The organism is Mycolicibacterium alvei (assembly GCF_010727325.1).
Taxonomy (GTDB): domain Bacteria; phylum Actinomycetota; class Actinomycetes; order Mycobacteriales; family Mycobacteriaceae; genus Mycobacterium; species Mycobacterium alvei.
Genome location: NZ_AP022565.1, coordinates 2,682,540 through 2,740,210, shown reverse-complemented (window position 1 = coordinate 2,740,210; position 57,671 = coordinate 2,682,540). Strand labels below are relative to the sequence as shown.

50 protein-coding genes and 1 tRNA gene (1 of these 51 only partly in view) are annotated in these 57,671 nt (G+C 66.4%); 34 read left to right on the top strand and 17 right to left on the bottom strand.

Annotated features, from left to right (window positions below; genetic code table 11):
* The 4 genes from G6N44_RS13095 to G6N44_RS13080 form a co-directional block, all read left to right on the top strand.
* Window positions 1-1,365, top strand: the 3' portion of a protein-coding gene (locus G6N44_RS13095; RefSeq protein ID WP_163664586.1) for a hydroxysqualene dehydroxylase. Its footprint begins 420 nt before the window's first position; the window shows 1,365 of its 1,785 coding nt (coding positions 421-1,785); its start codon lies beyond the left edge, outside the window; it ends in the stop codon at window positions 1,363-1,365.
* 16 nt (window positions 1,366-1,381) lie between these two features.
* The gene (locus G6N44_RS13090; protein ID WP_163664584.1) at window positions 1,382-2,326 is read left to right on the top strand and encodes a CobW family GTP-binding protein; all 945 of its coding nucleotides are present in this window, start codon (window positions 1,382-1,384) and stop codon (window positions 2,324-2,326) included.
* Between the two features lie 61 nt (window positions 2,327-2,387).
* Complete coding sequence (gene ppnP / locus G6N44_RS13085) at window positions 2,388-2,669, top strand: pyrimidine/purine nucleoside phosphorylase (protein WP_163664582.1); 282 nt, start codon at window positions 2,388-2,390, stop codon at window positions 2,667-2,669.
* 137 nt (window positions 2,670-2,806) lie between these two features.
* Window positions 2,807-3,292 carry a TspO/MBR family protein gene (locus G6N44_RS13080; protein WP_163664580.1) on the top strand — a complete coding sequence of 162 codons (486 nt, stop codon included), beginning with the start codon at window positions 2,807-2,809 and terminating at the stop codon, window positions 3,290-3,292.
* Here the strand turns inward: G6N44_RS13080 and menJ are convergent.
* Window positions 3,285-4,505 carry a menaquinone reductase MenJ gene (gene menJ, locus G6N44_RS13075; RefSeq protein WP_163664578.1) on the bottom strand — a complete coding sequence of 407 codons (1,221 nt, stop codon included), beginning with the start codon at window positions 4,503-4,505 and terminating at the stop codon, window positions 3,285-3,287. The genes G6N44_RS13080 and menJ overlap by 8 nt on opposite strands.
* 21 nt (window positions 4,506-4,526) lie before the next feature.
* On the opposite strand from menJ, the gene grcC1 reads away from it, so the two are divergent.
* The 3 genes from grcC1 to G6N44_RS13060 all read left to right on the top strand — a co-directional run bounded on the left by grcC1 (window position 4,527) and on the right by G6N44_RS13060 (window position 7,326).
* Window positions 4,527-5,534 carry a nonaprenyl/(2E,6E)-farnesyl/geranylgeranyl diphosphat synthase gene (grcC1, locus tag G6N44_RS13070; RefSeq protein ID WP_170309395.1) on the top strand — a complete coding sequence of 336 codons (1,008 nt, stop codon included), beginning with the start codon at window positions 4,527-4,529 and terminating at the stop codon, window positions 5,532-5,534.
* 74 nt (window positions 5,535-5,608) lie between these two features.
* Window positions 5,609-6,484, top strand: a complete 876-nt coding sequence (htpX, locus tag G6N44_RS13065; RefSeq protein ID WP_163664576.1) for a zinc metalloprotease HtpX — start codon at window positions 5,609-5,611, stop codon at window positions 6,482-6,484.
* Between the two features lie 194 nt (window positions 6,485-6,678).
* Window positions 6,679-7,326: a DUF1326 domain-containing protein gene (locus G6N44_RS13060; RefSeq protein ID WP_163664575.1), complete on the top strand. Its 648-nt coding sequence runs from the start codon at window positions 6,679-6,681 to the stop codon at window positions 7,324-7,326.
* A 97-nt stretch (window positions 7,327-7,423) separates the two neighbouring features.
* Here the strand turns inward: G6N44_RS13060 and G6N44_RS13055 are convergent, their stop codons facing one another.
* Window positions 7,424-9,589: a SulP family inorganic anion transporter gene (locus tag G6N44_RS13055; RefSeq protein ID WP_163664572.1), complete on the bottom strand. Its 2,166-nt coding sequence runs from the start codon at window positions 9,587-9,589 to the stop codon at window positions 7,424-7,426.
* A gap of 475 nt (window positions 9,590-10,064) precedes the next feature.
* Here G6N44_RS13055 and G6N44_RS13050 point away from each other — a divergent pair, with 475 nt between their 5' ends.
* The 4 genes from G6N44_RS13050 (at window position 10,065) to G6N44_RS13035 (ending at window position 13,382) form a co-directional block, all read left to right on the top strand.
* Window positions 10,065-10,838 (top strand): response regulator transcription factor, encoded by a 774-nt coding sequence (locus G6N44_RS13050; protein WP_163664570.1) that lies wholly within the window; start codon window positions 10,065-10,067, stop codon window positions 10,836-10,838.
* 7 nt (window positions 10,839-10,845) lie between these two features.
* Window positions 10,846-12,360: a sensor histidine kinase gene (locus tag G6N44_RS13045; protein WP_163664568.1), complete on the top strand. Its 1,515-nt coding sequence runs from the start codon at window positions 10,846-10,848 to the stop codon at window positions 12,358-12,360.
* 121 nt (window positions 12,361-12,481) lie between these two features.
* Window positions 12,482-12,802 (top strand): hypothetical protein, encoded by a 321-nt coding sequence (locus G6N44_RS13040; protein WP_163664566.1) that lies wholly within the window; start codon window positions 12,482-12,484, stop codon window positions 12,800-12,802.
* Window positions 12,803-12,854: 52 nt separating this feature from the next.
* Window positions 12,855-13,382 carry a hypothetical protein gene (locus tag G6N44_RS13035; RefSeq protein ID WP_163664564.1) on the top strand — a complete coding sequence of 176 codons (528 nt, stop codon included), beginning with the start codon at window positions 12,855-12,857 and terminating at the stop codon, window positions 13,380-13,382.
* Window positions 13,383-13,395: 13 nt separating this feature from the next.
* On the opposite strand, the gene G6N44_RS13030 is transcribed toward G6N44_RS13035, so the two are convergent.
* A complete protein-coding gene (locus G6N44_RS13030) occupies window positions 13,396-14,421 on the bottom strand; it encodes an NAD(P)H-dependent glycerol-3-phosphate dehydrogenase (RefSeq protein ID WP_163664562.1) in 1,026 nt (341 codons plus the stop codon).
* A gap of 134 nt (window positions 14,422-14,555) precedes the next feature.
* Complete coding sequence (locus G6N44_RS13025; RefSeq protein WP_163664559.1) at window positions 14,556-14,783, bottom strand: hypothetical protein; 228 nt, start codon at window positions 14,781-14,783, stop codon at window positions 14,556-14,558.
* A 276-nt stretch (window positions 14,784-15,059) separates the two neighbouring features.
* Between G6N44_RS13025 and G6N44_RS13020 the strand changes: the two genes are divergently transcribed.
* Genes G6N44_RS13020 through G6N44_RS12975 form a run of 10 tightly spaced genes read left to right on the top strand, consistent with a single transcriptional unit; the run spans window position 15,060 to window position 25,504 of the window.
* A complete protein-coding gene (locus tag G6N44_RS13020; protein WP_179964574.1) occupies window positions 15,060-15,908 on the top strand; it encodes an MlaE family ABC transporter permease in 849 nt (282 codons plus the stop codon).
* Between the two features lies 1 nt (window position 15,909).
* Complete coding sequence (locus G6N44_RS13015; protein ID WP_163664555.1) at window positions 15,910-16,767, top strand: ABC transporter permease; 858 nt, start codon at window positions 15,910-15,912, stop codon at window positions 16,765-16,767.
* On the top strand, window positions 16,768-18,246 hold the full coding sequence (locus tag G6N44_RS13010; RefSeq protein ID WP_163664553.1) for an MlaD family protein: 1,479 nt from the start codon (window positions 16,768-16,770) through the stop codon (window positions 18,244-18,246).
* Window positions 18,243-19,298, top strand: coding sequence for an MlaD family protein (locus G6N44_RS13005; RefSeq protein ID WP_163664551.1), 1,056 nt, complete (start codon window positions 18,243-18,245; stop codon window positions 19,296-19,298). Before G6N44_RS13010 ends, G6N44_RS13005 begins: the two co-directional genes overlap by 4 nt.
* On the top strand, window positions 19,291-20,364 hold the full coding sequence (locus tag G6N44_RS13000) for an MlaD family protein (RefSeq protein ID WP_163664549.1): 1,074 nt from the start codon (window positions 19,291-19,293) through the stop codon (window positions 20,362-20,364). Before G6N44_RS13005 ends, G6N44_RS13000 begins: the two co-directional genes overlap by 8 nt.
* A complete protein-coding gene (locus G6N44_RS12995) occupies window positions 20,361-21,479 on the top strand; it encodes an MCE family protein (protein WP_163664547.1) in 1,119 nt (372 codons plus the stop codon). The genes G6N44_RS13000 and G6N44_RS12995 overlap by 4 nt, the downstream gene beginning before the upstream one ends.
* Window positions 21,476-22,717, top strand: coding sequence for an MCE family protein (locus tag G6N44_RS12990; RefSeq protein WP_163664545.1), 1,242 nt, complete (start codon window positions 21,476-21,478; stop codon window positions 22,715-22,717). Before G6N44_RS12995 ends, G6N44_RS12990 begins: the two co-directional genes overlap by 4 nt.
* Complete coding sequence (locus G6N44_RS12985) at window positions 22,714-23,964, top strand: MlaD family protein (protein ID WP_163664543.1); 1,251 nt, start codon at window positions 22,714-22,716, stop codon at window positions 23,962-23,964. The genes G6N44_RS12990 and G6N44_RS12985 overlap by 4 nt, the downstream gene beginning before the upstream one ends.
* Window positions 23,965-23,992: 28 nt before the next feature.
* The gene (locus G6N44_RS12980) at window positions 23,993-24,685 is read left to right on the top strand and encodes an Rv1363c family protein (RefSeq protein WP_372508143.1); all 693 of its coding nucleotides are present in this window, start codon (window positions 23,993-23,995) and stop codon (window positions 24,683-24,685) included.
* 9 nt (window positions 24,686-24,694) lie between these two features.
* Complete coding sequence (locus tag G6N44_RS12975) at window positions 24,695-25,504, top strand: RsiV family protein (RefSeq protein ID WP_163664539.1); 810 nt, start codon at window positions 24,695-24,697, stop codon at window positions 25,502-25,504.
* Window positions 25,505-25,767: 263 nt separating this feature from the next.
* Here G6N44_RS12975 and G6N44_RS12970 read toward each other — a convergent pair whose 3' ends face one another.
* Window positions 25,768-26,259 carry a YajQ family cyclic di-GMP-binding protein gene (locus G6N44_RS12970; RefSeq protein WP_163664537.1) on the bottom strand — a complete coding sequence of 164 codons (492 nt, stop codon included), beginning with the start codon at window positions 26,257-26,259 and terminating at the stop codon, window positions 25,768-25,770.
* 109 nt (window positions 26,260-26,368) lie between these two features.
* Here G6N44_RS12970 and G6N44_RS12965 point away from each other — a divergent pair.
* Window positions 26,369-26,451, top strand: a tRNA-Tyr gene (locus G6N44_RS12965).
* Between the two features lie 113 nt (window positions 26,452-26,564).
* Here G6N44_RS12965 and G6N44_RS12960 read toward each other — a convergent pair.
* Complete coding sequence (locus G6N44_RS12960; protein WP_163664535.1) at window positions 26,565-26,930, bottom strand: hypothetical protein; 366 nt, start codon at window positions 26,928-26,930, stop codon at window positions 26,565-26,567.
* Window positions 26,931-27,120: 190 nt separating this feature from the next.
* Window positions 27,121-29,022: a DUF7159 family protein gene (locus G6N44_RS12955; protein ID WP_163664533.1), complete on the bottom strand. Its 1,902-nt coding sequence runs from the start codon at window positions 29,020-29,022 to the stop codon at window positions 27,121-27,123.
* Between the two features lie 183 nt (window positions 29,023-29,205).
* On the opposite strand from G6N44_RS12955, the gene G6N44_RS12950 reads away from it, so the two are divergent.
* Window positions 29,206-30,852: a DUF7937 domain-containing protein gene (locus tag G6N44_RS12950; protein WP_163664531.1), complete on the top strand. Its 1,647-nt coding sequence runs from the start codon at window positions 29,206-29,208 to the stop codon at window positions 30,850-30,852.
* Here the strand turns inward: G6N44_RS12950 and G6N44_RS12945 are convergent.
* The 3 genes from G6N44_RS12945 to G6N44_RS12935 form a co-directional block, all read right to left on the bottom strand.
* Entirely contained in the window at window positions 30,849-32,390 is a 1,542-nt protein-coding gene (locus tag G6N44_RS12945; RefSeq protein ID WP_235683023.1) for a PE-PPE domain-containing protein, read from the bottom strand. The two genes, G6N44_RS12950 and G6N44_RS12945, sit on opposite strands and share 4 nt — an antisense overlap.
* A 301-nt stretch (window positions 32,391-32,691) precedes the next feature.
* Window positions 32,692-34,281 (bottom strand): PE-PPE domain-containing protein, encoded by a 1,590-nt coding sequence (locus tag G6N44_RS12940; RefSeq protein ID WP_235683022.1) that lies wholly within the window; start codon window positions 34,279-34,281, stop codon window positions 32,692-32,694.
* 172 nt (window positions 34,282-34,453) lie between these two features.
* A complete protein-coding gene (locus G6N44_RS12935) occupies window positions 34,454-35,167 on the bottom strand; it encodes a TetR/AcrR family transcriptional regulator (protein ID WP_163664529.1) in 714 nt (237 codons plus the stop codon).
* 292 nt (window positions 35,168-35,459) lie between these two features.
* On the opposite strand from G6N44_RS12935, the gene G6N44_RS12930 reads away from it, so the two are divergent.
* A complete protein-coding gene (locus tag G6N44_RS12930) occupies window positions 35,460-36,368 on the top strand; it encodes a cutinase family protein (protein WP_179964518.1) in 909 nt (302 codons plus the stop codon).
* Window positions 36,369-36,374: 6 nt separating this feature from the next.
* Here G6N44_RS12930 and G6N44_RS12925 read toward each other — a convergent pair whose 3' ends face one another.
* The 3 genes from G6N44_RS12925 to G6N44_RS12915 form a co-directional block, all read right to left on the bottom strand.
* Window positions 36,375-36,662 carry a hypothetical protein gene (locus tag G6N44_RS12925; protein ID WP_163664527.1) on the bottom strand — a complete coding sequence of 96 codons (288 nt, stop codon included), beginning with the start codon at window positions 36,660-36,662 and terminating at the stop codon, window positions 36,375-36,377.
* A complete protein-coding gene (locus G6N44_RS12920; RefSeq protein WP_163664525.1) occupies window positions 36,659-37,828 on the bottom strand; it encodes an inorganic phosphate transporter in 1,170 nt (389 codons plus the stop codon). The genes G6N44_RS12925 and G6N44_RS12920 overlap by 4 nt, the downstream gene beginning before the upstream one ends.
* Before the next feature lie 80 nt (window positions 37,829-37,908).
* Window positions 37,909-38,355, bottom strand: coding sequence for a hypothetical protein (locus G6N44_RS12915; RefSeq protein ID WP_163664523.1), 447 nt, complete (start codon window positions 38,353-38,355; stop codon window positions 37,909-37,911).
* A 145-nt stretch (window positions 38,356-38,500) separates the two neighbouring features.
* Here G6N44_RS12915 and G6N44_RS12910 point away from each other — a divergent pair, with 145 nt between their 5' ends.
* Complete coding sequence (locus tag G6N44_RS12910) at window positions 38,501-39,661, top strand: DUF7159 family protein (RefSeq protein ID WP_163664521.1); 1,161 nt, start codon at window positions 38,501-38,503, stop codon at window positions 39,659-39,661.
* Here G6N44_RS12910 and G6N44_RS12905 read toward each other — a convergent pair.
* Window positions 39,645-41,591, bottom strand: a complete 1,947-nt coding sequence (locus G6N44_RS12905) for an SNF2-related protein (RefSeq protein ID WP_163664519.1) — start codon at window positions 41,589-41,591, stop codon at window positions 39,645-39,647. The two genes, G6N44_RS12910 and G6N44_RS12905, sit on opposite strands and share 17 nt — an antisense overlap.
* A 183-nt stretch (window positions 41,592-41,774) precedes the next feature.
* Between G6N44_RS12905 and G6N44_RS12900 the strand changes: the two genes are divergently transcribed.
* Both G6N44_RS12900 and G6N44_RS12895 read left to right on the top strand, forming a co-directional pair.
* Window positions 41,775-42,017: a hypothetical protein gene (locus G6N44_RS12900; protein WP_163664517.1), complete on the top strand. Its 243-nt coding sequence runs from the start codon at window positions 41,775-41,777 to the stop codon at window positions 42,015-42,017.
* Window positions 42,018-42,044: 27 nt separating this feature from the next.
* A complete protein-coding gene (locus G6N44_RS12895) occupies window positions 42,045-43,820 on the top strand; it encodes a molybdopterin-dependent oxidoreductase (protein ID WP_163664515.1) in 1,776 nt (591 codons plus the stop codon).
* Window positions 43,821-44,189: 369 nt separating this feature from the next.
* On the opposite strand, the gene G6N44_RS12890 is transcribed toward G6N44_RS12895, so the two are convergent.
* A complete protein-coding gene (locus G6N44_RS12890) occupies window positions 44,190-46,565 on the bottom strand; it encodes a lysylphosphatidylglycerol synthase transmembrane domain-containing protein (RefSeq protein ID WP_163664513.1) in 2,376 nt (791 codons plus the stop codon).
* A 246-nt stretch (window positions 46,566-46,811) separates the two neighbouring features.
* Between G6N44_RS12890 and stpK7 the strand changes: the two genes are divergently transcribed.
* On the top strand, window positions 46,812-48,611 hold the full coding sequence (stpK7, locus tag G6N44_RS12885) for a serine/threonine protein kinase StpK7 (protein WP_163664511.1): 1,800 nt from the start codon (window positions 46,812-46,814) through the stop codon (window positions 48,609-48,611).
* A 14-nt stretch (window positions 48,612-48,625) separates the two neighbouring features.
* On the opposite strand, the gene G6N44_RS12880 is transcribed toward stpK7, so the two are convergent.
* Complete coding sequence (locus G6N44_RS12880; protein ID WP_235683021.1) at window positions 48,626-49,300, bottom strand: sensor domain-containing protein; 675 nt, start codon at window positions 49,298-49,300, stop codon at window positions 48,626-48,628.
* A 534-nt stretch (window positions 49,301-49,834) separates the two neighbouring features.
* Between G6N44_RS12880 and G6N44_RS12875 the strand changes: the two genes are divergently transcribed.
* The 4 genes from G6N44_RS12875 (at window position 49,835) to G6N44_RS12860 (ending at window position 54,692) form a co-directional block, all read left to right on the top strand.
* Entirely contained in the window at window positions 49,835-50,968 is a 1,134-nt protein-coding gene (locus G6N44_RS12875) for a glycosyltransferase (RefSeq protein ID WP_235683020.1), read from the top strand.
* A 38-nt stretch (window positions 50,969-51,006) separates the two neighbouring features.
* On the top strand, window positions 51,007-51,984 hold the full coding sequence (locus tag G6N44_RS12870) for a glycosyltransferase (RefSeq protein ID WP_163669887.1): 978 nt from the start codon (window positions 51,007-51,009) through the stop codon (window positions 51,982-51,984).
* Complete coding sequence (locus tag G6N44_RS12865) at window positions 51,981-53,459, top strand: glycoside hydrolase family 130 protein (protein WP_163664504.1); 1,479 nt, start codon at window positions 51,981-51,983, stop codon at window positions 53,457-53,459. The genes G6N44_RS12870 and G6N44_RS12865 overlap by 4 nt, the downstream gene beginning before the upstream one ends.
* A 129-nt stretch (window positions 53,460-53,588) precedes the next feature.
* Entirely contained in the window at window positions 53,589-54,692 is a 1,104-nt protein-coding gene (locus G6N44_RS12860; RefSeq protein WP_163669886.1) for a fatty acid desaturase family protein, read from the top strand.
* 172 nt (window positions 54,693-54,864) lie between these two features.
* On the opposite strand, the gene G6N44_RS12855 is transcribed toward G6N44_RS12860, so the two are convergent.
* Window positions 54,865-55,539, bottom strand: a complete 675-nt coding sequence (locus G6N44_RS12855) for a glycoside hydrolase family 25 domain-containing protein (RefSeq protein ID WP_235683019.1) — start codon at window positions 55,537-55,539, stop codon at window positions 54,865-54,867.
* 388 nt (window positions 55,540-55,927) lie between these two features.
* On the opposite strand from G6N44_RS12855, the gene G6N44_RS12850 reads away from it, so the two are divergent.
* Window positions 55,928-56,140 carry a hypothetical protein gene (locus G6N44_RS12850; RefSeq protein ID WP_163664502.1) on the top strand — a complete coding sequence of 71 codons (213 nt, stop codon included), beginning with the start codon at window positions 55,928-55,930 and terminating at the stop codon, window positions 56,138-56,140.
* Between the two features lie 78 nt (window positions 56,141-56,218).
* Window positions 56,219-57,607, top strand: coding sequence for a cytochrome P450 (locus G6N44_RS12845; RefSeq protein ID WP_163664500.1), 1,389 nt, complete (start codon window positions 56,219-56,221; stop codon window positions 57,605-57,607).
* Window positions 57,608-57,671: the final 64 nt, after the last annotated feature.

Here is a 57,671-nt window from a genome sequence, read left to right as displayed (position 1 = left end):
GCCGATCTGACGATCCCGCTGCCGTTTCCGATCCCGACGCTGCCCAACCCGATCACTCCGAAAGCCTTCACCGAATCGGTGGCTGCGGTGTTCCAGACGTTGTTCCGGCTGCCGCCGTTGGAGGCGGTGTACGCGGCGCAGAAGCTCGCTGTCTACGTCACCAGCTGCGACGAGCGCAAGCTCGGCCAGTGGGACAACATGACCTGGGAGAAATACATCGGTGCCGACCGCAAGAGCAAGGAGTACAACCGGTATCTGGCCGACGGCATCATCCGGAACCTGGCCGCCTCCAAATCCAAAGATGCCAGCGCACATTCGATCGGGCTGGTCGGTGAGGCCTCGGTGTGGTCGATCCTGCTGCTGGGCAACGACATCGACAACAAGGGGTTCGACCGGGTGCTCAACGGGCCCACCAGCCTGCAGTGGATCGATCCGTGGGTCGCGCATCTGCAGTCGCTGGGGGTGACGTTCCGGCTCGGCCAGTCGCTGGCGCGGCTGACCCCCAACGGCCGCCATATCGGGTCGGCCACGGTGGTGGACGGCAACGGGGTGTCGCAGCCGGTGGTCGCCGACTGGTACATCTCGGCGGTGCCGTGCGAGAAGCTGGCAGCGGTGCTGACCCCCGACGTGATCGCCGCCGATCCCAAGCTGGCTTCAGTGGCGGCGCTTCGTACCGAGTGGATGAACGGGTTGATGTTCTTCCTGCGGGAACGCGTCGACGTCACCAAGGGCCACGTCAACTACGTCGACTCCGGCTGGGGCCTCACCTCGATCAGCGAGGCCCAGTTCTGGAAGCGGCCGCTGACCTCGTATGGCGACGGCACCGTCAAGGACTGTCTGTCGGCGATCCTGTCCGACTGGAGCACCCCGGGGAATTTCAACGGGCTCAGCGCGCGGCAGTGCACCCCGCCGCAGATCGCCGCCGAGGCCTGGGCGCAGATCAAGGCGCATCTCAACGACACCGGCGTCGTGGTCACGGACAAGATGGTGCATTCGTGGTTCCTCGATCCGTCCATCATCGACTCGGGCACACCCAACGTGCGCAACGACGAGCCGTTGTTCATCCAGGACCCGGGGTCGTGGGCACGGCGGCCCGAGGCGGTCACCGGGATCGACAACCTGTTCCTGGCCGGCGAGTGGATCAAGACCGACCAGAACGTCACGACGATGGAGGGTGCGAACGAGGGCGGCCGTTACGCCGCCAACGGGGTACTGATGGCGTCGGGTTATTCGGGTCCGAAGATCAAGGTCGTCGAGTTGTTCCAGGCGCCGTGGTGGGGGCCGTTCAAGGCCGCCGACAAGGTGCGGTACCGGGCCAGGCTGCCCCACGCGCTGGACATCGTCGACGCCCGCTGGCCGACCTGAACCCTACGATGGCCCGGTGACGTCGACCGGATCTGTACCCGTGCTGGCGGTCGCGGGGCATCTCGGCTCCGGCAAGACCACGCTGCTCAACCACCTGCTGCGCAACAGCCGCGGTGTGCGGATCGGTGCGCTGGTGAACGACTTCGGTGCGGTCAACATCGACGCCATGCTCGTCGCGGGCCAGGTCGATGCGATGGCGTCGCTGTCCAACGGGTGCATCTGCTGTGTGGTCGACGGCGAGGAAGTCGGGGAGATGCTGGGCAAGCTCGCCGCCGTCAAGCCCCGGCTGGACCTCATCGTGGTGGAGGCCAGCGGGGTGGCCGAGCCGGGCGCCCTGGCTCGCACCATCGTCACCGTCGACGATTCCCGCTTCCACTACGCCGGCCTGGTGCTGGTCCTCGACGGCATCCAACCCGACCTGAGCCACGGGCTGCCGGTCGCCGATCTGGTGGTGCTCAACAAGGTGTCCGAGTGCGCCGACGTCGACGGCCTGCTCGCACGGATCCGCGAACTCAGTCCCCGGGTTCCGGTGCAGCCCACCGACTTTGCCCGCATCGACCCGCAGCTGCTGATCGACCCGCCGCAGCCGCGGGCGCCGCAGGCCCAGCTGTCGTTCGACGAGCTTCTGCACGACGAGCACGATCACCACCATCCCGAGTATCAGAGCATCGAGTTCCGCACCGATGACGTCGTGAATCCGCGCCTGTTCATGGAGTTTCTGCGGGACCGCCCCGAAGGGCTCTACCGCGCCAAGGGGTTCGTCGACTTCGGTGACGAGCGTTTCCTGCTGCAGCTGGTCGGCAGCTCGCTGCGCTTCGAGAAGCGGCGGGCCGGGAGCACCGAGTTGGTGTTGATCGGCACCGGGATGGACCCGTCGGAGGTGCGGGCCGGCCTGGATCGGTGCACCGGTGAACCCGCCGACGAGAACGCGATGCTCGGGGTGCTCAAGTACGTGGTGTAGCCGGTGGCGGCGGTTCACCGCCCGGTTATCCTGGCCGCTCACCCGAATTCAAGGAGCCGCATTGTTCAAGGTCAACGAGTACTTCGGCGGCGACGTCGCATCGATCGCCTTCGCGACGCCGGAGGGCAATGCGACCGTGGGCGTCATGGCTGTCGGCGAGTACGAGTTCGGTACGTCCCGGCTCGAGATCATGCGGGTGGTCTCCGGCGCGTTGACGGTCAAGCTGCCCGGCAGCCAGGAGTGGGAGACCTTCGCAGCCGGTGGACACTTCACCGTGCCCGCCGACAGCAAGTTCCAGGTCCGTACCGAGGTCGAGACTGCCTACCTGTGTGAGTACCGCTGAGCTACCCGGTGCGACCGCCTTTCGCTTCGTCGCTTTCTACCTCCGGGCTGTCGTAAGGCGCGAAGCACAGCCCTGACGTAGAAAACGACGCGCCGCGCCTACGTGTGCGGACCGCCCGATCCGGGTAATAACCACCCATGCGACCGATCACCCTGGCCAAGACGGCCACCGCGGCACTGACCACTGCGCTCGTCGGCGGGCTGGCCAGCCGGCCCGCGCAGTCGAAGTGGTACGAACAGCTGCGCAAGCCGTCGTTTCAGCCTCCGCGACAAGCCTTTCCGATCGTCTGGCCGATCCTGTACGCGACCATCGCGGTGGTGTCGGCGCGCACGATCGACCGGTTGCGCACCGAAGGGCGCGACGACGAAGCCCGCGCGTACGCCCTGGCGCTGGGCGGCAACCTGGCCGTCAATGCCTCGTGGTCGTGGGTGTTCTTCTCGCGTCGCCAACTGGGGGCGGCGGCCGTCACCGCCGCGGCGTTGACCGTCAGCAGCGCCGACCTGACCCGGCGGGCGGTGCAGGCTCAGGGCGCTCCCGGGGCCGCCCTCACGCCGTACGCACTGTGGTGCGCCTTCGCGACGGCGCTGTCCACCCGGATCTGGATGCTCAACCGCGTCAGCTGAACGGTATGCGCTGATCCAGCCGGCGCGACGCCAGACCCGCACCCCGCCACACCCGGGCGATCCAGTCGTCGTCCTCGTCGGTCACCAGGTTGCCCATCACGCGCACGGCGACGTTCATCAGGAATTGCGACCGCATCGCCGCCGGGCCGGTGGCCGGCAGGAACCGGGGCAGCGTGAGCAGGATGGCCAGCCGGCGGGCGATCGAGAACCCCCGGGCGTAGTGGGCCTGCAGCAGGGCCGGCCAGGCGTGCGAGTAGTCGCCGGACCCGAGTAGTTCGGCCGCCAATCGGCCGGTTTCCAGCCCGTAGTCGATGCCCTCACCGTTGAGCGGGTTGATGCAGGCGGCTGCGTCGCCGACGAGCATCCAGTTCGGTCCGGCCACCCCGGACACCGCACCGCCCATCGGCAGCAGCGCCGACAGCGCGGCGCGGGGTTCCCCGGAAAATCCCCACTCCTCACGGCGCAGCTCGGTGTAATACGACAGCAGCGGCCGCAGCGCGGCGTGGGCGGGGCGTTTGGCCGTCGCCAGCGCGCCCACACCGATGTTCACCTCGCCGTTGCCCAGCGGGAAGATCCAGCCGTAACCGGGGAGCACCTGGCCTTCGGGGGAGCGCAGCTCCAGGTGCGAGGTGATCCACGGCTCGTCGGCGCGCGGCGAGGCGAGGTAGCCGCGGATGGCGGTGCCGTAGACGGTTTCCTTGTGCCACGTGCGGCCCAGCGTTCGGCCCAGGGTGGAACGGGCCCCGTCGGCCACGATCAGATGGTTGCAGCCGATCGTGGCGCCGTCGTCGAGCTGCACGGATTCGACCCGTCCACGTGAGTCATAGTTGACTCCAACGACTTTGGCGCCCAAGCGCATCTTGGCGCCGTCGTCGGCGGCGACCGAGCGGATCCGGTCGTCGAGCTCGGTCCGCGGGACCGCACTTCCGGTGGACGGGAACGACAGCCCGGGCCACGGCACCTCGACGTCGGCGCCGAATCCCGACATCCGCAGACCGTGGTGCCGGATCCGGGTGTCGAGCCACGCGCCCATGCCGAGCCGTTCCAGCTCGGCAACGGCCCGCGGCGTCAGCCCGTCGCCGCAGGATTTGTCCCGCGGGAACTGTGCCGCGTCGATCACTTGCACGTCCCGACCTGCTCGGGCCGCCCATGCGGCGGCCGCCGACCCGGCCGGTCCGGCGCCCACGACGACCACGTCTGCCTTGATATCCATTGCTCCCAGTATGTTGGACGAATGAGGACACCAGCGACTGTGGTGGCAGGCGTTGATTTTGGGGACGCGGCGTTCGCCGCCGACGTCCGGGACAGCGTCGCCAGGATCGAACAACTGATGTCTGACGAGCTGGGCAAAGCCGACGAGCTCATGGCCGAGGCGGTCCAGCATCTGTTCCAGGCCGGCGGCAAACGGTTCCGCCCGCTGTTCACCGTGCTGGCGGCGTCGCTGGGCCCCCGTCCCGACGATCCCGAGGTCGCGATCGCCGCTGCGGTGATCGAGCTGGTGCACCTGGCCACGCTGTATCACGACGACGTGATGGACGAGGCCCAGATGCGGCGCGGTGCGCCCAGCGCCAACGCCCGATGGGGAAACAACATCGCCATCCTGGCCGGCGACTACCTGTTCGCCACGGCCTCGCGGCTGGTTTCGCTGCTCGGACCCGACGCGGTGCGTGTGATTGCTGACACATTCGCCCAACTGGTGACCGGCCAGATGCGCGAGACCCGCGGTGCAGCCGAGCATGTCGATTCCGTCGACCACTACCTCAAGGTGGTGTACGAGAAGACCGCGTGCCTGATCGCCGCGTCGGGGCGGTTCGGCGCGACTTTCTCGGGTGCCGACGACGAGCAGATCGAACGGTTGCACCGGCTGGGCGGGATCGTGGGCACCGCGTTCCAGATCTCCGACGACATCATCGACATCGACAGCGATCCCGATGAATCGGGCAAGGTTCCGGGCACTGACCTGCGCGAAGGCGTGCACACCCTGCCGGTGCTGTATGCGCTGCGCGACTCGGGTCCCGATTCCGACCGGTTGCGCGAGTTGCTGGCCACGCCCGTCGAGCGTGACGAGGACGTGGCCGAGGCGCTGACCCTGCTGCGGCGGTCGAGCGGGATGGCGCGGGCCAAGGAGACGGTGGCCGAGTATGCCGCGCAGGCCCGAAACGAGTTGGCCAGCCTTCCGGCCGGGCCCGGACGTGACGCGTTGGCCACGCTTGTGGACTACACCGTCAGCCGCGACGGCTGATTCCGGAACCACTGGAGGTAACTGAGCGTTTAATCAGCGAAGGTTGCCGAGTAGTTGCCTAGGAGGAAACTGCGATGAGGTGGAATCCGCACGCGAACCGGATCAAGACATTCCTGTTGCTGGTCGGGTTTTCGGCGTTGATCGTGTTCGTCGGTTCGTTGTTCGGCCGGAACGTGATGTATCTGGCGGTGCTGTTCGCCGTCGGCATGAACGTCTACGTGTACTTCAACAGCGACAAGATGGCGTTGCGCGCGATGCACGCCCAGCCGATCACCGAGGTGCAGGCGCCCGAGATCTACCGGATCGTGCGCGAGTTGGCCACCACGGCGCATCAGCCGATGCCGCGCCTGTACATCTCCGACACCGCCAACCCGAACGCGTTCGCCACCGGTCGCAACCCGCGCAATGCCGCCGTGTGTTGCACCTCAGGCATCCTGCAGCTCCTGAACGAGCGCGAATTACGTGCGGTTCTGGGGCATGAGCTCTCCCACGTCTACAACCGCGACATCCTGATCTCGTGTGTGGCCGGCGCGATGGCGTCGGTGATCACCGCCCTGGCCAACATGGCCATGTTCGCGGGGATGGCCGGTGGTAACCGTCAAGGTACGAATCCGCTTGCCATGCTGCTGGTTTCGCTGCTGGGACCGATCGCGGCCACCGTGGTTCGGATGGCGGTGTCCCGCCAGCGGGAGTACCAGGCCGACCAGTCCGGTGCCGAATTGACCGGTGACCCACTGGCATTGGCCTCGGCGCTGCGCAAGATCGCCGGTGGTGTCGAGGCGGCGCCGCTGCCCCCGCAGCCTCAGCTCGCCGATCAGGCGCACCTGATGATCGCCAGCCCGTTCCGGGCCGGCGAGCGCATCGGCAAGCTGTTCTCGACGCATCCGCCGATGGAAGACCGGATCCGCCGCCTGGAAGACATGGCCGGCCGCGGCCCCGGCCAGTACTAGCCCCCTTTTCTTGCACCGCGAGCGTGCGTGTCTGCTGCCCGACACGCCGCTCGCGGGCAGTATTTTGCGCACCCTCACCAGGCCGCGATCGCCCGTAAATATACCCCCTAGGGGTACTTGTGCGCCCGGCGTCGGCTGTGTAGCGTTCTCTTCGTTAGATACCCCTAGGGGGTATAAATCGAAGGGAGTGAGCGATGGCCGTAGCGACGATGGATTGGCACCTGAAGGGCGATTGGTTCGATGTGTGCAGCTGCAAGCTGCCCTGCCCGTGCAGTTTCGCCCAGGAGCCCACGCACGGAGACTGCTTGTTCACCCTGGTCTGGAAGATCAGCGAAGGCCATTACGGGGAAACCGATTTGAGCGATCTCGGCGTGGTCGCGCTCGGTGAGTTCAAGGGCAACATGTGGGTCGGTGACCCGAACGCCATGATGTCGCTGATGTTCTACATCGACGACAAAGCCGACACCGATCAACGGCATGCCCTCGAGCAGATCTTCACCGGCTACGAAGGCGGGTGGCCGGGTGAATTCGGCAGCCTCATCAAGGATCTGCGCGGGATCGAATACGCGCCGATCACCTTCGAGGCCGCCGAGGATCTGGCGTACTGGCAGGCGGAGATCCCGGGCAGGGTCGATGTGCGCGTCGAGGCGTTGACGGGGCCGACGTCCGATCCGAGTCGGCGCGTCACCACCGTGAACGCGCCGGGTGCCGAAGTGGGGCCGGGGCAGGTGGCGACGTGGGGTGTGGTCACCAAGGACGAGGCCGTCGGTTTCGACTTCTCCCACGAGTACCGCGGCGGTTCGAGCAAGCACTTCCCGTTCGACTGGCGTCCGGAGGGCTGACGAGACACCGCGAGCGTGCGTGAACTGCTGCCGACACACCGTATGTCGGCCAGCAGACACGCACGCTCGCGGTGCAGGGAGGGGGCGGGGTGCAGGCCTACGCGGCGTCGGCGAGGGTCTCCATGTGGGTGGGTGTCACCCGCAACACGGCGGCGCTGGCGATGTCGTAGAACAGGCCGATCACGTTGACGCGGCGGGCCAGTGGGTGGGCCTGGAGCGTCTGCACCTGCACCGCGATGTTGACCATCGAGAGCTGATCGACCGTGCCGAAACCGGCCTCGGCCGCGGACCGGGCCACCGGGTGGCGGCCCTCGTCGAAGGCTGCGACGGACGGATCGCCATGGGCCAACCAGGATTCCAGGTGCTTGTCGCCGGCGTCGGTCTTGCCCAGCATCGCGGTCATCGCGCCGCAACTGGAGTGCCCGCAGACCACGATCGAGGAGACATTGAGCTTGTCCACAGCGAACGCGATGGCGGCTTCGATCGAGGCGTCGGTCTGGCCGGCCGGGATCATGTTGCCGACGTTGCGCACGGTGAACAGATCGCCCGGACCGCTACTGGTGATGACGTTGGGCACGACCCGCGAATCGGCGCAGGTCAGGAACAGTGTCTCGGGCCGCTGCGCGTGGGCCAACTCCTGCATGTGCGGGCGCAGCACCGGGGCGGTGCGACGGTGGTAGGCGGCCAGGCCGTGCAGCACGGACGACATCTCCTCACGCTGCCAGGAACTCCACGGCACCACGCCGGAGCGCTTGTCGAACGGGGTGAAGCCACGCATGGGCGGACCGGTGACGGCACTGCCCATCTCGACCGCGCCCACGTCGTGGATGTCGACCGTGCCGCCGGTGGCCACGTGCTGGCGCTGCCACTCTTCGAGGGTCTCGTGGGCCGCGTGGTCGAAGAAGTCGACCGACAGTTCGACGGTCACGGCGGCGCCCGAGGGCACACTGGCCAGCGCACGGGTCAGCGTGGGCAGCGACAGGAACGTGCAGGAGCCCTCGATCGCGACGCGCCAGGTGTCGGTACCGGTGGGCTCCGCGGTGATGTTGGTCCGCACCACGCGCCATACGGTCAGGGCGATGGCCAGTGCGAGTCCGATCAGCACGCCCTCGAGCAGGTTGAGGAAGACCACACCGGCCACCGTCACCCCGTATACCGCGATATCGCCTGTGCGCCGGGCGGTTTCGATGTGGGCGCGCTTGACCAGCTGGCAGCCGATGACGATCAGCAGGCCGGCCAGTGCGGCCGTCGGGATCATCTGGGCCAGGCCGGCGAACGGCACCGCGAACGCCAGGATCCACACGCCGTGCATGATCGCCGCCGCGCGGGTGCGGGCCCCGGCGGCGACGTTGGTCGAGCTGCGCACGATGACGCCGGTGACCGGGAGTCCGCCGATGGCGCCCGAGACCATGTTGGCCGTGCCCTGGCCGATCATCTCGCGGTCGAAGTTGGTGCGCGGGCCGGTGTGCAGGCGGTCCACCGACACCGCCGACAGCAGGCTCTCCACACTGGCGATCAGCGCGACGGTCAGCACGCCGGCAGCGAACGCGCCCCAGTTGCCCTCGGGCAGGCTGGGCAGGGACAGCGCATCCAGCAGGGAGCCGTTGATCTGAATCCGGCTGACATCGCCGAACACCGCCAACAGCGACAGCGCGGTGACACCGACGATGGCCACCAGCGGCCCCGGCACCTTCCTGGCCGCTGCGGGCATCCAGCGCCACCCCACCAGGATGGCGATCACCAGCGCGCCCAGGATGACGCCGTGACCGTGAGCGTTGAGCAGCTGACCTGGCAGTTCGGTGACATTGGCCCAGGCCGAGCTGTTGGAACTGCCGCCGAGCAGCACGTGGATCTGCTGCAGGGCGATGGTGATGCCGATGCCGGCCAGCATCGCGTGCACGACGACGGGAGAGATCGCGAGTGCGGCGCGCGCCACCCGACTCAGCCCGAACAGCACCTGCAGCACCCCGGCGCACACGGTGATCGCACACGTCACGGCCCAGCCGAACTGCGAGATCATGCCGGCGACCACCACGGTCAGCCCGGCCGCGGGCCCGCTGACCTGAAGCGGCGATCCGCCCAGGGCGCCGGCGATGATGCCGCCGACGACGGCCGCGATGATGCCGGCCAGTACCGGAGCGCCCGACGCCACCGCGATACCCAGCGACAACGGCAGGGCAACGAGGAACACCACCAACGAGGCCGGGAGGTCGTAACGCAGCACGGACCGGGCCCGTTCTGCGAAATCAGTGGTTTGCTGCATGGAACGCCTCCGTCTGGAGTTGGTGATACGCGGGCACGCCCCATCGCGGGCCCGGGCACAAGTTATTGACGCTGTTGTCGGTGAACAACTTCGAAAGGTGTTGGAGCACAGCCTGAAACGAGCCGTTGTCTGGACCCGTCGAAGCTGGTGACACCCAATTGCTAAGAGCGAGAATATTTATCGCTGTGTGCCGGGGCAAGGAAGTTTTGGCCATGCATAGGGAACCCAAATATTTCGAACGAGTTACCTGCCGCGAATATGCCTGGTGTGCACGGCGAATGGTCCGAATGGGAATGGCGGCTGCACCAACTGTTCACCAATTCGTTGGAAAATGTATGTATTGCAGGGTGTTTGGGTCAGATCACTTCACGTCAGCGAGGTGATGGACGTCATATCCGGCTCGTTGTCGAGGCGTTGCATTAGAACTCCATATGAACTTCGTGACAACGGTCTGTGTGATCCGCACAATGGAAACATGACGACGATGTCCGTATCTCCCCGTGCCCAGCAACCGCGGCAGGCCATCCTCGGACAGTTGCCGAAGATTCATCGGGCCGATGGATCTGCGATTCGCGTATTGCTCGTCGACGACGAGCCGGCGCTGACCAACCTCGTCAAGATGGCCCTGCACTACGAGGGCTGGGAGGTCGACGTGGCGCACAACGGCCATGACGCGGTCGCGAAGTTCGACGAGATCGAACCCGATGTCGTCGTGCTCGACATCATGCTGCCCGACATCGACGGCCTGCAGATTCTGCAGCGGGTCCGTGAGGCGGACGGCTACACGCCCACGCTGTTCCTGACGGCCCGGGATTCGGTGCTGGACCGGGTGTCCGGCCTGACCGCCGGCGCCGACGACTACATGACCAAGCCGTTCAGCCTCGAGGAACTGGTCGCCCGGTTGCGAGGGCTGTTGCGCCGGTCCAGCCACACCATGCCGCCGGCCGACGAGACCCTCAAGGTGGGGGATATGGTGCTCGACGGGGCCAGCCGAGAGGTTACCCGCGGCGGCGAGCCGATCAACCTGACCGTGACCGAGTTCGAGCTGCTGCGCTACCTGATGCGCAACCCCCGTCGGGCGCTCAGCCGCGCCGAGATCCTCGACCGGGTGTGGAACTACGGGTTCGGCGGGAAGTCCAGCATCGTCGACCTCTACATCTCCTACCTGCGCAAGAAGGTCGACACCGATCGCGAGGCGATGATCCACACGGTGCGCGGGGTCGGCTACATGTTGCGGCCCGCCTCGTGATCCGTTGATGCCACCCAGACTGTGGGGACCGCGCTCGCTGCGCAGACGATTGGTGCTGGGGGTGAGCGCGATCGTCTCCGTGGCGCTGTTCGCCGTCGGGGCTCTGTCGGTGTACAGCCTGCACACCTATGTGACGACGATGAGCGACACCGAGGTGTCACGATCCTTGGCGGCGTTCAGCCATTCGCTGGAGAAGTGGCGCGAAAGCCAGGGCGGCCACGAGATCACCGCGGACACCCGGGCGCTCACCGCGTTCGTCGGGCAGGCTCCCGGCAATCTGATCGCGGTGCTGCACGACGGTGAGGTGATCCAGTCGGCCGTTTTCTCCGACGGGGAGCCGCACCCGGCGCCGGCGGAGGTGACCCGCGCGCTCGACACGCACAACTGGATCGACGAGCGTCCCCGCACGGTGAAGCTTCCGGTCCTCGGCGCCTATCGGTTGGCCAGCCAGCCGTCGGGCACCGGCGATGTGCTGGTGTCGGGGGTGTCGCTGGACAGCGCGAACCTGGTGATCGCCCGCAAGACCGTGACGGTCGCGGTGATGATCGTGATCGCGCTGATCGTCACCGCGTTGGGCACCATCGCGGTGGTCCGGATCGCCCTGCGGCCGTTGAGCCGGGTGGCCGCGACCGCGGCGAAGGTGGCGACGTTGCCGTTGGACGGAGCCGACCATCGCATCACCACCCGGGTCCGCGACAAGGACACCGATCCGGACACCGAGGTCGGCCTGGTGGGTGACACGCTGAACCGGCTGCTGACCAATGTCGACAGCGCACTGGCCGCGTTGTCCGCCTCCGACCGGCGCACCCGGCAGTTCCTCACCGATGCCAGCCATGAGTTGCGGACCCCGCTGGCGGCGATCCAGGGGTATGCCGAGTTGACCCGGCAGGACAGTGCCAACCTGCCGCCGACCACCGAATACGCGCTGGCTCGCATCGAGGCCGAGGCGCGTCGGATGACGGGTCTGGTCAGTGACCTGCTGCTGTTGTCTCGCCTGGGCGAGGGGCAGGAACTCGAGACCGACGACATCGACCTGAGTGATCTGGCGGTGGATGCGGTGAACGACGTGGCGGTGGGTGCGCCCGAGCATCACTGGGTGGCCGAGCTGCCCGACGATCCGTTGTGGGTACGCGGGGACCTGGCCCGGCTGCATCAGGTGCTCAGCAATCTTTTGACGAATGCCCGGATACACACGCCGCCCGGCGTGACCGTCACCATTGCATTGACCGAGGCCGGCGAATTTGCAGAATTGACGGTGACCGACGACGGCCCGGGAATTGATTCCGAATTATTGCCGAACCTTTTCGGCAGGTTTGTCAGGGCGGATAAATCGCGGTCGCGGGAATTGGGTAGTACCGGGTTGGGGTTGGCGGTCGTGGCCTCTATCGTTCAGGCCCACGACGGCACCGTCGCGGTGGCCTCGAAGCCTGGTTGCACCGTGTTTACCGTGCGTATTCCGCTGGCCCGTGCGGCTGAGCCGGAGGGCGCTGCCGGCCGCCCCAAGAATATGAATTCGGCCTGAATTTCCTTTGTCGGTCCGCCGTATGCGTGAATTCGTATGCGTTCAATATGAGTTGATGGACCCCGGTGAATTAGCTCCCTAGGCTGGTACTACCTCAACAAGGGAAAGGCCGGGTAATTCAATGATGAACATCTGGGAAAATATTGCCGCTGCCACCATGGGGATGGGCCTGGCCGTTGGTGCGTTGGCGTTGGCCGGCCCGGCTGCCGCGGCACCGAGTGGCACGGGTTCGGCGCAGCAGACGATCAAGCAACTGGAAGACGAGGGCTACCGCGTCATCCTGTCCCGCGTCGGCAGCGGCTCGATCGGCGACTGCAACGTCAAGGCGGTCCGCCCCGGCCGTGACATCACCGAACTCAAGGCCGCACCGCGGGGCAACACCGAGGAGCGGGTCCGTTACACCACGGTGTACGTCGACCTCACCTGCGGCGAGGGCAAGTAGCCGCGGCCCCGGAGCGGTGGACCGCGCCATCGCCCCGGGTTAGGGTGGCGGCGTGTTGAGCAGAGCGGTGTTTGGCCTGGTGAGTGTCGCGGGGGCGGCAGTGATGAGCGTGGTGTTGACGTCGCCAGGGGTGGCGCAAGCCGACCCTGCGCCGGCTCCCGCCGTCCCCAACGTCAACGCCTACCCGCCGGTCAAGACCTCCGAATACGCGGTGCTGGACAAGACCTGGTACGCGTTCAGCATCCTCGATGGCATCACCTGCGTGATTCAGCGCAATGGCAGCTACGGCTGTAGTGGACCGATCCCGGCCGCGCCCAACGGAGCCAACCTGGTCAGCGGCGGGCCGGGAGTGCCCGGGTTCGCCAGCTCACCGGCCCCGGTGTTCGCCGTCGTCGAGAATCCCAAGCCGTTGCCGCCGAACTCACGGCTCAGTTATCAGACGGTGAGCTGCGGCACCGACGGCGTGACGACGTCGTGCGTCGACGGACGCAATCAGTCGGGCTTCGTGATCAGCCCTTCGGGCAGCTTCGTCATCGGTGAGCAGGAATCGGACTTCAAGCCCACCTTCCAGATCGGCTGAGGCTCAACGGTTTTCAGAAGCCCACGCCGTGCACCTCATGGCCCGGTTTCTCGATCATCAGCCCCTTGTAGGCGTCCTCGACGGTGCAGCCGTGGTTGATCACCGCGTCCACTTCGCGGGCGATCGGCATGTTCAGCCCGTAAGCATCGGCGAACTCCATGACCACGCTGGCGGCCTTGACCCCCTCGGCGACCTGGTTCATCGAGGCGATGATCTCCTCGATCGTCTTGCCCGAGCCCAGTTGCTCGCCGACGTGGCGGTTGCGGCTGCGTTGACTGGTGCAGGTGACGATGAGGTCGCCCATGCCGGCCAGACCGGCGAAGGTGTCGCGGTGTCCGCCCATCGCCTCGCCGAGTTTGGACATCTCCCGGATCGCCCGGGCCATCACCATGGCGCGGGTGTTCTCCCCGATCCCCAGTGAATAGCCCATGCCGACGGAGATGGCGTAGACGTTCTTGAGCGCCCCGGCCATCTCCACACCCACCACGTCGTCGGTGGTGTAGGTACGAAAACGCTTGGTGCGGAACAACTGTGCCAGGTTCGCGGCCAGATTCTGGTCGGGCATGGCCAGCACGGCGGCGGCGGCATAGCCTTCGGCGACCTCGCGGGCGATGTTCGGCCCGGCCAGGATGCCCGCCGGATGTCCGGGCAGCACCTCGTCGACGATCTCGCTCATCCGCTTGTTCGTGCCCTGCTCCAGGCCTTTGACCAGGGAGACCACCGGCACCCACGGGCGCAGCTCAAGGGCCAGTTCGGTGAGTACCCCACGGAAGCCGTGCGACGGTACACCCATCACGATCACATCGGCGCAGTTGGCCGCCTCGTGGAAATCGTTGGTGGCCTTGAGGGTTTCGGGCAGGGCGACCTCGTCGCCCAGGTAGCGCGAGTTGCGGTGGTTGTCGTTGATGTCCTTGGCGGTCTCCTCCGAGCGCACCCACTGCAAGGTCGGTCCGCGCCGGGCACAGATGGAGGCGACGGTGGTGCCCCAGGATCCTCCGCCGAGGACGACGACGTTGGGTTCGCGTTGCGCTGGTGCCATGGCGACCAGAGTATTGCCGAGACACGGTTGCTGAGCGCAAGTTGTGGAACTGGGTCTGCGGGCGGCCAAGATCCCGGTGCGCGGCGACCAAGATTGCGCGAGATATTGCGAAACCCGACTGACATCGCCTGTAGTCAGTAGACTTCGGCGCAGCGGCGCGCCACGTATCGGGCGTCACCCGACGGAGCAAATTCGGCAACGATTTCGGTGGTTTCGCGACGATCGGCAAAGTTAACGCCCATCCCGGTTGCGGATTCCTTTGTGAGTTCGTCCGCGGGGCGCGAATTCGGACCGAACGGGATGCCGATACTTACTTCAACGTCAATACTCGGGGTGTCCGCGACGCGCTGAATCCGCTGCATTTACATGTGTTACGAGAAATGGCACGCCCCGCGACAGCACGATGCCGTGGAGGGGGCGGGGTGGCGGCGACGACGACGGATTTGCCGGCAATTGATGAGCCAACCTCCATAAGTGAATGACAATTCGGCAAAACATTGACGGGGGACGAGCGCCGACGATACGGTGCCAACCACTGCGAGTTATCCGGCCGGTGGTGGCCATATCTCGGCCCGGGGAGGTTGATCTGTGTTCGTTCTGCTGCTTAACGAGAGAGGGTGACGGCGCCGCCGGAGAGCATGGCTGACGATGTCGAACCGCAACGGGGAATCGACGCCATCGAGAATTGGGCCACCGGCTATGCCCGGCGTCATCCGCTGGCGTCGCTCGCCACGGTCGGGGACCAGTTCGTGCTCGGTGTCCGGACCATCCAGATCCTGTTCCTCGACCTTCTGACAGGCCGATTCCAATGGCAGGAGTTCGTCCGCCAGGGTGCTTTCATGGCCGGCACGGCCGTGCTCCCCACGATTCTGGTGGCCCTGCCGATCGGCGTCACCCTCTCCATTCAGTTCGCGCTGCTGGCGGGTCAGGTCGGTGCGACGTCACTGGCCGGTGCGGCCAGCGGTCTGGCAGTGATCCGGCAGGCCGCATCGTTGGTCGCGGCGGTGCTGATGGCCGCCGCGGTCGGGTCGGCGATCACCGCCGACCTCGGTTCACGGACCATGCGCGAGGAAACCGACGCCATGGAGGTCATGGGTGTCTCGGTGATCCAGCGTCTGGTCGTGCCGCGCTTCGTCGCCGCGATCATGATCGGCGTCGCACTCACCGGGGTGGTGTGCTTCGTCGGCTTCCTTGCGAGCTTCCTGTTCAACGTCTACTTCCAGAACGGCGCCCCCGGCAGCTTCGTGGCCACCTTCGCCTCGTTCGCCACCACCGGCGACATGATCGTCGCGCTGCTCAAGGCGGTGATCTTCGGCGCCATCGTCGCCGTGGTGTCGTGCCAGAAGGGGCTGTCCACCAAAGGCGGCCCGACCGGCGTCGCGAACTCGGTGAACGCGGCAGTGGTGGAATCTATTCTGTTGCTGATGGTGGTCAACGTCGCGATCAGCCAGCTCTACATCATGTTGTTCCCCCGGGTCGGGCTGTGACATGACAGCTTCGACATTCGTCCCCCCGTTGCTCGCACCGTTCGTGCGGCTGTACAAACGTGTCTCCAAGCCACTGATGCGCTTGGGCCACATGATGGTGTTCTTCGTCCGGGCGGTGGCGGCCGTGCCCGTCGCGTTGCGGCACTACCGCGGAGAATTCGTCCGCCTGCTCTCCGATATCGCCTGGGGCAACGGCTCACTGGTGGTGGGCGGCGGAACCGTCGGGGTGGCGGTGGTGCTGGGCATCACCGTGGGTGCACTCGTCGGGATCGAGGGATACAACTTCCTCGATCTGCTCGGTCTCGGCCCGGCCACCGGCATAATCTCGTCGCTGGTGAACACGCGCGAGCTGGCGCCGATCGCCGCCTCACTGGCCTTCGCAACCCAGGCCGGTTGCCGGTTCACCGCACAGCTGGGGTCGATGCGGATCGCCGAAGAGATCGATGCGCTCGATGCCATCGCCATCCGCCCGATCCCGTACCTGGTCACCACCCGGCTGATGGCCGCGGTGGTCGCGGTGATCCCGCTCTATGCCCTCTGCCTGGCGGTGAGCTACCTGACCACGCAGGCGGTCGTGTATCTGATCAGCGGCGGCTCCAGCGGCTCCTATCTGCACTACTTCACCCTCATGCTCTCCGGGCCCGACATCCTCTACTCGGTGCTCAAGGCTGTCATCTTCGTGTGGATAGCCTCCACCGTGCAGTGCTACTACGGGTTCTACGCCTCGGGTGGACCGGTGGGGGTCGGGGTGGCAGCCGGCCACGCCATGCGGGCCAGCATCACGGTGGTGATCATCGTCAACATGTTGCTCACCATGGCGCTGTGGACGGTCGATTCGGGAGCGAGGTTCGGCGGCTAGATGGGTAACTCGCTGGAAACCGACGGGCGTGGGCCATCCGACCAACAGCTGATCGGCTGTGGCGCAGTGGTTCTCGTTGTATCGGCGTTGATTTCGACGTTTCTTCTGGTGAAGGCGACCGGAAAGCTGGACGGCCGGGTGCCGGTGGTGGCCGCCCTGATGAACGTCGGTGACGGGCTGCCGCAGCGGTCGGACGTGAAGTACCACGGCGTGCTCGTCGGGATGGTCGACGACGTCGTTCCGGCGGCGAACGGCGATCCGAACTTCGTCCACATCGACCTCAAACCCGAATACGCCGGCTCCATCCCGAGCACGGTGACTGCACGTGTGGTGCCCAGCAACGTGTTTGCGGTCTCCTCGGTGCAACTCGTCGATAGGGGCTCGGGCGCACCGATCGCCGCGGGGGCCCAGATCCCCGAGGACACCGAACTGCCGACGGTGCTGTTCCAGACCACGATCAGCAAGCTGCGCGACGTACTGGCCGCCACCGGGCGCGGGCGGGAGGACAAGACGGTGGGCGTCCTGGCCGCCGTGAACGCCGCGACCGAGAATCGTCGTCACGAATTACTCGCCAGCGGAGCGCAATTGAATCGGCTGGTCGACCAGCTCGACTCGGTGGTGGCCACCGAACCCGGACCGACCACGGTGTCCGCGCTGATCGAGGCGACCCAGGGGCTGCAGCAGACCGCGCCCGATCTGCTCGATGCCCTGCACAAGGCTGTGCAGCCGATGCAGACCCTGGTCGAGCAACGCTCACAGTTGAACACGATGATCAACGGCGGGATCAACACCGTGGGGACCGCGCACACCGCGCTGGACAACCACACCGATCAACTCGTCAAGACCACGGCGAACCTCACCCCGGTGGTGGGTGTGCTGGCTCAGATGCACAACAACTGGGTGCCGGCCTTCGTCAAACTCAACACGTTGTCGGACAAGTTCTTCGAGCACGTCTGGCTACCAGAGGTCGACACCGGCAACATGCGGGTCAACCTGTCGCTGACCCCGAGCTACGCCTACACCCGGGCGGACTGCCCGCAGTACGGCAAGCTCAAGGGCCCCAGCTGCTTCACCGCCCCGCTGGTGCCGACCCGCCCGAACCTCCCGGATGTGTTGCTGCCGCAGAACTATCAGCCGCCGGCCGATCTGGCGCCGCCGGCCGGAACGGTGCTGGGCCCCAACGGGAATCTCGTCGCGGTCGGCCCCCCGTTGGTCAACCCGAACCCGAACCTGGCCGACCCGAATCCGCCGCTGCCACCGTGGATGCCGCCGGCCGGGCCGGTGCCGGGGACCGCTAACCCCGCCGTGGCGCCGACCCCGCCCCCGCCGGTGCCGCTGTCACCGGTCGCGCCGGTCGCGCCACGGCCCTGGGACGCGCCTCCCGCCGGTGCGCCCGCGCCGGGCCCCGCCGGTCCGTTGCTGCCCGCCGAGGCCGCACCGGCTGCCGCACAATCTGTTCCAGGAGAGGGAGGCCAATGAAATACCGCGGTGCGGCGATCGGCCTGTCGTTGTTCATGGTGGTCGCGCTTACCCTGACCTGGCTGGTCTACGTCACGTTGCGCCGTGACGTGGCGGGCAAGACGGTGCCGTATGCGGCGATGTTCTCCGATGTGTTCGGCCTGCGCGAAGGCGACGACGTCCGGATGGCCGGGGTGCGGGTCGGCCGCGTCGAGAAGATCGAACTGCAGGGCCCGTTGGCCAAGGTGTCGTTCGTGGTGCAGGACAACCAGCCGATGTACGGACGGACCGTCGCCTCGGTGACCTACCAGAACATCGTCGGGCAGCGGTACCTCGGCCTGTCGCTGGGCAATATCGGTGACCCGGGCCCCCTGGCGGCCGGCAGCACGATCCCGTTGGAGCAGACCGATCCGTCGTTCGACGTGGGTGCCCTGCTCAATGGCTACGAGCCGTTGTTCAGTGTGCTGGACCCCCGCGCCGCCGACAATCTCACCCAGGGCGTGATCTCCTCGCTGCAGGGTGACAACGCCTCGATCGTGGCGCTCGTCGACCAGACCTCGAAGTTCACCGAATCCTTCGCCGGCCGGGATCAGGAACTCGGCGACGTGATCAACAGCCTGAACACGGTGGCCAAGAACCTGGCCGACCACAACGACAGCCTGGATGAGGTGATCACCCAGACCCGGAGCATGGTCACCACCTTCGATGCCCGCCGGCCCGAGATGGTGGATTCAATGGGTTCGATCTCCAAGGTGGTGCAACAGTTGTCGACCATCAGCGATGAGGTGTACCCGTCGCTGAACGAGCTCGTGACCCGGCAGCCCGGGTTCGCCGCGCACATGGTGGGCATCGAACCGCAGCTGGCGTTCACCGGAGCCAATCTGCCGTTGCTGCTCAAGGGATTCGCCCGGATCACCAACGAGGGCGCCTACGCCACCACCTATGCGTGCGACCTGAACGCGACCGGATTCTTCCCGGGCCTCAACGACGTCACTCCCATCATCGTCAACGCGGCAACCCCGGGGAACAAGGCGCAGTACACGCCCAAGTGCAGGAACCTGGCCAATGGTTGAGCAACCGAACAACACCGAGACCCCGACGGCACCGCAGAAGCCGAAGAAGAGGCGTCGTCCACTCGAGAGCTACAACCGGACGTGGCTCGGGATCATCGCGATCGCCGTGGTGGGCGCGCTGATCGGGGCGATGCTGATCGTCAAGCTTGCCGACGTCGGCTACCGGGAGTACACCGCGCGGTTCCAGCAGGCCGCGGCGCTCAAGTCGGGTAACCCGATCACCGTTGCCGGCATGCCGGTGGGCGAGGTGAAGCGCATGAAGCTGGCCGGTGACCACGTCGAGGCCACCCTCAAGGTGCGTGACGACGTTCCGCTCGGAAAGGACTCCCGGGCCGTCATCAAGATCACCACGATCTTGGGCTCGCGGTATCTGGCCCTGCAGCCCGCGGGTTCGGGTTCCCTGCCCGACAACACCTTTGACCTCACCCACACCGAGGTGCCGTATGACCTGCAGGAAGCGTTGGGGGACGTCACCACCACCTTCGAGCAGGTCGACTCCGACAAGTTCGCCCAGACGCTGAGCGTCCTGGGCAAGCAGATGGAGGGTCTGCCTGCGGTGGTGCCGCAGGCCCTGCAGAACACCCACACGCTGGCCACCATCATCGCCGACCGGCGCGACCAGTTGGGTTCCCTGCTGGAAACCACCGATGTGGTCAGCAAGACGCTGCGCCGCCAGCAGGCCACGATCGGCAACCTGGTCAACCAGGGCAACGATCTGCTCGGAGAATTCGTCATGCGCCGGGCGTCATTTCAGGCCATGCTGGCGTCGCTGACCGACCTGGTCCAGACGCTGAACGACATCGTGGTCGACGACCGGCCGCAGCTGGAGAAGCTGCTCACCGATCTGCGCAGCCTGTCCGACATGCTCGGCCAGCATGACGATCTGCTGCGCAGCACGCTGCAGTCGGCCCCGATCGCCCTGCGTGGCCTCGCCAATGCCACCGGCAACGGCAACGCGGGTGAGATGCACGTCGGCAACGGGTTGCTGATCGACTCCTGGATGTGTGCGATCAGTGGTCGAGCCAAGCAGTTCAACATGCTCCAGTACTACAAGGACTGCAAATGAGCCTGATCAAGAGCAAGGTTTTCGCACTGTGCGTGGCCGGTGTGGTGCTGGTCGCTGCGGTCGCCGGCGTCGGCTGGTGGTTCCTCAAGGACCGGACCAACACGATTTCCGTGACGGCCCAGTTCGACAGTGCGGCAGGGCTTTACGAGGGAAATACGGTCGCCGTGCTCGGTATGCAGGTGGGTAAGGTCACCAAGATCACGCCCAAGGGCAATTACGTCGAGGTCGAGTTCACCGTCGACAAGGACGTCTCGGTTCCGGCCGACGTCCAGGCGGTCACCATCTCGAACTCGATTCTCACCGACCGCCAGATCGAGCTGACCCCGGCCTACCGGGGCGGACCGACTTTGCGCAATCACGACACCATCGGCCTGAACCGCACCAGGACCCCCATCGAGTTCGCCCGGGTGCTCGACGTTCTGGACAAGTTGTCGGCCTCGCTGAAGGGCGACGGCAAGGGCGGCGGACCGCTGGCCGACGTCGTCAATGCCAGTGCCGCGATCGCCGACGGCAACGGACAACAGATGAAGGACGCCCTCGGTGAACTGTCGAACGCGTTGCGACTCAGTTCCGATCGTGGGGCAGTGACCCGGGACCAGCTCACCACGATCGTGCGCAACTTGAGCTCACTGTTCGACGCCGCCGCTCGCAACGACGCCACGCTGCGCGAGTTCGGTTCGTCAGTGCGTCAGATCAGCCAGATCCTGGCCGACGAGAATCTCGGCAGCGGCACCACCGGCAAGAAGATCAACGAGGTGGTCACCCAGGTGGGCGAGGTGCTGCAGACCCACCGCGACGAGGTGAAACAGATTGTCCTCAACGGCAACACCGCGCTGACCACGACGGTGGACATGCGGCGTGAGATCGCCGAGTTCCTCGATGTGGCCCCGCTGACGCTGGACAACGTCTACAACATCGTCGACCAGAAGAATGGCGCGGCGCGGGCACATGTCCTCGTGGACAAGGTGCTGTTCGATTCGCAGACCGTCAAAGAGGTCTGCAACATGATGGGACTGCGGCAGTTGGGATGCAGCACCGGAACAATCCAGGATTTCGGTCCCGACTTCGGGCTTTCCTACATCCTCGACGGCATGGCGGCGATGGGGCAGAAATGATCAGACCGGTGCGTAAATGCGTTCTGCCCGTGGTGATGACGGCATGTCTGACGGTCTCGGGCTGCGCCTCCGAAGGCCTGGCCAGCCTGCCGTTGCCGGCTCCGGGAGTCGGCTCCGGTGGCTACAAGCTGACCGCGGTGTTCTCGAATGCCTTGAACCTGCCGGCCAACGCCAAGGTGAAGTTGGCCGGTGCCGACGTGGGTGAACTCGATTCGATGGTGGCCAAGAACTACACCGCGGTGACCACCCTGCGCATCATGGACGGCGTCCGTCTGCCCCGTGGCACCACGGCCGAATTGCGTTCGGCGACACCGCTGGGCGACGTGTTCGTCTCGGTCAAACCGCCGAGCCCGGTCGACGCGAACGCCCCGCTCCTCAAGGACGGCGACACGATCGGCCTGGACGACACCCGCGCCGCGGCGACCGTGGAATCCCTGCTGGGCTCGGCGGCGATCCTGGTCAACGGCGGTGCGGTACGCAACTTCACCAACATCATCAACGGAATGGGCAAGGCCACCGGCGATCAGGGGCAGGCGTTCGGCAATCTCATCTCCAAGACCAACCACACCCTGGGCACCCTGAACGCGCGCTCCGACCAGCTGTCGACCGCGATGACCGAGACCTCGCGGTTGTTGAAGAAGATCGATGAGAAGAACCAGGCGGTCGGTGAGCTGATGGATGCGGCCGCGCCGGCCACCGACACGCTGGCCGAGCAGACCACGAAGATCGCCGACCTGATCACCCAGGTCGGCGACACCTCTGCGCAATTGCGCAAGTTCCCGTCCATCGCGGGGACCGACACCAGCGGACGTAGCGTGATCGCCGATGCGAACACGGTGGCGGGCGCCTGGAACGATGTGGCGCTGGCCCCGGATACCTCGCTGTACGCGCTCAACCGCCTGATGCCGCCGTTGGTCAAAGCGTCGTCCGGTAGCGGTCTTTCGGTGCGCGCCAGCATGGACCGGCTGATTCTCGGCTCGATTCCCGATATCGGATTCGCCGGTGATGCGGGATTGCACGGCCCCAAGCGCTACAACTGGCATCAGTTGGTCGGCTCGCTGCAGTACACGTTGTTGCGGCTCCAGGAACGGGTCGTCGGTCGTGGCCCTGCGGTGCCGCAGATGCCGGTGATCCCCAGTCCGACCGAGCCCGGCCAGATCATTCCGGCTCCTGAAGCTCCCCCCGAGGCACCGCCCGGTCCGCCGCCCGCGCCCGCATCGGCGGAGGCGCCGCGATGATCAACGCTGTTGCGGATTCCGTGGTCGGCGTCGTCCGGGCCGGGTATCGGCGTCGTTCCTGGCTTTCGGCGGGTGCGCTGGTGATGACCCTGGTGGTGGCCGCCGCCTACCTGATGATCGGGGCGCTGCGGGTCCAACCCTTCGCCTCCGACTACCGCATCACCATCGAGTTGCCGGAATCCGGCGGCCTGCTGCCCAATCAGGACGTCACCATGCGGGGCGTGCGGGTCGGGAAGGTGGAACGGCTCGACATCACGCCGTCCGGCGTCAACGCGGTGGTGAACGTGAGCTCGGCAGTGTCGATCCCGAAGGCCAGCGATGTGCGGGTGTCGGGGTTGTCGGCCGCCGGTGAGCAGTACGTCGACTTCGTCGCGGACAGCAATGACGGGCCGTTCCTGTCGGACGGCAGTGTGATCGGCCTGGGCAGGGCCACCGTGCCGGTCACCCTGGCCGAGTTGCTCGCCGACGCCGACGGTGCACTGGCCCAACTCGAACCCGACAAGCTCGAAGTGATCCGCCGGGAACTGAGCATGTCGAAAGCCGGCCCCGGCAAGCTCGCCGACGTCATCGATGGCGGCACCTTCCTCCTCTCGACGCTGGATTCGGTGCTGCCCGAGACGGTGAGCACGCTGCGCAACAGTCGGGTGGTGCTCAACCTGATGTCCGACAAGAACGCCGGCATCGAGGTGGCATCGGACAATCTGAGCTCGACGTTCGACGGCGTGAACACGATGCGGGACGGCTTCCGCAGGCTGACGAATCAGACCCCCGCCACGTTGAACGCCGTGGACAACTTGTTCACCGACAACTCCGACACCATGGTGCAACTGCTCGGAAGCCTCGCCAGCACATCGCAATTGCTGTACCTGCGGGTGCCGGCGCTGAGTTCGCTGTTCCCGAGCTACCGCACCTCGATGCTCGATGCACTGGGTAGCGCCATGCACGACAACGGGCTGTGGGTGACGGCAGACCTCTACCCGCGCTATACCTGCGACTACGGGACACCGCGCCGGCCTCCGGGATCGGCGGACTACCCGGAGCCCTATATGTACACCTACTGCCGCGACGACCACCCCGGTGTCCTGGTCCGCGGTGCCAAGAATGCGCCGCGTCCGGCAGGTGACGACACCGCGGGCCCGCCGCCCGGGGCCGATCTCGGGCGGACCACCGACCCGACACCCAAGGGGCGCTACACCATTCCCACGCCCTACGGCGGTCCGACGCTGCCGATCGAACCGCCCCGCTAATCCACCCAACCTCACCAAGGAGATGACGGTGACCGTGACGACGGACAAGAAGACCGACGAGGATCAGGCCGAGACCGTCGACGACGCAATCGGTATCGAAGAGAAGGCCGAAGAGAAGGTCGAGGAGATCACCGAGTCGGAAGCCGACGGCGAAGCCAAGGACGACATCAAGGGCGAAGCCAAGGATGAAGCCGACGATGCGGCAGAGGCCGACGCCGACGGGGCAGTCGCGTCGTCACCGGGCTGGCGCCGCCGGGTGCTCGTCGGCATCGTGGCTGCCGTCTTCGTTGCCTCCCTGGCGCTTTCGGGCTTCCTGGGGTGGAAGCTGTGGCAGACCTATCTGGTGACGCAGGCCGGCCAGCAGGCGCAGGAAACCGCGGTGAACTACGCCCAGATCTTGACGAGTATCGACTCGAACAAGGTGGACGAGAACTTCAATCAGGTGCTGGCCGGCGCGACCGGTGAGTTCAAGGACATGTACTCGCAGTCGAGCGCCCAGCTGCGCCAGCTGCTCATCGACAACAAGGCCACGGCGCACGGCGTGGTGCTGCAGTCGGCCGTGCAGTCGGCGAGCAAGGACAAGGTCGTGGTGTTGTTGTTCGTCGACCAGTCGGTGGCCAACAGCACCGTGCCCGATCCACGGATCGACCGCAGCCGCATCAAGATGACGATGGAGAAGGTCGACGGGCAGTGGCGGGCAAGCAAAGTGGAACTCCCGTGAGGTATTGACATGTTGCGAATCGGCAAGCTGATCGGCGCGGCGGCCCTGGCGGCAGGCACGGCGGTGGCGATCATGACCGCCCCGCCCGCCGCGGCCTCGGCGGCATCGTTCTGTGACGAACTGGCCGGACAGTGGGACGGGCACGCCTGTCGCACATCGGTGACCTCGGACCGAAAAGCGGTGCGTGACATCACGGTCGCGCTGCCCGGTGATCTGGTGGAAAACCCCGTCATCCGGCAGTACCTGACGACTCTGATGAACAACTGGCGCAATGCCGCGCAGAAGATGGCCTCCGACAGCTTCGGTGAGGAGCAGTTCGAGATTTTCCAGCACGGCGATGCGATGACAGCCGTCTTCCACGAGATGTACTCCGGGACGGTCGGTACCGATGCGCTGTCGCACCCGAACGCACCCATCGTCAGCGACGCCTACCGCACGTTCACGTTCGCGGGCGGCCGGCAGATACAGCTGGCCGATCTGTTCAAGCCGGGCGTCGACCACCGGGCCGAGATCCCGCGCCTGGGTGAGCCGTTCATCGTCGCCGCACTCGATGCCGCACCACCGCCGCACCAGCCCGGTACCTATCCCTTCACCCCGGACCGCTGGACCCCGGACAAGGTGTACTCGGGCGGTTACAAGGCCTGGGCGCTGACCCCGGACGAGTTGATCCTCTATATGCCCGACTATCCGGTCGGCCGCGACTCCCCGATCAATTTCACCCCGGGGGCGATGCAGTGGTCGATGGACGGTGGCACCGTGCAGGCGCGCATTCCGCTCTCGGCGCTCGCCCCGGTGCTGCAACCGCAGTACGGCGGCTGATCCTTAGCGGTGGGCCGACGTGAACGTGTGCGCGACGTCTCGGCCCTGAAGTCATCAGTACCGCGGAACCGGTCGGTATGTGGTCTGCAGATGCAGTACTACCGGTGGTATCAGGTTGTCAGGTCGGTAGGCCGCCGAAGCGGGTGCTTGTTGGTGCTGGTCGCCCAGCGACCACGGGTGCGCCCAGTTGGGTCGCCAACGTGAAGAAGATCGCGAGATGTCTCGAGAATCTCGCGATCTTCTTCACGTTGGGCGCAAGGCCGTTACCGATAGTTGACGAACTGCAGCGCCACCTCAAGGTCGGCACCGCGCAGCAGCGCCTGAACGGCCTGCAGATCGTCACGCTTCTTCGAGCTGACCCGGATCTCCTCGCCCTGGATCTGCGCCTTGACGCCCTTGGGGCCCTCGTCGCGGATGAGCTTGGTGATCTTCTTGGCCTGCTCGGTACTGATGCCCTGCTTGATGTCGCCGGACACCTTGTAGGTCTTGCCGCTGGCCTGCGGGTCGCCGGCGTCGAAGGCCTTCATCGAGATGTCGCGGCGGACCAGTTTCTCCTTGAACACGTCGACCGCGGCCTTGACGCGCTCCTCGGTGCTGGACGTGAGTTCGATCACCTCTTCGCCCTTCCAGGCGATGCTGGTTTCGGTGCCGCGGAAGTCGAACCGGGTGGACAGCTCCTTGGCGGCCTGGTTGAGCGCGTTGTCGACCTCCTGGCGGTCGACCTTGCTGACGACGTCGAAGCTGGAATCCGCCATCGGACGCCCCTCCTCTTCCCTCGGTGAATGCTGCCGGTTTGTAACTTTGGTACATCCTCGTTGTACCCTGCTAGTCGCACCAAACCGGAAACGGGGCGGGGCGAAACCAGGCAGATTGCCCGAGCGGCCAATGGGAGCGGACTGTAAATCCGTCGGCTTACGCCTACGCAGGTTCGAATCCTGCATCTGCCACCCGAGTCAGGCCCCCTCTTCGGAGGGGGCCTGACTGGTTTCTGGGGCCAAAAGTGCACAGAAGTGCACGGCGCGCGCGAAGCTCGAATCAGGCGCCGGTGGAGCCGGGAACGTCAGTTCTTGTCGTCAACCGTCGAAATGGTCAACGGCACGGAGATGTTTCCAGCGACGAATACGTATCGTCCGTCTGGCGCTTCGGGTGGCAGTCCGAAGGGATGGACCATGAAACCCGCGTCGCGACCACTCTGCGTGACTTCTGGGACCGGTACGGATATCGGGATGACACGACCGTCTGGGCTGTGAAGGAGGACGGTGATTGTGTCATTGCGGTTGTCGTCAGCCTGGGTGAGCAACACGAGTGGGATGTAGATCTTCTCGCCTGGCCGTCGCTTACCCGAGGTGACCACACCTCCGGTCATGTTCAGCTTCCCGTCCACTGCGCTCGCGCGCTCGGCGATGATCAATCCGGTGACTAACATCAGGTCATCGACCCCTTCTTGGTCAGACCCCCGGCAGCATGCATGCTGCGCGGGGGCTTTCGGTGCTCAGCATAGGCGCCGTTCGGCAGGGTGAATCGTGATCCGCTCACTCGCACTGAGCTGCACCATCGGCGTCACTTTCGACATGCGCTACCGCGCCCGCGCCGGCCTACCTTCCAGGGCGCCCCGGCTAAGGACTGACCGGCATCGTCGTCACCGGCGAGCCACCGTAACTGCCGCTCCCAGAGCCACTACCGCCGCCGAAGAGGCCGCCGCTCGACGACCCACCACTGGAGGAGCCGCCACCGGAGGATGAACTACCGCCGCTCGATGAACCGCCCCCATACGGGGAGTCGCCACCGAATGGCGACTGCGGCGCCACCGTGGTCACCGGCGCCTGAATCACCGGAGCTTGCGTCGAAGGCTGTTCGACCGGGGGCGTATAGGCGGGTGCGGTCTGGGTCGGTGTCTCGACCGGAGGCACAGTCTCTTGAGCGGACGTGCGGGTCGGCGGCACGGTCGTGGTCGGTGGTGCCGTGGTGGTGGGTGGTGCGGTGGTCGTCGGCGGTGCCGTCGTGGTCGGTGGCGCAGTCGTCGTCGGCGGGGCCGTAGTGGTCGTGGTGGGCGGCGCCGTCGTGGTGGTCGGGGGAGCCGTGGTGGTCGTGGGCGGCGCGGTGGTGGTCGGCGGGGTTGTCGGCGTTGTCGGAGGCGACCACGTCGGCAGCGTCGGCCAGACGACCGGCGGAACGGGGATCGGAACGGGAAGCGGGATCGGAACGGGCACCGGAACCGGCGGAACCACCACGGGTGCGGGTGCCGGGGCAGGTGCAGGAGGCGGGGCCACCGGAGCAGGCACCTGGTTGACCGGCTGATCGCCGGTGCCCTGGCGCACCTTGGGCGCCGCGGGTGCAGCGGGCGGGGGAGTCAGGACCGAGACGGGCAGCGCCACGGGATCCGGCTCGTGCGGTACCGGCGGCAGGTAGTTGCCGGGTACGGTCTGAGCCTGCTCGGCGGGCGCTGGCTGTGCTCGCACATCGGCCGTGGGCCGGACGTTGATGGCGACCGTGACGGCCAGGGTGGCGAAGCTGACCACGACGAAGGTCAGGGCACTGCCCATCAGCAGCATCCGCGGCGGTGGCGGCGCGATGACGGTCGTGTAGTCGGGGTCTTCGTCCTGTTCGGGGATGAACTCGTTGACCGCATCCATCGGCATCTCGTCGGCCCAGGGTTGGTCCTCGGGATCCTGCGAGTAGGCCAGGTCCGGCCCGACGGCGGCGGCGTCAGCGGGGGCGGGCGCCATCTGCGTGGCCTCGGCGGCGGGGGTCATCGGCGCCATCTGGGTGGCATCGGAAGCCGGTGCCATCTGCGTCGCATCCGAGGCCGCGGGCGCCATTAGCGTCGGATCCTGCGGCGCACCGACGACGGGTGCCATCTGAGTGGATGCACTGGCCGGTGCGATATCGCCGACCAACTGGGCCGCGCCCCGGGCGATTGCGTAGCCGGCGTCCGGCGCCACCTCGACCGGTGCGGTCGAACGAAGCTCTGCCGCAACAGAATCAAGATCGAGGCGCTGCCCGACCAGAAGCACGCGAGTCGGGGCTGCGTCGGCGGGCACCCGCTTGAGCACCGCGGCGCACGCGGCGGCAGCCCCGGCCGTGCCGATCGGCATGGTGGCCAACGTCGAAGTGGGAGTTGCCGCGTCGTCCCCGACCGTCGTCAGCGACACGGTGTCGTCGTCGGCCAGCAGCAGTGCGGCGTCGGCGCCCACGCTGCGGGCCAGGGCCGCGGCCGCCTCGGCTTCGGTCACCACCTCGACGTTCGGCACTCCGGCGTCGAGCACGGTCTGGCGCAACGTGTCGGCCGCCGAATCGTCGAGCAGGCACAGCCGGGTCGCGGTCACCTGGTTACCGGACTCGGTCACCGCACGGTGCGTGCCGATAATGGTCTCGGCCAGCTCCGACATCTCGGCCACCAGGTCGTCGGGCAGATCGAGTGCGTACTGATCCAGAACCTGGCCGCCGCTCGCGGGCGATCCGATCATGGCCAAGCGCGCCACACGCCCGGTGACCGCAACGCCGAGGACTACGTCCACGGTTCCTCTCCTCGCTTCGTGCATGTCCTACGGGCCCCGACGGACAAATCCAAGCTACCGCACAGCCTCGGCGGGCCTTGGTGGCCGAACGACCGTGACTGCCAGCGCCGCTTGTGCGCCGGAGCAAAAGTGAGCACGCTGGTTGGGTCCCGTGCGGGGTCACTCATAGAGAGGAATCGGTACGTGAGCGACGATCGTTACGACGCGTCCGCCACAGTCGAGGTGGCGACCGTGGCCGCACCGGTTGCGGAGCGTCCTCCGCGGGTCGGCTACGTACCCACCCGGACCAACCGGGCGCGTGACGGCCTCGCCGTGGTACTGCTCGTCATCGCGATGCTGCTCCCGTGGAACCTGGAATTGGGCGTCGGTGTGCCCGGCAGTGCCGGGTCGACTTTCGCCCTGCTGTCCGTCGTGACGCTGCTGGCGATCGTCGCCGCACTGACACCGCACCTGGGTCCGTTCCGCCTCGGTGCCGGCAAGGCCGACGTTCGGCGCACCAGCCGGATTCGGCTCGCGCTCAGTGCCGCCTACCTAATCGTGGTCATCGGTTTCGTCGGCTATCACGTGGTGCAGACCGTCCGCGGCGGCGGCACCGGGGCCGTCCCGCCGGGCGTGGGCCCGGGCATGCTGCTCGGAGTCGCGGGTGCACTGTTGGCCGGTCAGCCGCCGATCACGTCGATCACGATCGAGGACAACAAGTTTCGGCGCTGGTATGCCATCGCGCGGGTGATCGGTTTCCTGTCGATCGCGCTGGCGACGCTGTCCGTCGCATTCAACGTCTACTGGCGGCTGCGGTATCTGTTCGTCACACAGGTCGAATTCGGTGGTCACGACATCGCCGTCATCGTCACCACCGTGCTCTACGGGGCGGAGGCGATGATCGCTCTGGTCATCGCGTCGCGCTGGCTGACCGAGCGCACCGGTGCGGCCCGGTTGGCCACGACGGCCATCGCCGTCTCGGGTGCGATTGCCGCCACTCTGGTGTGGCTGGTCGGTCTCGGCCGCGACATCGATGCCTTTCACGGCATCGCCCAGAACACCTCGACGGCGGCCGTGGGCTACGAGGGCTACCTCGCCTGGGCCGCGGCGGGTGCGATCGTTGCGCCGACGACCCTGTACGCCGTCTTCCTGATCAAGCCGCCGACCATCGGTGCCTACCGCGGCGCCGCGCAGAAATGCCTGACGCTGATCGCCTTCTGGGCGTTCGCGGCGGCCACGCTGCGGGTCGTCGACTTCCTGATCGCCCAGTCGCTGGACCTCCCGCGCGCGTTGTACGACACGGTCGCGATGACGGTGTTCAACCTGGTCACCGCGTTGGTCGCGCGGTGGCTGCACCGCCAGCTCGACCGGGGGCTGACGTCGACGACGGTGGCCGCGGCCTTCAGCGCCGTGCTGTTCGTCTTCACCGCGGCGAATGTGGCGATCGGGGTGGCCCTGGCACCGCGCTACGCCGGGCCGGCCCCCGCAGCGATCTACGGCAACAACCTGGCCCAGCAGATCACCAGCACCTTCGACGTCACGGTGTGTGTGCTCAGCCTGCTCGTACTGGCGGTGATGGTGTTCACCGGACCGTTCGCCGGCTATCTGGTGCGACGTGAAACCCGTTCGGCCAAGCCGACACCCACCGAACCGCCTGCGGCTCCCACCAACGAGATCTCCGCGCCCCCGACCATCGTCCGGCAACCCCGAGCGGCTTCGGTGCCGAGAATTGTTCGGCTGAAGGAGGATTCGACAACCGTGCTGGCCGCGCCGCCGACGACCGATCTTCAGGTGCCGACGCAGGCGCTGCGGATCCAGCGTCGACCGCAGCCCCCGCGTTCGGACGGTTAACCCGCACGGTCACTCGTGCGCTGCGAGTGGGTGGATTTCGTGGCCGGCTTGGCCGCGCGAATCTTCGCGCGAATCGTCGAGCGGACGGAATCCCGGTCGGAACCCTTCGCCCCCGGGGCCGCGTTCAACCGCGGCGCCACACCGGTATGCGGCGATCCTGATTGGATTCTCGCGGGACGACTGTGACGACGCGTAGGGGTGGCACTCTCGTTGTCGGTCTCGACCACCGCCCCGACAGCCTTCCGCGTCGGCGATCTCCCACCGATGGTTTGCAACACCTTCGCCAGCGGCCTGGTGGCATCCGTCAACACCGTCCCCGCGTCGACGACTACCCGGCGCAGCGCTTGTTCGAACGGTGAGGTGCCCACCGGGTCGGCCGGGTGTTCGGGCACCGGGGCGTCGGGTTCGGCGCCGGAGACGATGGGCTGCGGCAGGGTAGGGATGTACTTTTCGCCACCCAGGATCGCGAGTGACTGCTCGAATGCGCCGGGCAAGGCGTCCATGGCTTCGTGAATCTTCCGGTCGGGGGTGACCCAGCTGAATTCCTTGATGCGGCTGGGATCTGCGGTGCGGTCGTATCCCATCTCGACGAACACCCGTAGCACCGGATCGATGGCATCGACCAATCGTTCGGCACCGATCAACGCAGCGGGAATCCGCAGCGGCGCGAGCAGGGGAAGGTACTGGGGCAGCATCACGTAAGTGGTGTTGCCGACCTGGGTGGACACGGCGTTCGGCGCGTCGGGATACTCCAGCACGTAACCGGGAAAGGTGTGCCCGAGCGGCGTTCCGGCGATGGCATTGGCGAGGGACAGCACGTTGAAATAGGCCGGGAAATCGGCGATGCCGTCGTACTGGTTCTGGTAGTAGGTCGTCGTGAAGGGGCTGTCGGACGGGCCGGGACGCCCGAACGGGAAGATGTCACCCAGTACCGGCAGGCTGCTCCACGAGGTGAAGCGGGCCAGGATGCCGCCGTTGGGCTGGTATGGATCGCCGATGAAGACGAACTCGTAATTATCGGCGTTGGCAACGTAATTCGGGTCCTTGGCCATCTGGGTGCGCGCGATCTCGGCGACCTGGGTACCCTGCGATACGCCGATGACCGTGACCTTCTCGCCCGTCGGTATCGTGGCGATGTCCTGCAGCAGGTAGCCGGCTCCGATCTGCTCGGATCGTTTCAGAGACTGCGTCCAGTACGGAAGGTCGGAGAGCCCGGTCAGATCCGAGATGACCGGGAGGCTGAGGCTGATCTGCGCCGGGTAGGGAACGGTGTGGTACGAGTCGCCTTCCGGGATGGTGGTGCCGTAGAAGAACATCGGGACGCTCAGGCCGAAGGCGTCGTAAGACGCTCCCACCCCGATGGTTGTGCCGGTCAGTCGAACCGCAGCGCTGTAGGTGGCCGTCGGGGTGCTGACGGTGACTCCCGCCGAAACCGCGACGACGACGCCGCCGGCCATCACCATCGAGCCCCACCGGTACGCACCGAGCTGCGTGCCCTGACCGCGCTGCAGTACCCCTCGAAAGCCCCGACCCTTCATTCCGGCACCCTTTCTTCCCCACTGTCGTGGGTTCGGCCATCGTGGTGATCCGGCGGAGTATCAACGTCTGTGGCTCACTGCCGACCGCGAACCGGGAAGGTGACGAGTGCCACTTCCGACGCTCATTGAGCCCGAAAGCTACCAGCGAGATGTGTGGCCCACGGCGAGATCGCCGCATCTGCTCGAAGGTCCGTTGTGGTCTTCGGTCGTGAATTGAGCGCCAAGAGTTGTTGGGGCAAATAAAGATTCGTCGACGGTGCTGGCGGCACCGTCGACGAAATCCTTCAGGAGCCGGCGACGGCTAACTTGCGTGCGAGTGCTTTTGCTTTGAATTCCCGGCGCGCTGACTGGGTGTTGAATCGGTGGCCTGCTTGGCGGCCCGCCGCGCTGATCGAGTCGAAGCCCGGTCGGAGTGATCGGTTCCCGATGACGTGCGGGTGGGCGCGGTGTTCGCCCCGCGCTTCCCGGACCCGTCGGCATCCGGGACGGCGCTCAGTCGTCGTCGCGCCGAATCGGTTTGGGGAGAATCTGTTCGCGTCCGCCCGTGCCGACTCGAAGGGGTGGCCTTCGGCATGTCGCCGCGGTCGGCCTCGACGCCGTTCTTCGGCGCGGTTGGCGCGCCGATCGCCTGAAGCACCTTGGCCAGTGGGCGGGTTGCATCCGACAGCGCCTTCGTTACGTCGACCACCGTGTGGCGCACCCCTTGTTCAAATGGCGCGGTACCCACGGGATCGATCGGATGCTGGGTCACCGGAGTTTCGGGTTCGGTGCCGGAGACGATTGGCTGGGGCAGCGTGGGGGTGTACTTCTCGCCGCCCAGGATCGCCACGGACTGCTCGAATGCCGCCGGCAGCGCGTTGACCGCCTCGTGGATCTTCTCCGGCGGGGTGATCCAGCCGAATTCCTTGACCTGGCTGGGATCTGCGGTGCGGTCATAGCCCATCTCGACGAATACCCGCAGCACCGGGTCCATGGCATCGACGAAGCGTTCCGCGCCGATCAGGGACGCGGGAATGCGCAGCGGTGCCAGCAGCGGCAGATATTGGGGCAGCATCACGTAGGTGGTGTTGCCGACCTGGGTGGACACGGCGTTGGCGGCGTCGGGATGTTCCAGCACGTAGCCGGGAAAGACATGCTGGAACAGGATCCCGGCGACGGCGTTCGCGACCGACAGGACGTTGAAATAGGCTGGGAAATCGGCGAAGCCGTCGTACTGGTTCTGGTAATAGGTCGTCTTGAAGGGGCTGTCGGACGGTCCCGGCCGGCCGAGCGGGAAGATGTCGCCGAGAACGGGTACCTCGCTCCACGAGGTGAAGCGGGCCAGGATGCCGCCGTTGGGCTGGTACGGGTCGCCGATGAAAACGAACTCGTAATTATCGGCGTTGGCAACATAATTCGGGTCCTTGGCCATCTCGGCACGCACGATCTCGGCCACTTGGGTGCCCTGTGACATGCCGATGATCGTGACCTTGTCGCCGGCCGGGGTGTTGGCGATGTCCTGCTGCAGGTAGCCCGCCCCGATCTGCTCGGATCGTTTGAGCGAGTGCGGCCAGTACGGAATATCGGACAGCCCGGGCAGATCGGAGATGATGGGGAGGTCGAGGTTGATCTGCGCCGGGTAGGGGACGGTGTGGAACGAGTCGCCTTCGGGCACCGTGCTGCCGTAGAAGAACAGCGGGATGCTCAATCCGAATCCGTCGAACGAGGGTCCTACCCCGATCGTGGTGCCGACCAACTGAACCGCGGCGTTGTAGGTGGCCGTCGGGGTGCTGACGGTGACTCCGGCCGACATTGCGACGATAACGCCGCCGGCCATCAACATCGATCCCCAACGACGTGAACCGTGCTGCCGGCGCTCACTGCGCGGCGGCGCCCCCCGGCGACCCTTCATTGTGGTTCCTTCTTCCTCATGGTGGAGTTCGGCAGGCCTGCGACCAGCGCGTCAACCGGGAAATGTGATGGGCGCCACTTCGCGTGCTGCCGGAAAGTTACCAGTGGGTAGCTGTCTATGACAAGAGCCATTTTTCGGAACAAGAGCTCTTGTTTGAACTCGGGGCGCAGATTCAGCGCATGGACGCCGCGATCCCGGCGCGTACGACTGCGACGAAGCTCGCCAGATTGCTGATCAACGTGTCGATGGTCGGCGGCGTATCGCTGTCGGTCTCTCGCTGGTGCAGCCAGTCGGCCACGCTCTCGAAGAGCCCGCCCACGGTCGACACCGCCACGGCGCGATAGTCGATCGCGCCGTTGTCGGGCAGGCGGGGAAACTCGCGCTGCCGCCACAGATTCTCCAGAAACGTCGCGGTCCAGCGCCGGTTCTCGCGGCGAGCCCGTTCAACACGCGGCGAGATCCCGGCGCATTCGCCGAACGCCACCACTGCCACGCGGGGATCGTCGACCAGTGCGTGGGCGAAGGCCGACAGCAGGCGATGGACGGTTTCGTCGGGATCGTCGGGGGCATCGGCGAGCGCTTCGACAGCCTGCTTCTCGATGCGTTCTGCAACCTGAGCCAGCAGGGCCAGATAGCAGTCCTCTTTGCTGTCGAACACCTCGTAGAACGCCTTGTTGCCGACATACGCTGCCTGGCAGATCTGTTCGATCGAGGTGTTGGGGTACCCGTCGCGGGCGATGAGCTCGAAGGCTGCGGTCAACAGCTGTTCGCGGCGATGGGCACGACGCTGTTCGGCATCGAGTCCGCGGATCGTGCGCTGCCCGCGGGGCTTCGCAGTGGGCTGCGGCGTTTCGTGCGCATCGCGAGCCACGGGCGGTCTACCCATGGATCGCAGTGTAGTGGCGTCGTGGCCGTGTAGATCCGCTGATGCGGCCTACCGATGCCCGGCAGGTGCCGGGTTGGTGGGGTACCCGCCGGGTGAGCGGGGTTCCTCGCTGCGCCGTTGCTGAGAGTTGTTGCAGGAAAGTTGATTTCACCGGATATAGTGGAACTGCCGAGTCTGAGCGGATGTCGGATGCCCTGGCTCACTTTTTGAGGGTTCTCGTTGGTTCTTGAGGGAACTCTATGTTTCACATTCTCGGAGCGCGCGTAAAGCGTTGCTGTGCCACCCTGAATTGATGCGGAAGCGCGGAAGTGCCGCTGTGGTTGCCGTCCTGGCGGGGACGGCTTCCATGATGAGCACCGTGGCGATGCCGTCCGCCAGTGCGGCACCGTGTCCCGATGCCGAGGTGATATTCGCCCGCGGCACCATGGAAGCGCCCGGATTGGGCGATACCGGCGAGGCGTTCGTCAACGCGTTGCGCGCCAACGTGGGCACCAGATCGGTGGAGGTCTATCCCGTCGATTACCCGGCCACCACTGACTTCCCCACTGCTGTCCAGGGCATCGCCGACGCGCGGACGCGCATCATGACCACCGTTGCCAATTGCCCGGACACCAGGATGGTGCTCGGCGGGTTTTCCCAGGGTGCGGCGGTCGTCGGCTTCGTCACGGCGAGCGTTGTGCCCGAAGGGGTTTCACCGGCAGACGTGCCTGCACCGATGCCGCCGGATGTTGCTGACCACGTGGCGGCCGTTGCGTTGTTCGGGAAACCGTCGCCGCGATTCATGAGGGTGCTCAACGATCCCTCGGTGATTGTCGGGCCGAACTACACCGCCAAGACCATCGACCTGTGCGTCGACAACGACCTGGTGTGCGACCCGAAGGGCCGAAGCTTCGGCATCCACACCCAGTACGCGGAAGCCGGTCTGGTGAGCCAGGGCGCGGCCTTCGCGGCGAGCAGGCTTCTGGACGACTGGGCGCAGCAGGCGATCGAGGCGGCTCCGCCGGCCACGTTGGTCGGTACCGGCCCGTCGCAGCCGTCGCGAGTCCCGCCCGCTCAGCCCGCGCAACACATCGGACCGGCGCCGCAGAACCTTCCCGGGCCGGCCCCGGTGCAGAGCCCCGCAGTGCCGACCCCGGCCACGCCAGCTGCACCCCAGCCGAGGGCGCCGGGCCCGGTCGTCCCGCCGATTGCGCCGGTATAGCCGGGCTCAGTGGTGCGCGTTATCGCCGAATAGGTAGACGCCGGTGTGATGGCCGATGAAGTTGTTCGCGATGAACAGCACACCGGCGGCCACGACGACCAGCACCAACGCGAACATCGCCCAGCTGAGGCCCACCAGTAGCCGGCGACGGCCGGCGGCCGCGGGGCCGTCGGCGATGTCGCTCGCGATGTGCAACCGGACGCCGATCGCGAACAGCGTGGGCACCGATGCCCCCACCACCAGGCCGAAGAGCAGGATCTTGCCGACGGCCACGAGGTTGATCCAGTTGGTCATGTGAATGCCCCGCCCGACTTGCCTTCGCCCTTGCCCGCGACCGCGGTGAGGCTGCCGTGCCAGGCATCGTTGACATTTCTGTGGTCGATCGGCGGTTTGCGTGACTTGAGCCAGATGGGCACCATCGCGGCGATCAGGGCGATGAACCCGACCAGCGGCCCGGCAAAGCCGCCGATTCCGTGCACCAGGAAGTAGGTCAGTGCACCCACCAGGCCGGCGGCGGGCAGGGTGATCAGCCAGGCAGTGGCCATCTTGCGGGCGACGCCCCAGCGCACCTCGGTGCGCCGGCCCAGTCCGCTCCCGAGGATCGACCCGGTCGCGACGTGGGTGGTGGACAGGGAGTACCCGAAGTGGCTGGAGAGCAGGATGGTTGCCGCCGACGAGACTTCGGCGGCCATGCCCTGAGGAGCTTCGGTGTCGACCAGCCCCTTGCCGAGGGTGCGGATCACGCGCCAACCACCCGACAGCGTGCCGAGGGCAATCGCGACGGCGCATGCCACGATCACCCAGAACGGCGGCATGGTCGCGGATTCGTCGACCGCGCCGTAGGAGATGAGGGCCAGGAAGATGATGCCCATCGTCTTCTGGGCGTCGTTGGTGCCGTGCGCCAGGGAGATCAGGGACGCCGAGCCGATCTGGCCGTAGCGGAACGCGGCGATCGTGCGGTCCTTGGGTAGGTCGCGGATCACCCGGTAGACAAGCCAGCTGGCGATGCAGGCCACCACGCCGGCGATCAGCGGAGAGAGCACCGCGGGTGCGATGACAGTTGAGACCACCCCGTGCCAGTTCACGCCGTGGCCGCCGACCGCGGCGATCATCGCGCCGACGATTCCGCCGATGAGTGCGTGTGACGAGCTGGACGGGATGCCGAGCAGCCAGGTGAACAGGTTCCACAGGATCGCGCCGACGAGTCCGGCGAACACCAGTTCCAGGGTGACCAGAGCGGCATCGACCAGGCCTTTGGCGATCGTGGCCGCCACGGCGGTGGACAGAAAGGCACCGACGAGGTTCAGCAGCGCTGACAGCGCCACGGCTGTCCGCGGTTTGAGTGCTCCGCTGGCGATCGACGTCGCCATCGCATTGCCGGTGTCGTGGAAGCCGTTCGTGAAGTCGAACATCAGGGCGGTGAACACCACGATGCACAGCAGGAGGAACTGCAACGACACGGTAAACAATTCTCGAACACAAACGCTATGGAGACGTAATTAACTGGCTGAGTTCTCGATCACTTTTGCAGGCCCCGGTCTCAGCGTTTCGGGATGTCGACGCCCAGCAGTTTGAGTCCCTCGTTCATTCGGAGGTGGGCCTCGTCCATGGTGGTGCCCAGCTTCGTCAGCCGGGCCGAACTGTTTGCCGGTGTCAATGCCTCGCATTGGTCGGCCATGCTGCGGAAACCGTCGAACCCGTCCCCGAGGGCGGCGTTGACCTGGACGTCGGGCCCGGGCAGGACCTTGGGCTGAACCGAGTCGACGTACTTGCGCAGGTCGGTGCATGAGTTGTGCAGTGCGCCGTAGTCGGTGACGGGAGCCGTCATCGCGTCGCCGATCGGGCCGAGTTGTGTGCCCAGTCCGGATACCGCGGCGATCACCGCCTGGCGCCATTCATCGTCCACCGGGGCCGCGGTGGGGGTGCCTGCGACGGCGCATCCGGTGAGTACCGACGTGGCGGCCACGACGGCAGCGATGTACCTCATATGCAGCGAGCTTATGGGGTGCAACCGTTCCAGCGCGGCGCGATGCAGCGCGGGGGAGTTTGCGCGTAGATCGCCGCACTCCCGTGTAAGCGGCGTCACACCGGTAACGTGGCTGACGACTGACTAGGCAGATCGGGGGATCGGGATGGATCTCGTGCTCGGCCTCGCGATGACTTCGAGAGCCGTTCGGTGGGTGCTCGTCGAAGGCACGACGGGCGAGGGGCGTCCGGTTGACCGCGGCGCGATCTCCCTCGATGACGTCGCCGATTATGACCCCGACGGCCTGCTGCGCGGACTGGTGGACGACACCGAACTCGAGGGTGGACATCGCCTGCACGCGATCGGCGTGACCTGGACGAATGATGCTGCGCCGCTGGCCGGCCGCATCATGCAGTCCCTGGACACCCGGGGCTACGGAAATGTGTTCGCGGTGTCGGAGATCGAGGCGGCGGGCATGTTGGCCAGTGGCATCGCCGAGATCACCGAGCACGACGACATTGCGGTCTGCGTCGTCGAACCCGACGCCGCGGTGGTGGCGATCGTGACGCCCGACGATGTCAGTGCCGACCGCATCGAGCGTTCTGAGACGGTCGTCGCCGACATCGCCGGGCTCCTGGCCCTCACCGGCCGGCCGATCAGTGCCCTGTTCATCCTGGGTTCCGATGCGGACGGTCCGATCGTTGCCGCCCTGGCCGAGTCCATCCCGGCCACCGTGATCACCGCCAACGAATCCGATCTGGCGTTCGCCCGGGGAGCGGGGTTGGCTGCGGCGCTCGCGGTCAATACCGCTGCCGCGCCCGCCAAAACGGTGCACTGGACCAAGGTCGGCGCGCTGTCGTCGGTGGTCGGTGGTGCGTTGGTGACGCTCGTCGTCGCGACCTCGGCGGCGATCGGTCTGCATCTGCATCCGGGAGCGGTTTCGGAGACCGCGCAGGCCGCCGGCATCCACGAGTCGGCCCCCGCGGCCGGGCCGGCACCCAAACCGGTGCAGAAGCCGGTGGACAAGGCGGCAACCAAGCCGGCACCAGCGGCCCCGCCGCTTACCCCCGCGGCGCCGCCGCCCACCCCAGCTGCCCCGCCGCCGGCGCAGGCGGTCGAGGCGGCCAACCCGCCGGCGCGCCAACCGCCCGCGCAGGTCGCGCCGCCCGCGGCTCCGGCACCTGCACCCGCGCCGGCCTATGTGCCGCCCGCGCCGGTTCCGGTGTACAGCCCTCCGCCGTATGTGCCGCCGCCGGTGACCTATCCGCAGCCGCGGCTGCGGGACCGGATCATCGAACGCATCCCGATCATCAACCGTTTCCACTGAACCTGGCGGTGAGCCCGGCCCGGGCCAGCCGGGCCTGTTCGGCCCGCACCACCTCGTCCTGATGCGGTGGGGCCTGGTCGGGATGCTGCGCCAGGCGGCGGATCGGTTCGTCGACGGTGCCCCTGGCCAGCAGTCGGTAGACGCGCACGGTGTGCAGTTCGCTGAGTCGCTGGGTGCGTCCGATCACCTGCCGTTCGGCGCGCGGCTGCCACTGAGGTTCGGCGATGATGAACACCGCCGGGGCGTTCAGCCGACGCAGGTCCAGCTTGCCGGCACCGATGTGGGCCAGCAGGGTGGCCGGACCGCGGTCGGTGGCGAAGGCGTCGACGACGGCCTGCTGATCGGGTACTGACGCGTCGATGGTTCCGAAGACATTGCCCGGCAAGGCTTTCCGAATCACCTCAAGCACGGCGGGAAAGTGGGAGAACACCACCACCCTGGCCCCGTTGATGTGGGCCTCGTTGGCGAGCTCGACGAGTCGGTCCAGTTTGGCCCCCGGCGCCGGCGAACCGGACGGCCAGGCACCCTGCCGGATCGCGTTGAAGTTGCCGCTGGTGACGGCCTGGCGGTAGCGCTCGCGGTCCGCCCGGGTGGGCCGTACCCATTCCTCGGTGGAAATCCGCGCCGGGAGTTCGTCGACCACGTCGCGGTAGTCGCGTCGCAGGTACACCCGGTCCACGGCGCGGCGGAATGCGATCGATCCGCGGTCGCCCGCGTTGGGCGCCACCTTGCCCGCGACGTCGGGTTGCAGGAAATCGGCGAGGTGGCGGAAACCGCCGATCCGTTGGTGCATCGGCACACCGGACAGGAACAGCACGCGGTTGTCGGAGGTCAACACGTTGCGGACGGCGCGGGCCCGGTCCGATTTCGGGTCGCGCAGCAGGTGTGCCTCGTCCACGATGACCAGGCCGGGCCGTTCGGGCAGTTTGATGCGCGCCACGGTGTCGTAGGAGACGATGGCCACGCCGCCGGAGGTCTTCCAATTCTCAAGGCGGGCATCGCGTTCACTGCCGCGGATCTCGACCGCCCGCAACGCGGTGTGCTTGGCTGTTTCTGCGGCCCAATGGATTCCGGTGTTGGGCTGGCAGATCACCAGGGTGTGGCGCAGTTGTTGCGTGGCGGCCAGGTGGGCGACGACCGCCAATGCCTGCAGGGTTTTGCCGAGCCCCAGGTCGTCGCACAGCAGGACCCGTTCGCGTGCTACCGCATAGCGGGCGCCGAACTCCTGGTAGCCGCGCAACTCGGTCTGCAGTAGGGAACGGTTCAGCACGGTCTGCTCGACCTGCGCGGCCACCTCCGCTCCGACAAACCCCTGGGCGGCATCCACATCGGTTGTGCCGGAAGAGAATTCACTCAGCAACTGGTCGATCGGGCGCGGGTCGGCGCGGTATGAACTCCACGGGTCGCCCTGGGACTGGTGGGCCTCCTCGATCCGGTCGAGCAGCTCGCCGACCGTTTCCCGCAACTGATCGGAGGCGCTGTGGCTGCGCAGTCGCGGCATCAGCCGGCGCAACTGCTTGACCGGTGCATCGGCGTGAACCAACGTCAGCAGCGAGGTGAGTAGCTCGGTGTCTTCATTGCGTAGCTGGGGGCGCGTGCTGGTGCGGATGTGCTCGGCCATCGCCTGTGCCGCGGCCTGGACGGATTGCGCAGCCTCGATGTCGACGCCGGGGACCTGGGTCAACAGCCGGGCCGGCACGGTGTGGATGTCGGCGACCGTGCCGTACTCGGAGTTGGCCAGCCCGCCGAGACGGGCGCCGCGTGCCAGGTAGGGGCGCAGGTGCTCCAGCGGTGCGGCCTGAAGTGCCCGGGTGACTACCTCGTCGGTGCCGGCGTGGATACGGTCGGCGATCTCGGCCCGAAGTTTGCCGATTCCGGCGAGCGCCGCATCGGCACGGCGGATCAGCTCGGTGGGGTCGGCGCTGTCCATAGCAAATCATCATTGCACCTCACCGGGGTGGCTGGCAGCGCCGGTTTTGTTCGCTCGGCAGGACTTCGGTGCCTTGCTCTTCGCAAAGTTCTCGCCTGCGCTCACATTCGCCTCAGGGAATCCCCAGCTGGCGGGGCTAGCTTGAAGGTGGACCATACAAAAACATATGGAAGGTGGCGGATCATGCGAATAGTTCCTGCCGCCGCGCTGGCCACGGCCGGTGTCGCGGTGTCGCTCATCTTGGCGCCCCTCGCGGGAGCCGTACCGGTACCGACCGGCAGTCAGCACATCGAGCCGGCTCCGCAGTCGTGTACCACCACCAACGTCGGTAGTGAGTGCATCTCACCCGGCAACGCGCAGATCAACGATGCTCCGCCGTTCGTCAACAATTTCCCGATGTACGGGAACTTCCCGTGGATCCTGTGATGCGCGCGGTGATGAGGAGGTCGGGGCATGGCCGTCGACAACCAGTTGGGGGCGTTGCTGGACAGTGATCGACCGGCTGGGGCGCTGCGCGAACGTGTCGATGAACGGCGGTTCGCCGGCGGCATCCCCCAGGCACCTGCCCGGTTCCCGTCGGTGCGGTTCGGCCGGCACTGGGTCAACGGATTGTGGCTGGTGCTTCTCGGTGCTGTCGCATTGGTCGTCGTGATCGCGGTGGCTCAGCGACTCCGGCAGTACGGCTGGATGCAGGACTTCCTGACCCGCTATCCGGGCACGTCGACCAGCTATGCGCCCGCGGTCACCGCTGGTTTTCCGGCGTGGCTGCGCTGGCAGCATTTCTTCAACATCGTCTTCATGATGTTCATCCTGCGCTCCGGGTTGCAGATCCTGGCCGACCATCCGCGGCTGTATATGAACTCGGGCTGCCGGCCGGGCACGGAGTGGCTCCGGTTGCGCGGCGAGGTGCCCGGCGATCGGCTGGACAAGGACGACGCGCCACGGTTGTGGACGTCCAAGGACGACGCGGTGGGCCTGCCGAAGTGGTTGGGAATTCCGGGTATTCGTCACTCGATCGGGCTGGCCCGGTGGTGGCACTTCGGCTTCGACCTGTTGTGGTTGGTGAACGGAGCGGTGTTCTACGTGCTGCTGTTCAGCACCGGGCAGTGGCAGCGGATCGTGCCGCAATCGTGGGATGTCTTTCCCAACGCACTCTCGGCCGCGGTGCAGTACGCATCGCTGAATTTCCCTCTGAACCAGGGCTTCACCGTCTACAACGGCCTGCAGGTGCTGGCGTACTTCATCACGGTCTTCGTTGCGGCGCCGCTCGCGTTCCTCACCGGCCTGCTGCAGGCGCCGGCCGTGGCCGCGAGGTTCGGCACGGGCCGTGGACCGCTCAATCGCCAGGTCGCCCGCACCGTGCATTTCGTGGTGTGGCTGTGGATGGTCGGCTTCATCGTCGTCCACGTCACCATGGTGCTCAGCACCGGCGCGTTGACCAATCTCAACCACATCACCCTCGGCAGTGACACCCGGTCTCTCTGGGCGCTGGTCGTTTTCGGCGTGGCTGGGTTGATTGTGATCGGGTTGTGGCTGGTCGCAACACCTTTGACGCTGCGCTATCCGCGGCTGGTGCATAACGTGGGGCGGGTCACTGTCGGCTGGGCCAAGGCCTGGATGGAACGGACCCATCCGCGGGCGACGTACCGGGACAAGGACATCACCCCGTACTTCTGGGCCAACGGCCGACTGCCCGACAGCGACCAGTACCGCCGGCTGCAGGACGGCGGCTGGTCGCAGTACACGCTGCGGGTGGCGGGGCTGGTGGCCAACCCGGTCGAGTTTTCCTACGCAGAGTTGTTGGCACTGCCCAAACATGAGCAGATCACCCAGCACTACTGCATCCAGGGCTGGTCGGGGGTGGCCAAGTGGGGCGGTGTCCGGATGACCGACATCCTGGCGTTGGTGCAGCCGCTACCGGAGGCGAAGTGGGTGGTGTTCTACTCGCTTGCCGACGGGGCCGAACCCGGTCATGGGCGTTACTACGACTGCCACCGGATCGAGCACATGCGTGAACCGATGGCACTGCTGGCCTACGAGATGAACGGAGAACCGCTCAGCGAGGCTCACGGCGCGCCGCTGCGACTACGCAACGAGTTGGAGCTCGGCTTTAAGCAGGTCAAGTGGATCGAGGCCGTCGAATTCGTGGCCGATTTCCGCGAGGTCGGTTGGGGCCGTGGCGGATACAACGAGGACCACGAGTACTTCGGGTATCGCATGCCGATTTAGCCGGTTCGGACCGATGGCCGATGTGCCCGCCTGTTAGCGACTTTTCAGCGACAATCGCAACACCAGTAGCTCTTGTCTCGTCAAACCCATTGTCGCTGAGCGTTTTCGCCAATCCAGTGCCATGGGCCTCATCAGTCCCACCCGTCCAGTGCCCAGCTGTCAGCGACACTGTCGCTGACAGCTGGGCAACCCGAATTCCGTTGCTTACGAGGCCAATGCGCATTTGAGTGACGCAAGTTCACATCGCACACGTGACCAACGGTGCTCACGGTATGCATGTGGCGATTGTCGCTGAGTTGTCGCTCACAGGCGGGCAGGTCGGTATGTGCTCGCCGGCCGCGACACGCCGACGCCACGCCGGCACCCGGCTCAGATCATGTCGTTCTTCGTCAGCCAACGCATCACCGGCCAGCCGATGAACACCGGCAGCCAGCAGGTCAGCACCCGGTAGAGCAGGACCGCGGGCACCGCGATCGCGGCGGGGACACCGAATGCCGCCAGACCACCGATCAGGGCCGCCTCGACGGCGCCGACACCGCCGGGGGTGGGGGCTGCCGAGGCCAGGGTGCCGCCGACCATCGTCACGACCGTGACGGTGACGAATGAGGTGGTGCCGCCGAACGCCTCGACACTGGCCCACAGTGCCAGGGCCGCACCGAGAGTGGTGCCCGCCGCGCCCAGCACGATCAAGGCGAGCCGTTGGGGTTCGCGGGCCAGTTTGACCAGGTCGGCGGTGACCTCTTCGAGTTTGGGCCGCACCGAGGATGCGAGCCAGCGTCGCAGCTTCGGCACGGCCAGGAACGCGCCGATGAGTCCGAGCGCGAGCCCGGCGATGAGATACAGGATCGTGGAACTCGGCACGAAGTGCGACAGGTCGGCCGACGCGCCGGCCGCGGTACTGAACAGGATCAGCAGGAACACGTGCACGATCACCTGCACCGACTGTTGCAGGGCCACCGCGGCGGTGGCGCGTGTCGTGCTCAGCCCGCCCTTCTGCAGGAACCGGGTGCTCAATGCCAGCCCGCCGACGCCTGCGGGCGTGGTGGTGGCGGCAAAGGTATTGGCCACCTGCATGATCGAGAGGTTGCGGAAACTCACCAGCCCGTCGGCGCAGGCCCACAGTGCGGCGGCCGCGCCGACATAGGTCAGCGCCGAGACGGTCAGCCCGAGTGCGGCCCATGACCAGTTCACGGTGCGCAGTTCGGAGAAGAACGTCGGCACGGTGCTGATGAACGGGTAGGCCACATAGACCAGGGCGCCCAACAACACCAGCTGGATCACCTGGTTTCGGGTGAACCGCGTGATGGTCTCGGTCTGGATCTGGTCGGCACCCGTCTGGCGTTTCACCTCGTCGCGGGCTGCGGCCATCACGGCCTTGGCGTCGGGAACAGCGTCACGGACCCGGGACGGCACCGCGGCCTTGGTCAGGCGGCGTGACGCGGTCAGCACGGTGTCGCGGCCGAACGCCTCGATCGCCGCGGTCACCGCAGATTCCGGGGTGTACAGCGCCGTCGTGGTGACGAGCAGTTGGGCGATGTCGGACTGCAACTGGGCGTCGGTGGCGCCGTATTCGGCGCTGCCGAACCCGCCGAACAGCACGGCGCCCTCGTCGACGGTGATCTCCTTGCTGTGGAGATCGCCGTGGGAGATCTGGTGGTCGTGCAGGGTGCGCAGCGCGTTCCACACTCGCCCGACGGTGATCTCGTCGGTGCACTGGTCCAGCGGGATGCCGCGTTTGCGGTTGTGCGCGTAGAGCGTCCAGCCGCGGTCGAGCGCGGCCATCGACATGGTCGAGGTGCTGGCCAGGCCCAGGTCGCCGATGGCTATCGCCATCAAGGCCCGGTGCTCGACGGCGCGGCGCATCGAGGTCTGCAGGGGCGCGGTCTCGTTGGAGCGCAGGCGCAGCTTTCGCCACACCTGACGGACGGCGCCGCCGCTCTGTTGGTTGGGGCCGTAGAGCTCGACGACGGCGCTGGAGTCCGGATCCAGCGACGCCGCGTCGAGCGTCAGCGGGCCGGTACCGGCCGGGCGCACCACGGTGAACGCCGAGACGACGAAGCCCCGCCGGGCCAGTGCGCGCACCGCGCCGTCGAGCGGGACTTCCAGCGCGGGGGTACCGACGATCCACACCACCAGGGCGCCGACGAACCAGCCCGCGGACAACCCCAGCAGTGAGCGGGCCGGCACCACGGCACTGACCACGAGGTGGATGGGGACGAACGCCAGCAGCAGCGTCCACCACCAGCGGCGTAGCCGACGGGACAGCCACGGCCCGGAGACCGTGAGCACCGCGGCGAGCATGCCGATCCAGCGGGGGTCGTCGAGGAACTGCGACAGCTGCGAGTCGAGCCGGTCGGACAGGTCGAAATGCCACTTGGGGGCGGCGATGCCGTTGGCGGTGATCGACAGCGAAACGATGGTGATCAGGGCCGCGGTCGCATAGGCGCCCAGCAGTTTCCATTGCCGCCCGAGTACCAGGCTGACCAGGATCACGAACGGCAGGGCCAGGATCGCGATGCCGTACGCGAGGTACACCAGATTGGACTGGGTGGGGGTCAGCACGCCGACGATCTCGGAGATCGACTTCTCCAACGCCACCCACTCGTAGCGGGTGATCAGCGAGCTGGTGATGACGGTGGCCAGGAAGATCGCGGCCAGCGCCAGACGCAGGATGTCGTTGGTACGACGGGTCAGGGGTTGCAGCAGGCTGCCGGTGACGGCGATATCCCGTCCGTCGACGCGCATGTTCCCCCTTTCCGGCCGTTATCGAGACGCACTATCAAAGCCCGCGACCAAGGTAGCGGGATCGCGTGCCGATATCGGCATTTGGTGGTGATCTTGACCGTTACGAGTTCACATCGGTCTCACCCGTCACCGCGGGCGACAATTTTTGCTCGCCGGATGTGATCTACGCCGACAGAGGCACACAACGTGATGTAGCTTCGATCGACATGCCGACGCCGAATTGGCCGGTCCGGAGGAGTTGAACGGGTGGATTCGACCCCATTCGGGCACTATCAGCTGAAGAAGCTGATCGGTCGGGGCGGAATGGGTGAGGTTTACCAGGCCTACGATTCCGACACCGACCGCATTGTCGCGCTCAAGGTTCTACCGCCGCACCTGGCGCAGGATTCGACGTTTCAGGAACGGTTCCGTCGCGAGTCGCACGCCGCGGCGGGGGTGAGCAATCCGCATGTGGTGCCGATCCACGGTTTCGGCGAGATCGACGGCCGGCTCTATCTGGACATGCGGTTGATCGAGGGCCGCAACCTCGGCGTCATGCTCACCAAGACCGGCAAGCCGCTGGACCCGGCCTTCGTGGTCGGGATGGTCGAGCAGGTGGCCGAGGCGCTGGACGGGGCGCATGCCGCCGGACTGATCCATCGGGACGTCAAGCCGTCGAACATCCTGATCGCCGACAACGACTTCGTGTACCTGATCGATTTCGGGTTGGCCCGTACCGCGGGCGACTCGGGCATGACGACCGCGGGCAGCACCCTGGGCACGCTGGCCTACATGGCGCCGGAGCGGTTCGACGGCGGCAAGGTCGATCCGCGTTCGGACATCTACGCATTGGCGTGCGTGCTCTACGAATGCCTCACCGGGGAACGGCCCTACCCGTCCGACAGCCTCGAACAGCAGATCGCCGGGCACATGGTCTCCCCGTCACCGCGAGCCTCCGACAAGGACCCACGCCTGGCGGCCTTCGACGAGGTGATCGCCAAGGGTATGGCGAAGAAACCGTCCAAGCGCTATCAGAGTGCCGGGGCGCTGGCGGCGGCGGCAAGGGCCGCGCTGCAGGTCCCGGTGCGTACCACCGGACGGTCGGGGCGCCATTCGGCACAACGGGTTCCGACCCGGGCGCGAGTGTCGAAGAAGATGGCTGCGATCGCCGGCGCGACGGTCCTGGTGGCCGGCCTGTGCGCGGTGGGGGTGTGGCAGCTGCGCGGGAGCGGTCCGGACCGGGTGGCCAATGCAGCCGGTTCGGCGGGGTCCGGTCCGGTGCAGGCGCCGACGGGTGCGGTGGACGAGATCGCGAGAACGGTGCCGTCCGACATCCGTGACTCCGGCCGGTTGGTCATCGGGGTGAACGTGCCGTATGCGCCCAATGAGTTCAAGAATTCCAGCGGCGAGATCGTCGGTTTCGACATCGACCTGATGAAGGCGGTGGCTCGCACGATGGGGCTGGTGCCCGACTTCCGTGAGACAGGGTTCGAGGGGATCCTGCCGTCGGTGCACGACGGCAACTTCAACGTCGGCATGTCCTCGATCACCGACACGACCGAGCGCGAGCAGCAGGCCGACTTCGTCACCTACTTCCAGGCGGGCACGTTGTGGGCGCGGCGGCCCGGCTCGTCGGCGGACCCGGGTTCGCCGTGCGGGCTGCGAGTTGGCGTGGCGTACAGCACGATTCAGGACACTGCGGAGATCCCGGCCAAATCGGATGCCTGCGTGGCGGCGGGGCTTCCTCCCGTCGAGAAGGTGGTGCGCACCCATCAGGATGAGGTGACGGCCGCGCTGATCGCCGGCGAGGTCGACGCCATGACTGCCGATTCACCCGTCACGGGGTTCGCGATCAAGCTCAGCGGCAGTGCGTTGGAGCCCGCCGGCGACGTGTTCGACTCGGCGCCCTACGGGTGGCCGGTGGCCAAGGGGTCGGGTCTGGCCGAGTCGTTGCGGTTGGCGCTGGAACACGTGATGGACACCGGCGAGTACCGCACCATCGCGACGATGTGGGGTGTCGAAAAAGGCATGATCACCCAACCGGTGATCAACGGGGCCTTCCAGTAACTGCGCTCGGGTAGTCAGACCGCGTTGCGCCCCGCGATGGCCTTGGCGAGTTGTACCACCTGGTTATCGGTGAGGTCGGTTCCGGTGATCCGCACGTCGACCACCAGGTTGCCCACGGACAGGATCGCGCGGCGGCTGCCCTGCTGCGGGCTGGACGGCGTCTGCTCGTTGGTGACGTCGACATCGTCGACGACGCTCGGGTTGCCGAGCATGAACGAGCTGGGCTGACGGTCGCCGGTGTAGGTGAGCTTGAGCGTGTCACCGGCGCATTGCCGCCAGGAGTCCACCGTGCGGTTGACGAGAGACTTTGCCGCGGCGGGTGTATCGAAGGCGGTGACGGCCTGATCGACTTCGAGGTCATCGCCCTCGTCGGCGAACAGTGATTCGCGGAACTGCCGGAATCCGCTGTCGCGGTACAGCTCGTCCATGGCGTTGCCGATGACGGCCAGGCACACCGGGCGTGAGGCGCGCTCGTCGGCGTCGAGCCTGGCGGGCTGACGCAGCGCGGTCTTGGGGCGCAGGCCTGAAGTGCCCAGGATCGTATTGAGTTCTGATTCGCTGGCCAACATGCTGCCGAGGACGTCGACCTGTGAGCCGGTGTCGTCTTCGGTTTGCTTGGTGCCGCAGCCGCTGAGGACAGAACCTGCCAGTGCAATGGCCGCGATGGCCGCTATCTCCGCCCGCTTCACGTCCATCTCCCCCCTTGATCGTGTTTGCTGATCGTATAGGGTCGGCGGGGTCAAGCGTAGCGCTCGCTGTTGCTCGGGGTCCGGTGATCACACCGGCCACAGCAGTACCTCGAGAGTCGGGGACGTACCACCGGTTGGGCGGTGCCGACGGGGGTCTGCGCAGTTGACAATACCTGCGGTGCGGCGTTGACTGGTGGTCTGGCCCGGATCCCGCCACTAGGCACAATCGATCCAATCGCTAGCGGAAAGCAATCAGTTTTCTTGCGGTATCGCGAAATTCGGTTCAGTTCATTCACGTCGGTCTTGATGTGCTCGGAGTGGCCCGAGATGTCGGCCGCGAGCCGAAGCGAGGGCAGTCATTACGCACATCACCGAGCCGAGGGTAATCGGCAACCACGCAGACATGGGGCCGTCGAGGCCGAAAGACACTGACGAGTCGGAAGTCTCGGCCGCCGCGGAAGTGCTTCTAGCTCAGATCATGTCGGTTTCATCTTGAGTGCACCGTCGGTTCTGCATTTGCCCGACCCTCCACTGGTGAGCGCGTATCCCGACCCTCTCAGGGTTGGAATCCTCAGCACATATCCGCCGACTCCCTGCGGTCTGGCGACATTCAGCGCAGCGCTCACGGTCGGGTTGTCCGCGACCGGCGCGGAAGTGAGTGTCGTCAGGGTCTCCGATGGTTCGCCGTCTGGCGACGGTCGGGTGGTCGGAGAGCTGGTCAACGGATCCGCGGGGTCGGTCGCGGCCAGTTCGGATCTGCTCAATCAGAACGACATTGCCGTCATCCAGCACGAGTACGGCATCTACGGGGGATCGGACGGTGACGAGGTTGTCGACATCCTCGGTGACCTCGATATCCCGTCGATCGTCGTCGTGCACACCGTTCTCAAAGATCCGACGCCCCACCAGCGTTCACTGCTTGAAGTAGTGGCGGCGCTGGCGGACCGGGTCGTCGTCATGTCTGAGTCGGCCCACCAACGGTTGTGTCGCGGCTTCCACGTTGACCGGCACAAGGTCACCACGATCCCGCACGGAGCGATGGTCCCGGCACCCGCGCAGACCAAGCGCAGCGGCAGGCCCACCCTCTTGACCTGGGGGTTGCTCGGACCGGGAAAGGGTATCGAGCGAGTCATCGACTCAATGGGCGACCTGCATCGGCTCAACGGCCGACCACGGTATCTGGTGGCCGGTCGGACGCACCCAAAGGTGCTCGCCGCCGATGGCGAGGAATACCGCGACTTCTGTGTCGAGAAGGCGCGGTCGAGCGGCCTGGCCGACTCGGTGCACTTCGAATCCGGCTACCTCGGCGCGTCGTCGCTGAGTGCACAGCTCCGGGCCGCGGCCGTGGTGGTGCTGCCCTACGACTCGACCGAGCAGGTCACCTCCGGGGTGTTGGTCGACGCGGTTGCCCATGGGCGGCCCGTTGTCGCTACCGCCTTTCCGCATGCCGTCGAGCTGCTTGGGAGTGGGGCAGGCATCGTGGTCGAGCACGGGAATCCGGAGGCGCTCACCTCCGCTCTGCGCAGCGTGCTCACCCAACCACGCCTCGCCGGCGCAATGGCCGCCGAGGCTCGTCGGTTGGCGCCCACGATGTCGTGGTCCGTCGTCGCCAATGCGTACCAGTCGACGGCACGGCAGATCCTGGCCGATCGATCGAAACGCCGGTGACCGAACTGCCGATTCCCCGGTTCGACCACCTGCTGCGGATGACGGACGGCAGCGGAACCTTCGAACATGCCTTACTGGCTGAACCGAGAGTCGAAAATGGTTACTGCACAGACGATATGGCGCGCGTACTGGTTGTCGCCACACGTGCGCCCGGTCCTGACCGGGACCTGAACCGACTCGCGGGGGTGGCGATGCGCTTCCTCAACGAGGCGCAGACCCTCACCGGCGCTTGCCACAACCGGATGGACAGTACCGGCGCGTGGGTCGACGAACCGGCGTTGGAGGACTGTTGGGGGCGCTGCCTGTGGGGCTTGGGAACCGCCGCTGCGCACAGTGATGTCGGCATGGTCCGCCAGATGGCTGTCGGTCAATTCACGCGCGCCGCGCAGCAGAGGTCGATATGGCCACGGGCGATGGCCTTCGCCGTACTGGGAGCGGCTGAGCTGCTCTCCGCCCACCCCGGGCACAGCGCCGCCCTCTCACTCATCACCGACTACGTAGTCGGTATCCCTGCCCCCACCGGAAACCCGGACTGGCCCTGGCCCGAACCGAGACTCACCTACGCCAATGCGGTTCTCGCCGAGGCCATGATTGCCGCGGGCGTCGCGATCGACGACTCGGCGCTCTACAACCGGGGTCTGGACCTGCTGGCATGGTTGGTCGAGCGCGAGACGGCCGACGATCACCTGTCGGTCACGCCCGCCGCTGGCTGGGGCATCGACGACCCTCGGCCGGGATTCGACCAGCAACCGATCGAGGTGGCCGCACTGGCAGACGCATGTGCCCGGGCCGCTGCTGTCGATCCGAGCGCCATCTGGCCAGAAACCGTGCGGGCCGCTGCCGCCTGGTTTCAGGGTGTCAACGATATCGGCGAGCTGATGTGGGATCCCGAGACCGGTGCCGGATTCGACGGGTTGCACGCCGACGGGGTGAACCGCAACCAGGGTGCCGAGTCGACTCTGGCAGCGCTCTCGACTTTTCTGCAGGCGCAACGCTTCTCTCACACCACCCCATGACGTCGATCCGGCCGGTGGCACTCACGCGCAGTCCGCAGTGGTTGAGAGCTGATCATTCGCGGGTGATCACACAGCTGTTCGTTCCGGGCCAAGAGGGTTTCGAACATCAGGAATCCCGGGCGGGCAAGGTTCTCACGCGGATCCTGGAGCTGGATGATGCCCAGACGCTGGCGGTGCTGGACGATGTCCTTCTCAGCTACGGTGACCGCCACCGCGGACTCACCGATACGTTTCGGCGTCACGCCGCCGAAGTGGCCGACCGGCTGGCTTCCGGTTCGAGGCTGTCCGATCCTCGAATGTTGTTGCTCGGCGCGGTGTTCACCAACGAATGCGCGATCGAGGGTGCTGCACTGTGCAACCCCAGCATCGTCGTGCATCCGGATCAATCCGGAATCGCCACGGGCAGTGTCAGATTCGTCATGAGCGTGCGAGGGATCGGGGAGGGGCACCGGTCTTCGATCGGTTTCCGGACCGGCACCGTCGATGATGCCGGCCGCGTCGTGGTCGACGACCCGGTACCGTTCGCCTCCGTCGGTCCGAAGGTGCCGACGCTCCTCGATGCGGATGTGTTCCGCAGCGAGCTGGCCTGGCTGCACGGCGGCGGCGAGGCGTCCGACTACGTGCTCGATGCGCTCGGTGATCAGTTCACCCGTGCCGACTTGGATGAGCGACTCGAGCAGTTGCAGCGGCATCGCAGCACCCGACCGCATGCGGCGGCGACGATCGAGTTGATCCGAGCGATCGCGGATCGCGCGTACGGGGTCGAGTTCTCCGGCGATACCGCACTGTCCGAACGTGTGCTGTGGCCCGCTACCGGCGCCGAGGCCGCCGGGATGGAAGACGCGCGCTTCGTACGTTTCGTCGACGACGGCGGCGCGGTTACGTTCTACGCGACCTACACGGCGTACAGCGGTTCGCAGATCAGCCAACAGCTTCTTGCGACCACTGATTTCCGGTCGTTCACCTCGGTGCCGATGGTCGGGCAGGCCGCAGCGAACAAAGGACTTGCCCTGTTTCCGCGCCGGATCCGCGGACGATTCGCGGCCATGTCGAGATCCGATCGGGAATCGAACACCATCGCCTATTCGGACCACCCGGCGGTGTGGACGAGCTCCATGCCGTGCCAGCAGCCGAGGCAGCCCTGGGAAGCGCTCCAGTTGGGGAACTGCGGTTCACCCATCGAGACCGAGGATGGTTGGCTGGTGCTCACTCACGGCGTCGGACCGATGCGCATCTACCGGATCGGGGCCATCCTGCTCGACCTGGACGATCCGACCCGGATTCTCGGTCGTCTCACCGAACCGCTGCTGAGTGCGGCGGACGATGAAGTCGACGGCTATGTCCCCAATGTCGTGTACTCCTGTGGCGCGCTCGTGCACGCCGACACCTTGGTGTTGCCCTTCGGGGTCGGTGATGCCGCAATCCGCATTGCCACCGTGTCTTTGCCCGAACTGCTGGGAGCATTGCGTGCGTAGTGCAGCATGGGTACCGGTCAGGGTGCTCGACCTGTTGTGGTGGCAGGGATCCGTATCACCACCTAGGCTGAAAGCACTTACACCCAGGTGGCCCGGACACTGCCGCCCTACACAGACGGACCGGGGATTCTGACAGTCAGAGACATTGTGGTGTTCGCGAAGCTGAGTGCAGCGGATATCGATACGATCGGCGCCGAGTTCGACACCATCCGTGGTGACATCGAAAAGTCTCTCGGCGCGAGGGACGCCGCGTACATTCGGCGCACCATCGTGTTCCAACGGACGCTCGACGTGGCGGCACGGTTGCTGATCGCGGGCACTCGATCAAAGGTCGGCCTGCTGGCGGGGACGGCCGCGTTGGCCTACTCGAAATCCGTGGAAAACATGGAGATCGGCCATAACGTCGGCCACGGCCAGTGGGACTGGATGAACGATCCCGAGATCCACTCCGCCACCTGGGAGTGGGACATGGCGGGTCCGTCGGCGCAGTGGCGCTACTCGCACAATTACCACCATCACATGTTCAGCAACGTGCTGGGCGTGGATGATGACCTCGGCTTCGGCGTCCTGCGGATGAGCCGGGACCAGCAATGGGAACCTCAGCACCTGGTACAACCGCTGCGAAATGTGCTGTTGGCTGTGGTCTTCGAGTGGGGCATCGCGTTACACGACTTCTACTCCGCTCGAGATCGGGCGGACACCGAAGACGGAAAGAACGCGGCGCGGCAGCTGTTGCGGGCCAAGATAGGCCGCCAACTCGCCAAAGACTACGTTGTCCTGCCGGCGCTGAGCCTGCGCCGCTGGAAGCGGACCCTGGTCGCGAACCTGACCGCCAATGTGCTGCGCAACGTGTGGGCGTATCTGGTGATCTTCTGCGGTCATTTCCCTGACGGCGCCGCGAGGTTCGGCCCGGAAGTGCTGCACGAGGAGAGCCGCGGCGAGTGGTATCTGCGGCAGATGTTCGGGGCGGCGAACTTCAAAGCCGGTCCGGTACTGGCATTTTCCAGCGGAAACCTGTGCTATCAGATCGAGCACCATCTGTTCCCGGACCTGCCGAGTAATCGCATGCCCGAGATCAGCCTGCGGGTGCGCGGCGTGTGTGAGAAGTACGGCCTGCCCTACGCCAGTGGGTCGCTCACCGGCCAGTACCTGCAGACGCTGCGGACGATCTTCACACTCGCGCTACCTAATGGGGGGTGGCGATCACTGTTCGGAGCGGCGCCACCCACCTGACCGGGATCCCGAAAAGGAACGTCACTTCTGCAGTCCCTGTGCCGTTGGTGGTCGAACAGGGAGAAGCTGTCGATCAGCGGGCGGCGCGCCCTCTACCCCCAGTACACGCCGTTATCGGGGCTGTGTCAACGTGGCCGGGATCAAAGTTGTAATCCATTGTGGTGCAGTGTATTCAGGTCAGGTCGGTGCCTACTTGCGGTGAGGTGGCGACGCCGCAGGCCGCGGCGAACTGCACCGGGGTGAGACCGTCGGCGGAGTTCATATCGCAGTTGCCGAAGGGCGGCGCCCCCTGAGGTAGTCCGAAACCGAACCCGCTGCCGTCGGTGTATTGGTGGGCGACCTTGCCGGGATAGTCGGGGTTGCTGCCGTACGCGGCGACGATGAGCCGGATGCCGCTGGGCTTGGTGCGCCACATGTTGTTCAGATCACCGACGTTGCCGTAGCCGATGATGCGGGCGCGGTCGCCGGCGTAATCGGCCAGATTCCGGTACAGCAGGTTGATCCAATCCGAGCCGTCGCCGCGCGGGTTACCGCCCTGCTCGACGTCGAGCATCAGCGCGATACGCGGGTGCAGACCGCCGTTGGCGTCGATCATCGCGCGCACCGTGGTGGCGTTGGCCGGCCAGTTGGGCCGGCAGTAGGTGTACACGATGCCGAACACCAGCCGTCCGGAATCCAGGGCGCGGCACATCCAGGCGTAATTGGCCGCGAAATTGTGGTCTCGGTACGTGCCGTCGCTGACCCGGATCGAGAGCACCTGGTACGGGTAACTGTCGTCGACCGGGCGTTGCCACTCGGAGACGTCGGCGAACAGGGTGTCTTTGATGACGGCGGCGGTGTCCACCACCCGTGGGGCTCGGCCGGTCTTGCGCCGTTTTCCCCTCGGGACCCTTTGATTCACAGCACCACTCGCCATGGTCGTACTCCTATGACCAGCGTAGGCCGTTCGTTTGCGTTGTGGGCGGCCGGTAATCGCCGGTCCAGTTCCTCTGCCGCCGATTTCTACCTCACGGTCGCTCGTCTTCGCGGTCAACGACCCGGGGGTGGAAACCGGCGCAGCCAGAAGCGGCGCCCGCCGGTGCGTCTGTTGGTTCCCCCGATTGGGGGACATGGGATTCGTCCGGTCGATGGGCCGGTCGGTCGATACAGCCGCGGGTCGGAACGGCGCATTCTTATTTCAACGCCGGAACCCACCGGATGACAGACCAAAAGCTTTATCCGACAAAGGAGTCGACATGAGCACCCTCACCCGCCGCATCGCCGCAGGCGTCACCCTGGCCGCCGCACCCGCGTTGATCGCCCTGGGTGCCGCCACCGCTCACGCCGATTCCGCCAACCTGAACGCCGGGCCGTCGGTCAGCTCGCATCAGGCCTTTCCCCATCAGCACAACATGCCCCAGCCCGGCTCGGCGACCCATCACCACCACCAGCGCAACCACGCCAAGTAGGACTTGGGGAGGCAAGGCCCGGACGCTACCCGGCGTCCGGGCCTTCGGCTTGCCGTCACCGGCTCGTATGGTGGGGCTATGGGTGGTACCGCGTCACTGCCGCCGGGGCCGCCGCTGCCCCGGGCGATACAGGCCGGATTGATGCTCCGTTACTGGCCGCGGTTCGTATCGGCCTGCCGGCGACGCTACGGCGACGTATTCACGCTGCGAATCGCCGCGATGGGCACGATGGTGTACCTGGCGGATCCGGCCGACATCAAGGTGGTCTTCGCCGGAGATCCGACAATCTTTCATGCCGGAGAGGCGAATTCGGTACTCAGTACGCTGCTCGGCGACAGTTCGGTGCTGGTGATCGACGAGGACGAACACCGCGAACGCCGCAGGCAGATGCTGCCGCCGTTTCACCGCGACGCCGTGGCCCGCCAGACCGAGATCATGGCCCAGATCGCCGCGGAAAACGTCGCGAGCTGGCCGGTGGGCACGCCTTTCGCGGCGGCGCCGAAGATGGCCGAGATCACCCTCGAGGTGATCCTGCGAACCGTCATCGGGGCGTCGGATCCGGCCCGGCTGGCCGCGTTGCGGGAGGTCATGCCCCGGGTGCTCAGTGTCGGCCCGTGGGAGACGCTGGCGATCGCCAGCCCGGGTCTTCAGCGCCGGCGTCCGTGGCGGACTCTGCAACGCAACATCGAGACGGCCGACCGGCTGTTGTACGCCGAGATTGCCGATCGGCGCGCCGACCCGGAACTGGCGACGCGCACCGATGTGCTGGCCATGCTGGTGCGTTCCGCCGATACGGCCGGACACACGATGACCGACCGTGAGCTGCGCGATCAGCTGATGACCCTGCTTGCCGCCGGGCATGAGACCACCGCGACCGCGCTGTCGTGGGCGCTGGAGCGGTTGACCCGTCATCCCGCGGTGCTCGACAAGGCGGTGCGGGCTGCGCGTACCGGCGACGACGAGTACCTCGACGCCGTCGCGAAGGAAACCCTGCGGATCCGGCCGGTGGTGTTCGACGTGGGCCGCGTGCTCAAGCAGCCGGTGGAGGTGGCCGGCTACCGGCTGCCGGCCGGGGTGATGGTGGCCCCGGGCATCGGGCTGGTGCACGAACGCGACGACGTGTATCCCGACGCCGACCGGTTCGACCCGGACCGCATGCTCGGCGTGACGCTGGGGCCCACCACCTGGTTCCCGTTCGGCGGCGGCAACCGCCGCTGTCTGGGGGCGACGTTCGCGATGGTCGAGCTGCGGGTGGTTCTGCGCGAAATCCTATGTCGGGTAGATCTTTTCACCACGACCGCCGCGGACGAACGACAGCAGGTCAAGCACGTCACGCTGGTACCGGACCGCGGGGCGCGGGTCTGTGTGCGGGCGCTGCAGGAGGCGCCGTCCGGCGCTGTTGCGAGCCGTTCTGCCGCGGGTGGTCACACCAGTCACATCTGCCCCGCGGAGTCGGGTGATATGTGAGTTCGAAACCTGGTACTACCGGTGATACCAGGTTTCGAACTCATACATCACCTCCACAGCCGGG

Bases quoted from the DNA above. Each gene is read 5' to 3' on its own strand.
- G6N44_RS13020 (WP_179964574.1), top strand. From the start codon at position 15,060: ATGGCTGACGATGTCGAACCGCAACGGGGAATCGACGCCATCGAGAAT.
- G6N44_RS12865 (WP_163664504.1), top strand. From the start codon at position 51,981: ATGACGTCGATCCGGCCGGTGGCACTCACGCGCAGTCCGCAGTGGTTG.
- G6N44_RS13050 (WP_163664570.1), top strand. From the start codon at position 10,065: ATGACGACGATGTCCGTATCTCCCCGTGCCCAGCAACCGCGGCAGGCC.
- G6N44_RS13030 (WP_163664562.1), bottom strand. From the start codon at position 14,421: ATGGCACCAGCGCAACGCGAACCCAACGTCGTCGTCCTCGGCGGAGGA.
- G6N44_RS13080 (WP_163664580.1), top strand. From the start codon at position 2,807: ATGCGACCGATCACCCTGGCCAAGACGGCCACCGCGGCACTGACCACT.
- G6N44_RS12970 (WP_163664537.1), bottom strand. From the start codon at position 26,259: ATGGCGGATTCCAGCTTCGACGTCGTCAGCAAGGTCGACCGCCAGGAG.
- G6N44_RS12935 (WP_163664529.1), bottom strand. From the start codon at position 35,167: ATGGGTAGACCGCCCGTGGCTCGCGATGCGCACGAAACGCCGCAGCCC.
- G6N44_RS12985 (WP_163664543.1), top strand. From the start codon at position 22,714: ATGATCAACGCTGTTGCGGATTCCGTGGTCGGCGTCGTCCGGGCCGGG.
- G6N44_RS13015 (WP_163664555.1), top strand. From the start codon at position 15,910: ATGACAGCTTCGACATTCGTCCCCCCGTTGCTCGCACCGTTCGTGCGG.
- G6N44_RS13025 (WP_163664559.1), bottom strand. From the start codon at position 14,783: ATGCAGCGGATTCAGCGCGTCGCGGACACCCCGAGTATTGACGTTGAA.
- G6N44_RS12975 (WP_163664539.1), top strand. From the start codon at position 24,695: ATGTTGCGAATCGGCAAGCTGATCGGCGCGGCGGCCCTGGCGGCAGGC.
- G6N44_RS12915 (WP_163664523.1), bottom strand. From the start codon at position 38,355: ATGAGGTACATCGCTGCCGTCGTGGCCGCCACGTCGGTACTCACCGGA.
- G6N44_RS12930 (WP_179964518.1), top strand. From the start codon at position 35,460: ATGCGGAAGCGCGGAAGTGCCGCTGTGGTTGCCGTCCTGGCGGGGACG.
- G6N44_RS12925 (WP_163664527.1), bottom strand. From the start codon at position 36,662: ATGACCAACTGGATCAACCTCGTGGCCGTCGGCAAGATCCTGCTCTTC.
- G6N44_RS12995 (WP_163664547.1), top strand. From the start codon at position 20,361: ATGAGCCTGATCAAGAGCAAGGTTTTCGCACTGTGCGTGGCCGGTGTG.
- G6N44_RS13005 (WP_163664551.1), top strand. From the start codon at position 18,243: ATGAAATACCGCGGTGCGGCGATCGGCCTGTCGTTGTTCATGGTGGTC.
- G6N44_RS12945 (WP_235683023.1), bottom strand. From the start codon at position 32,390: ATGAAGGGTCGGGGCTTTCGAGGGGTACTGCAGCGCGGTCAGGGCACG.
- G6N44_RS13040 (WP_163664566.1), top strand. From the start codon at position 12,482: ATGATGAACATCTGGGAAAATATTGCCGCTGCCACCATGGGGATGGGC.
- menJ (WP_163664578.1), bottom strand. From the start codon at position 4,505: ATGGATATCAAGGCAGACGTGGTCGTCGTGGGCGCCGGACCGGCCGGG.
- G6N44_RS12900 (WP_163664517.1), top strand. From the start codon at position 41,775: ATGCGAATAGTTCCTGCCGCCGCGCTGGCCACGGCCGGTGTCGCGGTG.
- G6N44_RS12905 (WP_163664519.1), bottom strand. From the start codon at position 41,591: ATGGACAGCGCCGACCCCACCGAGCTGATCCGCCGTGCCGATGCGGCG.
- G6N44_RS12850 (WP_163664502.1), top strand. From the start codon at position 55,928: ATGAGCACCCTCACCCGCCGCATCGCCGCAGGCGTCACCCTGGCCGCC.
- G6N44_RS13055 (WP_163664572.1), bottom strand. From the start codon at position 9,589: ATGCAGCAAACCACTGATTTCGCAGAACGGGCCCGGTCCGTGCTGCGT.
- G6N44_RS12990 (WP_163664545.1), top strand. From the start codon at position 21,476: ATGATCAGACCGGTGCGTAAATGCGTTCTGCCCGTGGTGATGACGGCA.
- htpX (WP_163664576.1), top strand. From the start codon at position 5,609: ATGAGGTGGAATCCGCACGCGAACCGGATCAAGACATTCCTGTTGCTG.
- G6N44_RS13000 (WP_163664549.1), top strand. From the start codon at position 19,291: ATGGTTGAGCAACCGAACAACACCGAGACCCCGACGGCACCGCAGAAG.
- G6N44_RS12870 (WP_163669887.1), top strand. From the start codon at position 51,007: ATGACGGACGGCAGCGGAACCTTCGAACATGCCTTACTGGCTGAACCG.
- grcC1 (WP_170309395.1), top strand. From the start codon at position 4,527: ATGAGGACACCAGCGACTGTGGTGGCAGGCGTTGATTTTGGGGACGCG.
- G6N44_RS13045 (WP_163664568.1), top strand. From the start codon at position 10,846: ATGCCACCCAGACTGTGGGGACCGCGCTCGCTGCGCAGACGATTGGTG.
- G6N44_RS12960 (WP_163664535.1), bottom strand. From the start codon at position 26,930: ATGTTAGTCACCGGATTGATCATCGCCGAGCGCGCGAGCGCAGTGGAC.
- G6N44_RS12845 (WP_163664500.1), top strand. From the start codon at position 56,219: ATGGGTGGTACCGCGTCACTGCCGCCGGGGCCGCCGCTGCCCCGGGCG.
- G6N44_RS12910 (WP_163664521.1), top strand. From the start codon at position 38,501: ATGGATCTCGTGCTCGGCCTCGCGATGACTTCGAGAGCCGTTCGGTGG.
- G6N44_RS12940 (WP_235683022.1), bottom strand. From the start codon at position 34,281: ATGAAGGGTCGCCGGGGGGCGCCGCCGCGCAGTGAGCGCCGGCAGCAC.
- G6N44_RS12890 (WP_163664513.1), bottom strand. From the start codon at position 46,565: ATGCGCGTCGACGGACGGGATATCGCCGTCACCGGCAGCCTGCTGCAA.
- G6N44_RS13060 (WP_163664575.1), top strand. From the start codon at position 6,679: ATGGCCGTAGCGACGATGGATTGGCACCTGAAGGGCGATTGGTTCGAT.
- G6N44_RS12895 (WP_163664515.1), top strand. From the start codon at position 42,045: ATGGCCGTCGACAACCAGTTGGGGGCGTTGCTGGACAGTGATCGACCG.
- G6N44_RS13010 (WP_163664553.1), top strand. From the start codon at position 16,768: ATGGGTAACTCGCTGGAAACCGACGGGCGTGGGCCATCCGACCAACAG.